Origin of the sequence: Mesorhizobium sp. M0701 (genome assembly GCF_040320365.1) — a bacterium.
In the GTDB taxonomy this organism is placed as follows: domain Bacteria; phylum Pseudomonadota; class Alphaproteobacteria; order Rhizobiales; family Rhizobiaceae; genus Mesorhizobium.
Window position 1 is genome coordinate 113,221 of sequence record NZ_JAMYPO010000004.1, and the last position, 56,466, is coordinate 169,686.

The window sequence follows — 56,466 nt, forward strand, 5'->3', positions numbered from 1 at the left end:
ATGAGTTTTGCGAACGCTGGGATCAGTCGAGCTTCGACCCGGATTACGAGACATTGCCGATCGATTTCTTCCGGCCCTTCCTGCTCGAAGTGTTCGCGCGCAAGGCCTATGACGCGTCCGTGATCCGTGCCGGCGAGCGCGTCGCCCTCACCGACCCCGCAACAGCCAGGACAAGAACCGGAGCCTCCGCATGAGCATCATCAACAAGGCGGCCGCCATCGGCGGCGGCGTCATCGGCGCCGGCTGGGTGGCGCGGCTGCTGCTCAACGGCATCGACGCGTCGATCTTCGATCCCGACCCCGAGGCGTCACGCAAGGTCGGCGAGGTGATGAAGGGAGCGCGACGCGCCTACAAGCAGATGCTGCCCGGCGGCCTGCCGAAGGAGGGCAAGCTTACCTTCGCCAAGACGATCGCCGAGGCGGTGGCAGACGCCGACTTCATCCAGGAAAGCGTGCCGGAGCGGCTCGACCTGAAGCACCGCGTGCTGGCCGAGATCGACCTTTATGCGCCGGCCAACGCCATTGTCGGATCCTCCACCTCCGGCATCAAGCCGACCGACATGCAGGTGGCGATGAAGAAGCACCCGGAGCGGCTGGTCGTCGGCCATCCGTTCAACCCCGTCTATCTGCTGCCGCTGGTCGAAATCGTCGGCGGCGAACAGACCTTTCCCGAGGCGATCGAAGTCGCCAAGGAGATGTATGCCTCGATCGGCATGAAGCCGGTGGTGATCCGCAAGGAGATCGAAGCGTTCGTCGGCGACCGGCTGCTCGAAGCGGCCTGGCGCGAGGCGCTGTGGCTGGTCAAGGACGGCATCTGCACGGTCGAGGAGCTCGACGACATCATGCGCTACGGCTTCGGCCTGCGCTGGGCGCAGATGGGCATGTTCCAGGTCTATCGCGTCGCCGGCGGCGAGGCCGGCATGCGCCACTTCATGGCGCAGTTCGGCCCGTGCCTGAAATGGCCGTGGACCAAGCTGATGGACGTGCCGGAGTTCAACGACGAGCTGGTCGAGCTGATCGCGACCCAGTCGGACGACCAGGCGCACGGTCTGTCGATCCGCGATCTCGAGAAGATCCGCGACGACAATCTGGTCGCCATCATGGAGGCACTGTCGAAGCAGAACAAAGGCAAAGGTTGGGGTGCCGGCGCCCTGCATAAGGACTACACCAGGCAGTTGGCCAAGCTTGCGGCGAAGAAGCCCACCGCCTCCAAGGCGGCCGAAAAGGCCAAGGCTGAAAAGCCGAAGAAAAGGAAGAAAGGCTGAGACCATGGATTTTGGTCTTTCGGAGGAGCAGAAGCTCATCGTCGAGACGACGCGGGCCTTCGTCGAGAACGAGCTTTACCCGCATGAGCGCGAAGTGGAGCGTACCGGCGTGCTGCGCCGCGAGCTGATCGAGGAGATCAAGGCCAAGGCGATCGAAGCCGGCCTCTATGCCGCCAACATGCCGGCCGATGTCGGCGGCGCCGGGCTCGATACGGTGACCTGGCTGCTCTATGAAAAGGAACTCGGCCGCGCCAATTACGCGCTGCATTGGACCTGCGTGGCGCGGCCTTCGAACATCCTTCTCGCCGGCACGCCGGAGCAGCGCGAAAAATATCTGTTTCCCTGCATTCGCGGCGAGAAATGGGATTGCCTGGCAATGACCGAGCCGGGCGCCGGCTCCGATCTGCGCGGCATGAAGGCAACCGCCGTGCAAGGCGGCGACGACTGGGTGCTGAACGGCACCAAGCATTTCATCAGCCACGCGGACCTCGCCGATTTCGCCATCGTCTTCATGGCCTCGGGTGAGGAAGAGTCTTCGCGTGGCAAACGCAAGAAGATCACCGCCTTTTTCGTCGACAAGGGCACCAAGGGTTTCACCGTTCGCGACGGCTACCGCAACGTCTCACATCGCGGCTACACCAATGCCATCCTCGAATTCGACGATTGCCGGTTGCCGGCCAGTCAGGTTCTGGGCGAGGTCCACAAAGGCTTCGACGTCGCCAATTCATGGCTTGGCGCGACGCGCCTGCAGGTCGGCGCCACCTGCCTCGGCCGCGCCGAGCGGGCGCTTGGCCACGCCGTCGAATACGCCGCGCAGCGCCAGCAGTTCGGCCAGCCGATCGGCAAGTTCCAGGGCGTGTCGTTCAAGCTCGCCGACATGGCGACCGAGCTGAAGGCCGCCGACCTGATGGTGTTCGAAGCTGGCTGGAAGTACGATCAGGGCACCGTTACCGACCAGGACATGGCGATGGCCAAGCTGAAGGCCACCGAGATGCTTGCCTTCGTCGCCGACGAGGCGATCCAGATCCATGGCGGCATGGGGCTGATGGACGATTTGCCGCTTGAGCGCATCTGGCGCGACGCCCGCGTCGAGCGCATCTGGGAAGGCACTTCGGAAATCCAGCGCCACATCATCTCGCGGGCGCTGCTGCGCCCGTTCGGGGGCTGAACAGCGCAATGTCTGCATTCCTTCGCGCCCCCCTTTGTCCTATCGGACATCTCCCCCTCAAGGGGGGAGATCGGCCGCCATTTCTGATTTCGCCAATTGTCGCCGTTGCATGCCTCGGGCCGGCGGCCCAACTGCCAATCTCCCCCCTTGAGGGGGAGATGCCAAGTTTTGGCAAAGAGGGCAGGGCAGAGGGGGGTCTTCGTGCACAAACTTGAACGTCTTTTGCGCCCACGAACGATCGCGGTCTTCGGTGGCGCGCAGGCTGCCGCCGTCGTCGCGCAATCGATCAAGATGGGCTTTGCCGGCGAGATCTGGCCGGTGCATCCGAGCAAGGCCGAGGTCGCCGGCCGCAAGGCCTATCGCTCGGTGGCCGAATTGCCCGGTGCGCCGGATGCCGCTTTCGTCGGCGTCAACCGGCACTTGACCATCGAAGTGGTCAAGGCACTGGCCGAGCGCGGCGCCGGCGGTGCGGTCTGCTTCGCCGCCGGCTTCCTCGAAACCGAGGCTTATGACGAGGACGGCGAGCGGCTGCAGGCCGAGCTGGTCGCGGCGGCGGGCCAAATGCCAATCATCGGGCCGAACTGCTACGGGCTCATCAACTATGCCGACGGCGCGCTTTTGTGGCCCGACCAGCATGGCGGCATCAGGCTGCCAGAAGGCGGTCGCGGCGTTGCCATCATCACCCAGTCGTCGAACATCGCCATCAATATGACGATGCAGAAGCGCGGCCTGCCGATCGCCTTTCTGATGACCGCTGGCAACCAGGCGCAGACCGGGCTTTCCGAAATGGCGCTCGGCCTGATCGAGGACGACCGTGTCACCGCGCTCGGCTTGCATATCGAGGCTTTCGATTCGGTAGCCGGCTTCGAAAGGCTGGCGGCACGGGCGCGCGAGCTGAAAAAGCCTGTCATCGCCATGAAGGTCGGCCGCTCCGAGCAGGCGCGGCAGGCGACCGTTTCCCATACCGCGTCGCTGGCCGGCTCGGACGCAGCGTCCGGCGCCTTCCTGAGGCGGCTCGGCATCGCCCGCATCGATTCGATCCCGGCCTTCATCGAGGCGCTCAAGCTGCTGCACGTCACCGGCCCCCTGCCCGGCTACCGGCTGTCGTCGATGAGCTGTTCGGGCGGCGAGGCGTCGGTGATGGCCGACAGCGCCGAAGGCCGCTGGGTGACGTTTCCGCCACTCACCCCCGAGCACCGCGCGCATGTCAAATCGACGCTCGGGCCGCTGGTCGCGGTGGCCAACCCGCTCGACTACCACACCTTCATCTGGAACAACGAGCCAGCGATGACCGCCACCTTCACCGCGATGGTGTCGGGCGGCTTCGACCTCAACATGCTGGTGCTCGATTTCCCGCGCCCCGACCGCTGCTCGGACACCGACTGGTGGGCGACGCTGCGCGCCTTCGAAGTGGCGCTGAAGACCAACAGCGCGCAAGGCGCGATCGTCTCCTCGCTGCCGGAGAACCTGCCCGAGGAATACACTGCCGGCCTTATGGCGCGGGGCATGGTGCCGCTGTTCGGCATCTCCGAAGCCATTGACGCCGCCCAGGCGGCGGCCTTCATCGGCTGGGCCTGGCGCGAGCCGCAGGCGCAGCCGATCGACACTTCGGCGTCCGGCGCGCCGGCCGGCGACCATGTCACGCCGGACGAGGCCGAGGCGAAGGCGCGGCTCATCGAGGCCGGGCTCCCCGTGCCGAAGGGCGAGCGCGCCGGCAACGCGGTCGAAGCTGTCATCTCCTCGATGGCGCTCGGCTTCCCGGTGGCGCTGAAGGCCCTTGGCGTCATCCACAAGTCCGAGCTCGACGCGGTCCGGCTCAATTTGAGGGATGCCGAATCCGTCAGCACCGCCGCCCACGATCTCGGCCCGCTCGGCACGGGCCTTTATGTCGAGCGCATGGTGCGCGACGGCGTCGCCGAGCTGCTCGTCGGCTTCACCCGCGACCCGATGTTCGGCGCCGTGATGACGCTCGGCACCGGCGGCGTGCTGGTCGAGCTGTTGCGCGACAGCGTCACGCTGATGCTGCCGGCGACCCGCGACGATATCGAGGCCGCTTTGCGCGGGCTGAAACTGTTCCCGCTGCTCGACGGCTATCGCGGTCGGCCGAAGGCCGATGTCGCGGCGGCAATCGACGCGATATCGGGCATTGCCGCTTTCGTGCTGCAAAACGCCGGCGAGATCGAGGAACTCGACATCAATCCGCTGATCGTCTGCACCGAAGGCAAGGGCGCCTGGATCGCCGATGCGCTGCTGGTGCATGGAGACAAGAAGAATGTCTGAAATCATTTCGACCCGCCGCGAAGGCGCTGTCCTCGAAGTCACGCTCGACCGGCCCAAGGCCAATGCCATCGACCTGAAGACGTCGCGGCTGATGGGCGAGACTTTCAAGGCGTTTCGCGACGATCCCGACTTGCGCGTCGCCATCGTCAAGACCGCCGGTGACAAGTTCTTCTGCGCCGGCTGGGACCTGAAGGCTGCGGCCGGCGGCGACGCCGTCGACGGCGACTACGGCGTCGGCGGCTTCGGCGGGCTGCAGGAACTGCGCGACCTCAACAAGCCGGTGATCGCCTGCGTCAACGGCATGGCGGTCGGCGGCGGCTTCGAACTGGCGCTATCCTGCGACCTCATCTATGCGTCGGATCACTCCTCCTTCGCCCTGCCCGAAATCCGTGCCGGCACGCTGGCCGATGCGGCGACGATCAAGCTGCCGAAGCGCATCCCCTACCATGTCGCCATGGACCTTCTGCTCACCGGCCGCTGGATGGATGTCGCCGAGGCGCATCGCTGGGGCCTGGTCAACGAGGTGCTGCCCAAGGAAAGACTGGAGGACCGCGTCTGGGAGATCGCGCGGCTGCTTGCCAGCGGCCCGCCGCTGGTCTTCGCCGCGATCAAGGAGACGGCCCGGGTCGCAGAATCGCTGACGTTCCAGGACGCCATGAACCGGGTGACGCGCCGGCAACTGTCGACGGTTGACGCACTCTACGGCTCGGAGGACAATCTCGAGGGCTTTCGCGCCTTTGCCGAGAAGCGCGATCCGGTGTGGAAGGGGAAGTAGTGGTATTGCAGGAATGATGGCGCTCACCCCCCTCTGTCCTGCCGGACATCTCCCCCTCAAGGGGGGAGATCGGACGTCATCATCGCTTTCGCCAATTGTCGACGCCGGAGAAAAGGCGGTTTCGCCGAAGCTGCCGATCTCCCCACTTGAGGGGGAGATGCCAAGTGGTGGCAAAGAGGGCAGGCCAGAGGGGGGTGTTCAGGCGGATTCATTGCGATCCATTCAGCGCCCATGACCGACTACAAAACCCTCATCGACGCCGAGACCTGGGCCTTCATCGAGCGGACCAATTCTTATTATCCGCCCGATACGATCGACTACACCGTCGCCGAGCAGCGCGAGATCTATAACCGGATGTGCCGCGAGTTCTTTGCCGGCTATCCCCAAGGCGTCACGGCGGAAACCACCGCCATTGCCACACCCTGGCACATCCCGATCCGCGTCTACCGCGCTCCGGCGCCGGAAGCTTCGGCGATGGTGCTTTATTTCCATGGCGGCGGTTTTATCCTCGGCGGGCTCGACAGCCATGACGACCTCTGCGCCGAGCTTTGCGGCCGCACCGGCTATGAAGTGGTTTCGGTCGACTACCGGCTGGCGCCTGAGCACCTTCATCCGGCCGCCTTCGACGACGCCATCAGCGCCTTCGAATGGGCGGCGGCGACTTACGAGCGTCCTGTCCTGCTCTGCGGCGACAGTGCCGGCGGCAATCTCGCCGCCGCTGTCAGTCACGCAACGCGCGGCCATGCGCGCAAGCCGATCGGCCAGATTCTGGTCTATCCCGGCCTCGGCGGCGACAGCTCCGCCGGTTCCTACGTCACCCACGCGGAAGCGCCGATGCTTACCGCGCGCGACCTCGTTTTCTACAGGGACATCAGGACCGGTGGCGAGGATCGCACCGGCGATCTCACTCTGTGGCCGCTCGCCGACGCCGAGTTCGCCAATCTGCCGCCCACCGTCGTGATCACCGCTGAATGCGACCCGCTGTCGTCGGACGGCGAAGCCTATCGCGACCGCATCGTTGCCGCGGGCGGGCGCGCCTGGTGGCTCGAGGAGCCGGGGCTGGTGCATGGCTATTTGCGCGCCAGGCACACGGCCGGCCGCGCCCGCTCGAGCTTTACCCGGATTGTCGATGCGGTAGCGGTTTTGGGAAGGGGCGAGTGGATCTGGTGAGGGATGTCTTCCCGACCAGAACGGGCCTTTGTCGGCCGGTACAGCTCTATTTGCGGCGGCGTCGCCGGCCGGAAACCTGCTTCAGCCAAGGTCCTAAATGAAAGCCGCTCATCAGCAGGTACATCGGGACCATGCCGCCCAGCGGTGACGCCTCTTGCCCGGTCGAGCACATCATGTCCGGCGCGCCGCCGAGAAGCGTCAGCAGCGCCATGGCTGCGAAGGTCGGCGCGGCCGCAAAGGACAGCCAATCGGCTGCACTATGGCCGGCCGGGCTCGCATCGCCGGTGGATCCGCCTGCATGAATCTCGCTCATGTCCGTAGTCCTACATAGCGAGCGGGATGCGGTCGAACCGTGCATCCCGCTCCTCCAATTGTCCTGGCCGCATTTGCGCGACGCCAAAGACGTTCTATTCGGTGCGGTTCCGGAACGCGGCCTCTCCGGCGTCCGACACCTCGACCCACTTTTTGTCGGGAACGGCTTCGGCGCCGTAATTGTCGTGCCAGTTCCACCACTTGTACGTCGGCGTCTGCGGATAGCCCTCGGGCGAATCCTCCCAAACTTCCTGGCGGCCGAGCGGCGACAGGTCGAGATAGCTCCATACGGTCCCCATCGCCTCGTCGCCGCGGTTGTTGATGAAGTAGGTACGGAACACGCGATCACCGTCGCGGATGAACACGTTGTGGCCGTGCCATTCGTCAACGCCGAAATCGGCATCGAAGCTGTCGGTGATGGTGTACCAGGGCATCTTCCAGTCCATCCGCGCCTTCAGCCGCGCAATGTCGGCCTGCGGTGCGCGCGAGGCGTAGGCAAGCGTGGTGTCGCGGGCGTTCAGATGGGCAAGATTGCCGACCTGGTCCGCCCCCAGCGAACAGCCGCGGCAAGCGTGGTCGGGCCAGCCGAATACGCCGGGCTCGAAGAAGGCGCGGTAGACGATCAGTTGACGGCGGCCCTCGAACAGGTCGAGCAGGCTCACCTTTCCGTCAGGCCCTTCGAACGTATATGTCTTCTCCACCGCCATCCACGGCATCCGCCGGCGCTCGGCGGCCAGTGCGTCGCGAGCCCGGGTCACGGTCTTCTCTTTCACGAGCAGCTGCTGGCGCGCGGCCTCCCACGCGTCAGGCGAAACGACCGGTGGTGTCTTCATCGCGAGCCGCGTCGTCTGCTCGCCTGTGCCATTCTGATGTGCCGTCATTGTGCATCTCCCTTGCTGGTTTGTCGCCGCAGGCGCGACGTGTTGGGTCGTGAGCCAAGATAGGGGCGATAGCGGATTGGCGAGAGTGACAAGTGTGACGCGATTCCGACGGGTCCGCTGATCACGGCCAATTTCGCCGCCCGCGACGCCTCTGCTCATTCGTGCCCAGACTGCTGAATTGGCCGTGCGCCGGCCAGGTAGCGATCATTGTCAAACGGCTCGGCCTGGTTGCTGTCCGGACTCCACAGCTGCCGGTGGGTTCGTGTGAGATCGCCGAGGTAGACATGCAGCGCACCGATCGCGCACCGCCCGTATTCGCAACCGCATGAACGGTATTTGACGCCATGTGCACCACGGCAGGCGCTGCGATGTCCTGCCTTTCGGGAACATCGAGTTCGCTGCCGGCAACGGGATAGATGAAGTTCGTCTCGCTGCCCTTGTAGATGCCGATCAAGGCATCCATCAGGTGGTTGTGAGGCGGGTACTGCAGGCCGGGCGACAGAGTGATGTGATAGATCGTCAGGTTCGGACTCGCATGCAGAAGCACCTCGTCGTCGTCTTCTTCGTGAGCGAGTGTTCCCGATGCGTGAAAGCGGTTGGTGTAGTCGCCCAGGACCGTCCTTACCGCTTCGAGGGGATCTGGCCCCTTCGCGGCATTGACGATATCATCGGCAACGGCGTAGAGAGGCGAGTTGGCGGGTAAAGGCATATCAGTTATCCTCCCTGAGATGCTCAGATCATCAATCTGAGATGCTCACGCTAGCGAATGCTGATGCCAGCGTCAATCGGACAGCCAGACGGACGGAATATGAAAACGACGAAGTTGACCGCCGAACCGGCAAGGCCGGCCACGGTCGAGGCGACAGCACTGTCGGCCGCCGACGTCCTTCGCAGGGAACAGGCATATGAGCAGCTGAGGAACGACATCATTGCCTGCGTGCTGCGCCCCGGTGAAGCGCTGACGGAGAAGCAGATCGGTGACCGGTACCAGATCAAAAAGGCGACCATCCGCGCGGCGCTGGCCCGACTGATGCAGGAAGGGCTGGTCAGGAGCGAACCGCGCCGCGGCTACGTCGTTGCGACGCTCAGCCTGCGGGACGTCAACGAGATCTTCGATGTCCGCAGCTTGATCGAACCGGAAGTGTTCAGGGTGGCGGCATCGAACATGACCGAGCGCGGGCTCGAGGATGTCAGGCTGGCGGCGAAAAAGGTGCTGAAGCCGGAGACGCTACGCAGCCACGTCGCCTTCCTTGCGGCCGACTGTGCCTTTCGTCTGGCCCTTGCGGAGCTCTCGGGAAATTTACGACTGGCGCATCTGCTGGACCAGATACTCGACCAGTCGGCGCGGGTTCTCCACCTCGGCTTCAAATCCCGCGACTTCACCCAGTTGATCATCGCCCAGCAAAAGGAGCTGGTCCTTGCCTGCGAGGCAGGCGAGGTTTCCGCCATCGTCAAACTTGCCCGTTCGCAGTGCCTGTCTCTCAAGAAGCAGGTGCTCGAGGCGTTGCTTGCCGGTTCCAAGCTTCAAGACGTCAATTTGCAGCCCTTCGCCTAGAGCCGGTTCCGGTTCTCCTGGAACCGGTAACCCGCTCTAACTATCTGTTTTGCCGCATTTATGCGGACGCCAAATGATTCCATTTGGCTGCAAAATGCTCTAAGGGAAGTTGGCCATTCGGTGCGACCCGCCACCTTGGCGCAACGGCCGCCGGCGGGCCTTGTTTCACCCCACCGCGCGTGCCGCCGCCCGTCCGGCACTGCGGCCGGAAAAGATGCAGCCGCCGAGAAACGTGCCTTCGAGCGCCGCATAGCCGTGCATGCCGCCGCCGCCGAAACCGGCGGCCTCGCCCGCCGCGTACAGCCCCTCGACTGGTTGGCCGCCGGCGCCCAGCACGCGGCTGTCGAGGTCAGTCTCCAGCCCACCGAGCGTCTTGCGGGTCAGGATGCTGAGCCTGACGGCAATCAGCGGGCCATTGGCGGGATCGAGCAGCTTGTGCGGTCTTGCGGTGCGGATCAGCCGGTCGCCGAGATAGGCTCGCGCGCCGCGCAACGCAGTAATCTGCATGTCCTTGGAGAACGGATTGTCGAGCTGCCGGTCGCGGGCGCGGATTTCGCGCTCAACCTGCGCCAGTTCGAGCAGCGGCTCGCCGCCGGCCACCGCGTTCATGCGGGCGACCAGCGCCGGCAAATCAGGCTCGACGATGAAATCCTCGCCCTTCTCCATGAACGCCTTGACCGGCGCGGGCACGCCGCTGGTGGCGCGGCCGAGCACCTGGCGCCAGCTCTTGCCCGTCAGATCGGGGTTCTGCTCGGAGCCCGACAGCGCGAACTCCTTCTGGATGATCTTTTTGGTCAGGATGAACCAGGAATGATCGAAGCCGGTGCTCATGATGTGGCTGAGCGTGGCCAACGTGTCGAAGCCGGGATAGAGCGGGACCGGCAGGCGCTTGCCGCGCGCATCGAGCCACAGCGATGACGGGCCGGGCAGGATGCGGATCGCATGATCGGTCCAGATCGGTGCCCAGTTCCTGACGCCCTCGACATAGTGCCACATGCGGTCGCGGTTGATCAGCCGGCCGCCGGCGGCTTCGGCGATCGCCAGCATGCGGCCGTCGACATGATCGGGAACGCCAGTGATCATGCGTTTCGGCGGCGCGCCCATCCGCTTCGGCCAATTCTCCCGGACCAGCTGGTGATTGGCACCGATGCCGCCGGAGGCGACGATGACGGCCTGCGCCTTCAGCTCGAAATCGCCGGTGATCTCGCGCGAGCTCTTGCGGCCGCGCTCGGCATCGCTCGCCGCCAATAGGTCGCCGCGCACGCCGTTGACGACGCTGCCCGTCCGCGTCAATTCGTTGACCCGGTGACGGAATTTGAAGCGGATCAGCCCGCGTTTCTCGGCCTCGCGTACGCGCTGCACGAACGGTTCGAGCACGCCAGGGCCGGTGCCCCAGGTGATGTGGAAGCGCGGCACCGAATTGCCGTGGCCGACGGCATTGCCGCCGCCGCGCTCGGCCCAGCCGACCACCGGAAAGAATTTCAGGCCGCGCTGCATGAGCCAGGAGCGCTTCTCGCCGGCGGCGAAGCCGACATAGGCCTCGGCCCAGCGGCGCGGCCAGAGATCTTCCGTTCGGTCGAAGGCTGCGGCGCCAGCCAGTCCTCGACCGCCAGCTCATACGAATCGCGGATGCGCATGCGCCGCTGTTCGGGCGAGTCGACGAGGAAGATGCCGCCGAGCGACCAGAACGCCTGGCCGCCAAGCGACTGTTCCGGCTCCTGCTCGACAATGATGGTCTTCTTGCCGGCCTCGGCCAGTTCGGCCGCCGCGACAAGACCGGCAAGGCCGGCGCCGACAATGATCACATCCGCGTCGTCGGGCATCTATTTGGCCGTGATCTCGTCCAGAAACCGGTCCCCATTTTTTGGGATCATGGCCGGCCTAGACTGCCTCCCAGCCTTCCTTCTCGCCGGCGCGGAAGATGGCATCGATGACCTTCTGGTTGAGCACCGATTCTTCCAGGGTGAAGACGCGGTCCTTGCCGCCCTGCGCCGCCCGCGCGAAGGCCTCGACCTCGAGCCGGTACTGTTGCGTGCCGGGAAAGCGGAACACCTGCGCCTCGCTGTGGTTCTGGTTGTGCAGCTCGACGCGATGATGGTCGTAGAGTCCGGCGTTGAACGGTGAGAACACCTCGATGAAGCCCTTCTCGCCGTGGAAGACCATCACCTGGCGTGCCGCCATCTGCGTCGACAGGTAAAACGACAGCTCGAAGTCGCCGAAATCGGCGCGGATCGAGGAATAGATGTCGGTGCCGAACGTCTTGTCGCGCTCGATCGTCGCCTGGACGCGCAGCGGCTCCTTGCCGGTCGAAAAGCGTGTCGACACTGTCGGGTAGACACCGATGTCGGGCAGCGCGCCGCCGCCGAGATCGAGCTTGTTGCGCATGTTGTTGGGGTCGACATTGTAATAGGAGAACGCGCCCTGGACATGGCGCAGCCGGCCGATGGCGCCGTTGGCGATCAGCTCGCGCACCTTGATCCATTGCGGATGGTAGACGACCATGAAGGCTTCGCAGACCAGCACCTTCCTGGCATCGCGCAGCTTGATCAGCGGCGGAATGTCCTTGGCATCGAGCGCCAGCGGTTTTTCGACCAGAACATGCTTGCCGGCCTCGATCGCCTTGGCCGTCCATTCGACATGCTGCGAGGTCGGCAGCGGAATGTAGACGCCGTCGATGTCGCTGGAGGCGAGCAGCTCCTCATAGGAGCCGAACGCGTGGCGCGCACCGAAGCGTTCGCCCAGCGCCCGCGCTTTCGACAGATCGCGGCTGGCAATCGCGGACAGCACGCCGTTCTCCGCCTCGACGATTGCCGGCAAAAGCTGCTCGCGGCCGATCTTGGCCGTCGACAAAACACCCCATCGGAACATCAGATTTCTCCTCTCGATTGCAGGCCTGGAGGTTTGCCCTAATTCAGGAGAAAAGCCAATGCGGGAGCATGGCGGCGAACAGGGCGATCATCTGCGGCTTGTCCGGATGCCGGCGCTGCCCTTGCGGAACCTGGGTTCCTCGCCCCACGAAGTGGGGAGAGGAACCCCAGTCCTGCAAAGACTATCCCCGCTTGCCGGTCAGCGTCATGTCGAAATCGACGACGTTGGAGTAAATCGGCGTGCCGACATCCATGCCGTAGCGCGACCGCAGCACCTTGCCGGTGACGTGGAATTTTATCGTGCCCGCCTTGAGGCCACCGAGATCGGCCGTGAACTTTTCCTGAAAGGTCTTGCCGCGCGCCGTCAGCCGGCCGGTGACAAGGGCTGACGTGTCGCCGGTGCGTTTGACGCTGGTCGAACGGAACTGGATCTCCGGATTGTTGGCCGCGTCGAAGACTGCGTCCGAGCGGAGAAAGGCATCGATGCGGCTTTGGCCGGTACCGACGCTTTCGGGGAAGATGGTGAAATTGACCTGGGACCGGCCGACATCGCTGTTGTCGATAAGGATACTGCCCTTGAAGCGGGAGAAAGCACCGTCGAGCCCGCCGCCGCCGAGCTTGCCGATGGAGAAATGGATGCTGGAACTCCCCGGGCTGATCGTGTAGCTGCCGGCCGCCTCGCCAAGGGCAACGGCGGCGAAAACAGGCATGGCAAAACAAGCGGCGGCTGCCGCAAATCCGAAGATGCGCGCGTACATGGAAATGGCCCTCTTTGCAGGCAACGCTTTCTTGCGTCCTCGCCCCATCAACGAATGAGCCGTCCGCTCTATTCCCTGTCGTGATGTGACGAAGCCGTGATCATGCGCGTCAGCACGGTATCCCTCAGCCAGAAATGATGGCGCAGCGCTGCGGCGAGATGCAAAGCGACAAGTCCGATGCCCGCATAGGCGAGATACCAGTGCGTCGCTGCCCAGAAGCTTTCTGCCGTGTCCGATTCACCGAGCGGCAGATTGGGCATGACGAACAGATTGAACGGCACGCTCGGGATCTCCAGCACCGAGACCGAGACCAGCGCCCAGCCGGACAACGGCAGAGCGAGCTGAAACGCATAAAGCGCGAGATGGACCAGCGGCGCCATCCGGCGCTCGAACGGGCCGACCGAGCGCGGCAGCGGCGGGGCCGGTCTGCCTAGGCGCCAGGCGATGCGCAGGATGACCAGTCCAAGCAGCAGGAAGCCGAAGGATTTATGCAGCTGGATCAGCTCGAAGGTGGTGCGCTGGCTGGACAGCCGCACCATGACGAAGCCGAGCACGAACTGGCCGATAAAGAGCGCCACGATCAGCCAGTGAAGGATGATCGCCGTCCAGCCGTAGCCGGCAGTCTGGTTTTTGGGCAGTGCTGACATGGTCGGTGAACGAATGCCAGGTCGGCTTTCTTCCACCTCTCCCTTGTGGGGAGGGTTGGCTTACTCGCCGACCTTGAAAAAATCGACAAAGGCTCTGAGCGCCGGCCGCATCTGGCGGCGGCTGGGGTAATAGACGAAGAAGCCGTCGAAGCGCGGGCACCAGTCCTCCAGCACGCGAACGAGCTTGCCGGCGGCGAGCGCGTCGCGGACATAATCCTCGAACACGAAGGCGAGCCCGGCGCCGTCGACTGCGGCGTTGGCAATCAGATGGTCCTCGTCGAGGATCAGCGGCCCCTGCACCGCTATCTCGATCTCCTCGCCGTTTTGCTCGAATTCCCAGCGGTAGAGAATGCCGCTGGAGAAGCGGAAGCGGATGCAGCGGTGAGCGGCGAGATCGCGCGGATGCTGCGGTTTTGGCATGGTCTCGAAGTAGGCTGGCGCGCCGACCACGGCGCCCCGAAGGTCTGGTCCGATGCGCACCGCGATCATGTCGCGCTGCAGGCTCTCGCCCAGTCGCACACCGGCATCGAAGCCGCCCTCGACGACGTCGGTGAAGCGGTCCTCGATGACGATCTCCAGCACGATGTCGGGATAGGCAGCCGCAAAGGCGCTGAGCCTCGGCGTCAGCGCCAGATGGGCCGCGGTGCGCGGCACGGTCAGCCTGAGATTGCCCGCCGGCCGGTGGCGCGCCTCGATCGCCGATTCCAGCGCCAGCTCGATTTCCGACAGCGCCGGCCTGAGGCGCTCGAGCAGTTGCGCGCCCTCCTCGGTCGGAGCGACGCTGCGCGTGCTGCGCGCCAGAAGCCGCACGCCGAGGCGCGCTTCGAGGCTGGACACCGCGTGGCTGACCGCCGATGGCGCGATTGCCAGTTCCTTGGCGGCGCCGCGAAAACTGCCGCATTGGGCGACCATTGCCAGTACCGCGAGCTGTGAAAGATGGGTTCGCTTCATTGATCTATTTCTTGGAACAGCCCGTGCAAATGAGAGCCGATTATCGAACTCGGCGCAAGACGCTATCTCTGCGGCATCACAACCATCACAACAAGGAGACACGCGTGATGCAAACCCGCAAGCTTGGCAATGAACTTGACGTCTACCCGGTCGGCCTCGGCTGCATGGGGATGAGCTTTGCCTATGGTGGCCAGCCGGAGGCGGAGGCGATTGCCACGCTGCGCCATGCCGTCGAGATCGGGGTCAATTTCTTCGACACGGCCGAGGTCTATGGCCCTTACGAGAACGAGATCCTGGTCGGCAAGGCGCTGAAGCCGGTGCGTGACAAGGTGACGATCGCAACCAAATTCGGCTTCAAGATCCTCGAAGAAGGCAGCGGCATGGAGCGCATGGCCGGTGTCGATAGCCGCCCGGAGCATGTCAAGGCCGTGGCCGAAGCGTCATTGAAGCGGTTGGATACGGAGGTGATCGATCTCTATTACCAGCACCGCGTCGACCCCAACGTGCCGATCGAGGATACGGTCGGCGCCATGGCCGAGCTGGTGCGCGAGGGCAAGGTGCGGGCGCTCGGCCTGTCGGAGGCGAGTGCGGCGACCATCCGCCGGGCGCATGCCGTGCATCCGATCGCCGCGGTGCAGAGCGAGTATTCACTGTGGAGCCGCGATCCGGAGGGGGAAGTGTTTGCCGTCTGCCGCGAGCTCGGCATCGGCTTTGTCCCCTATAGCCCGCTCGGCCGCGGCCTGCTCACCGGCACGATCGCCAAGCCCGATGTTCTCGGCGCCGACGACTGGCGCCGCGGGTTGCCGCGCTTCCAGGCCGACGCCATGGCGGCCAATGCGGCGGTCGTCGCCGTGCTGGAAAAGATGGCCGCCGGGAAGGGCGTGACGCCGGCGCAGCTGGCGCTCGCCTGGGTGCTGCATCAGGGCGACTTCATTGTGCCGATCCCTGGTGCGCGAAAAATGCGCCATCTGGAGCAGAATACGGCGGCAGCCGATATCGTGCTGAGCCAGGCCGAGGTGGCATCCATCGGCGACGCCCTGTCGCCGGAAAAGGTGGTCGGCAAGCGCTATACCGAGGAGCTGCTGGCGCTGGTTAACGGGTGAATGGCAATCGACGGCGTAATCGAAACGGGGCGTTTCGGCACCCCTTTTTGACTAATACGGTGCGATGCAAAGCGTTGTGAGACCTCGGCGCGAGGCAGCCCCTCTGTCCTGCCGGACATCTCCAAGGGGGAGATTGGCAGTTCCCGCGCCCTGCCCGCCCTTCCGGCGCCGGTGATTGGCGAAAGCCGAGGCGACATCCGATCTTCCCCCTTGAGGGGGAGATGCCCGGCAGGGCAGAGGGGGTGCCTCGCGCCGACATTTCCTACCAAGGCACGACACTGATCTCCGGCCAGTTCTCCCTGGCACGCGCGCCCTTCATCTCGTGCGTCTGCCGATTATCCAGTGCACGGTTCGGGGTAACGCGAAACGAGAAGATGTCGTCGAGCCCGAACGGCGCCACGAGCGCGAGTTGCCCATCGGTGCCGAATCTAACGCCGACCGCATGGGTTTTCGAAGCGAAATAGGACAGCGCCTCGGCGGACGACGACAGTCTGGGATAGGAACCGCCAAAGCGCGCCTCAAACCACAGATGCACCCGCGCCTGGTTGCGCACTTCGACCGGCAGCGTCAGTCCTTCGAACTGCTTCGCCGCCCGGCGGATGACCGTGTCCTCGGCTTCATAGGACAGATCGCTCTCATCGAAATAGAACAGGTCGACATCCCGGATGCCGTACCCCAAGGGCTTTCCGGTCAGATGATTCCAGACGCTGTTGTAAAGCGCGCCTGAGACGACCAGCCAGTCCGGCAGGCCTAGCACCCGTACCCGCGACAGCGTCTCACCGACCAGCGGATCGGCTGAGACGATATCGAGAAAGACTGCACGCTGTTCCTCGAAGGGCAGCCCTGAATAGCGCAAATGGTCCATCGTCCCTTGGACGGCGATTCGCCATCTGCCGGCAACCCCTCTAGATCCTCAGCGCGCCATCCGTTGTGCAATTATCGGAAAGGGCGTCGTGACGCCCATTTCTGCAGGCTAGTTTCCCTCCCGCCCAAGGCTCATTGTTCGGTCGGTCTCGGACCAGAAGACTGGCTCCTCGATTGACGGCCATTCTTCGCCATACACAAAGCCTTCGATCGCATCTAGCTTTCCTTCAATCTCATCGAAGAACAGCACCATGCCGCAAAGAAGCTGGTCAGGTCCAACGCACGCTACCCGAAGCGAACTGAACACTCGACTCTCAAAGCGCAATTCCGGGGGAACCGATGAGGCAACGATTGTGGTCATGAACCCTACAGGATCGCGGCTGCGGTCTTTGACTTTCAGCGCACGCATCATGTCAGGAGAAACGCCGGCGGAACGGCAGAACTCCTTGACGAAAAACACTTCCAGCGGGGTCAGGTGCATTTAGCTCAGCGGCAGAACGGACAGCGTTTCATTGGCGCTTGTACATCACGTCCGTTCGGATGATGTACTTGCGCCCCGACAGCACCTCGTCGCCGCGGTGTTCGATCGGATGATAGAAGGCCAGCGCCATGCCTTTCCTGGGTTTCACCACCAGGCTGGTGCCGGCATAACCCGGCATCTCGCCGCGAAACGAGGTTCCGCCCCCTTCAAATCCATCCGACAGATAGATCATGAAGGTAAACTGGCTGCGCTCCGAGGCATTGCGCTCGAAATAGCCGTCATTGTGCCAATCGAACTTCTGGCCCGGCCGGTAGCGATAGAAGCGGAAACGCTCATTCAGCCCAGTCAGCCGCCAGTCGCCGAGGCCGCGATAGAGCATCGGGCGCGCCCGCGCAAAAAGCAGGTCGGCAAGATCCTCGTCATCAAAAACGACACGGTCGTTGTTGCGGAGTTCCGTCATCACGCTCGCGCCGCCGGCGCTGTTTACCTTGGCTGCCTCAAAACCACGCCGTTCGCTGTCGGCGATCAGATCGGCGCATTCCTGGTCGTCCAGGAACCCATCGACAGTCCCGATATGCGTTGCCAGCCAGTTGATGGAGAGCTTGTGGTCCATCAGAGCATCCCCTTACGTCCGCAGCACGCCGCCGGTCTGCTTGCCGACATTATCGACGATGCGCTTGGCCAGCGCCTCGAAATCCTCATCGGTCAGCGTCTTTTCGACCGGCTGGATCGACACTTCAATGGCGATCGATTTTTTCGCCGCGCCGAGCGCTGCACCCTCGAAAACATCGAACACCGAGACGCCGGAAATCAGCTTCCGGTCGGCGGCAAGGGCGGCGCGAACGAGTGTGCCGGCTTCGACCGCCTTGTCGACGACGAAGGCGAAATCGCGCTTGACCGCCTGGAAGGCGGACAGATCAAGCCTCAGCTTTGTTCGCGTCGGCTTGGCCTTCGGCTCGGGCACGGTATCGATGAACACTTCGAAGCCGCAAAGCGGGCCGGAGACGTCAAGCCCCTCCAGCGTCTTCGGGTGGAACTCGCCAAACGTGCCAAGGATTACCTTCGGCCCAAGCTTGATCGTGCCGGAGCGGCCGGGATGATACCAGGCCGGGCCGCCAGCCTCGATCTGCAGCCGCTCGACCGGCGCGCCGCAGGCTTCGAGTGCTGCGATCGCATCGGCCTTGGCATCGAAGACGCCGACGGCGCCGGCATTGCCGGCCCAATGGCGGCCGGAGCCCTCGAGCCTGGCGGTGCCGCGCCGCACGCCGGCGGCAACGCGCCGCTGCTGGTCGGCACCATCGCCCTCATAAGTGCCCGACACTTCGAACAGCGCGACATCGCCGATGCCCTTGTCGGCATTGCGCTGTGCTGCCGCAATCAGCCCCGGCAGCAGCGACGGCCGCATGTCCGACATATCGGCGGCGATCGGGTTGGCAAGCTTCAGCGCCTGCTGGCCGCCGCCGAACAATTCGGCGTGTTTTGCCGGAATGAACGACCAGGTGACGGCCTCCATCATGCCGCGCACGGCAAGTGCCCGCTTGGCGGCGCGGGTGCGGATCTGCAGCACAGTGAGGATCCTGGCGTTGACCGCATCGTGCGAACCGAGCGGCTGCGGCGCGATGTTGTCGACGCCGTGGATGCGCATGACCTCCTCGACCAGGTCGGCCTTGCCGTCGACATCCGGCCGCCAGGACGGGACCGCCACATTGACGACATCGCCCGTGCCCTCCGGCCTGAAGCCGAGGCGGGCAAGAATGTCGAGGCTTGTCGAGCGCGGCACTTCGATGCCGGTCAGCCGCTTCACTTCCGACAATGGGAACGAGACGATCTTCGGCTGATGGCCGGCATAGCCGACGACTTCGGTTTGCGCCGGCGTACCGCCGCAGAAATCGAGCACCAGCTTCGTTGCCAGCTCCAAGCCGGGAACCATCATTTCCGGGTCGACGCCGCGCTCAAACCGATAGCGCGCGTCGGTGATGATGCCGAGTGTGCGGCCGGTGCGGGCGGTGGTGATCGGGTCCCAAAGCGCCGACTCGATCAGCACGTCGGTGGTGTTCTCGTCGCAGCCGGAATGCTCGCCGCCCATGATGCCGGCAATCGATTCGATGCCGTCCTGGTCGGCGATCACGCACATCTCCGGCGTCAGCGTGTATTCGCGGCCGTCGAGCGACAGCACCTTTTCGCCATCGCGTGCCCGGCGCACGGCGAGATTGCCGGTGACCTTCCCGGCGTCGAAGACATGCAGCGGCCGGCCGCGGTCGAAGGTGACGTAATTGGTGATATCGACGAGCGCGCTGATCGGCCTCAAGCCGATGGCGAGAAGCCTTTGCTGCAGCCATTTCGGCGACGGTTCGTTCTTGACGCCGCGCACCAGGCGCAGCGCAAAGCCGGGACAGAGCTCCGGCGCTTCGATCGTCACCTTGACCGGCGTCTCGCCCTTGCCGGGGATCGGCTCTATCGGCGCGCTCTTCAGCGTGCCGAGCCCGCTCGCCGCCAGATCGCGGGCGATGCCATGGACACTGGTCGCATCCGGCCGGTTCGGCGTCAGATTGATCTCGATCAGCGGGTCGTCGAGATGGGCATAGGCGGCGAAGCTGGTACCGACCGGCGCATCGGCAGGAAGGTCGATGATGCCGTCATGCTCCTCGGACAATTGGAGCTCGCGCTCGGAGCACATCATGCCGTGGCTTTCAACGCCGCGGATCTTGCCGACGGTCAGCGTCACGTCGATGCCGGGAATATAGGTGCCCGGTGCTGCAAAGGCGCCGATCAGGCCCGCGCGGGCGTTCGGCGCTCCACACACGACCTGCACCGGCGGCTTGCCGTCGCCGGTGTCGACGGTCAGCACGCGAAGCCGGTCGGCGTCGGGATGCTGGACCGCCGTCAGCACCTTGGCGATGACGAAGGGGGCCAGGCTCGCCCGGTCGTCGACATGCTCGACCTCGAGGCCGATCGAGGTGAGACGCTCGACGATTTCCGCCAGCGAGGCGTCGGTCTCGAGATGATCCTTGAGCCAGGAGAGGGTGAGTTTCATGACTGTGTTCCGTCTGGTCTGGGCACGCTGCACTTGAAGCTATGCGGCCGCGCGTCGGACATGTGCAGGAAGGCGAGCTGCCCGCGGATTTGCTGCGGCCCGGTCGTCACGCGCTCAAGCCCCCGAACAGCGTCGGCATGTCAAGCGGCCTAAAACCGTAATGCGACAGCCAGCGCACATCGGCGTCGAAGAAGGCGCGCAGATCCGGCATGCCGTATTTCAACATGGCGATGCGGTCGATGCCCATGCCCCAGGCGAAGCCCTGGTATTCGTCGGGATCGAGGCCACCGTAACGGAGCACATTGGGGTGGACCATGCCGCAGCCGAGGATCTCCATCCAGTCCGAGCCCTCGCCGAAGCGCACCTCGCCGGGCCGCGAACGGTCGCACTGGATGTCGACCTCGAGGCTGGGCTCGGTGAACGGGAAGAAGGACGGCCGGAAGCGCATCTTGACGCTCGGCACTTCGAAGAAGGCCTTGCAGAACTCCTCCAGCACCCATTTCATGTTGGCGACGTTGGCCGATTTGTCGATCACCAGCCCCTCGACCTGATGGAACATCGGCGAGTGGGTGGCATCGGAATCCTGCCGGTAGGTCTTGCCGGGAATGACGATGCGGATCGGCGGCTTCTGCATCTCCATGGTGCGGATCTGCACCGGCGAGGTGTGGGTGCGCAAAAGCTTGCGCTCCCCCTGCTCGTCCGGCTGGAAGAAGAACGTGTCGTGCATCTCGCGCGCCGGGTGGCCTTCCGGGAAGTTCAGCGAGGTGAAATTGTAATAGTCGGTCTCGATGTCCGGACCTTCGGCGATGGCAAAGCCGAGATCGCCGAAAATCGCCGCGATCTCGTCGATAACCTGGCTGATCGGATGGATGCGGCCGCGCTCGGCCGGCGATTGCCTGACCGGCAAGCTGACGTCGACCTTCTCGGCGGCAAGCCGTGCCGTGATCGCCACATCTTTCAGCTCGGCGCGGCGCGCCGAAAGTGCCTCGGTGACGCGGTTCTTGAGGCCGTTGATTGCCGGGCCCTTGACCTGTCGCTCCTCGGCGCTCATCGAGCCGAGCGTCTTCAGCATCTCGGAAACCGAGCCCTTCTTGCCGAGGGCCGAGACACGCACCGCCTCGATCGCCTGCTCGTCGGCGGCCGAGGCGATCTCGGCCATCAGGGAATTTTCGAGAGTTTCCATGTCACTCATGTTCCATATCCGATTGGAAGCAAAGAAAAACCCGCGCCAGCCCTGCCAGCGCGGGTTTCCCAAATCAAGTGTCGAATAGCTTGGGAAGCGCTGGTCTTAAGCGACAGCGCTTTCAAAAGCATTCGGCGTGGTATTCTTCAGGTATTCGAGCGCGACCTTGGCCTTGGCCACGAGTGCGGCGAAGGCCTGCGGCTCGTGGATGGCCATGTCCGACAGGATCTTGCGATCGATCTCGATCCCGGCCTTGTTGAGACCGTCGATGAAACGGCCATAGGTCAGGCCATGCTCATGCGTCGCCGCATTGATGCGCTGGATCCACAGCGCGCGGAACGAACGCTTGCGATTCTTGCGGTCGCGATAGGCGTACTGCAGCGACTTTTCCACCGCCTGCTTGGCGATGCGAATGGTGTTCTTGCGGCGGCCGTAAAAACCCTTGGCGGCTTTCAGGACCTTCTTGTGCTTGGCGTGCGAGGTGACGCCTCTCTTTACGCGTGCCATGTCATGATCTCCTTAAAAGCAATTCCAGGAAAAGTGCCTGGCGGTTTTCCGTTCGGAATTGCGTAAAACAAATGCGTGTCCAGACCGAATGCTCTTATTTTGGCGCATGATGTTTCCAAAAAGTCTGCAACTTTTTGGCATCATGCCCTAGAGGCCGTTCGGCAGAAAATTCTTGATGACCTTCTTGCCATCCGGTTCAGCCAGAACCATCGTGCCGCGGGCATTTCGAATGAACTTGTTGGAACGCTTGATCATGCCGTGACGCTTGCCGGCCGCAGCCGACAGAACTTTACCCGTACCTGTGATCTTGAACCGCTTCTTGGCGGCCGATTTGGTCTTCATCTTGGGCATTTTGCTACTCCGTTTATATGCGCACCAATGCGCTTTTTGTTCGCTTCAGGCCGACCAAAGCCCGAAAAGCAAATGAAACCGCCACGGCATGCCCTGCCGGGCGGTTTTTTGGGAACGGCGGTCCTATACGTCAAAGCGGGAGCGCGTGCAACACCCCGTGCTCAGCAACACTGTACTCAGCAACACTGTACTCAGGGGAAACGGAACAGCACCGGCAATATGCCGGACTGCTGGGCGCCGTCGATCAGTTCGAAAGCCGGCAAGGCAACGAGGAACACCAGCCCGTCCAGCAGCGTGGTTCGCAGCAGGCGCGGCTTGAAGCTGCCGGTGTCGCCTTCCTGATACAGCGACAGTTTCGGGAAGAAGCGCGGCACTTTCGCCAGGTAGGCCTGGTATGGCGCGCCGAGAGCCTGCTTGAGGAATTTCTCCTCGCGCAGGATAACGATGTAAAAGGCACCCGCGCAGAGCGCTCCAAAGCCGATCGTGGCGGTGATGGAGCCGATCTGTGCGCCGACACCGGCGGCAGCTAAAGTAGAGAAGACATAGAGTGGGTTGCGCGTAATCGAATACGGTCCGCCGGTCACCACTTCGGAGGATTTGCGACCGCCGATATAGAGCGTCGACCACAAGCGTCCGACAATGCCGAGAAAGATCAGCACGACGCCAACCATTTCGATTGTTTCATGCACAGGCGTATCGGGCGGAAAAACCGACTGCCCGAACAAAAGCATCGCGAACAGGACGACGACGACGACGGCAAGCACCATCCTGCGCGTGTGCTGGTAGCTGCCCAGCCCATATTTGGCTTCCGAATGCTTGACGTCATTGACCATGTCGGGAATCCGATCGTCGAGGGAACCAGAGCGTCGTTGCTCTCGCCGGCGATCGCAGCGTCTGGTCAAGAAAACAGGCGCCCCGCCGATCGCCGGGACGCCTTGCAACATGATTCAGGCGGATTTTATGCACGTCGCCCAAAAGTGCGCAGCGGTTTTGCGACAACGACATGCACAAAACAGAACTAAAGCGCAACGCGCTTTAGCGGGGCGCCAGCACCATCATCATCTGGCGGCCTTCGAGCTTCGGTTCGGCTTCGACCTTGGCGATGGGCGCCACTTCCTCGCGAACCTTGTTCAGAAGCTGCATGCCGAGTTCCATATGCGCCATCTCGCGACCGCGGAAGCGCAATGTCAGCTTGACCTTGTCGCCTTCCTCGAAAAAGCGCCGGACGGCCTTCATCTTGGTCTCATAGTCGTGGCTGTCGATGTTCGGGCGCATCTTGATCTCCTTGATCTCGATGACCTTCTGGTTCTTGCGCGCCTCGGCCGCCTTCTTCTGGTTGGCGTATTTCAGCTTGCCGAGATCGAGGATTTTTACGACGGGCGGCACTGCATTGGGCGATATCTCGACCAGATCGAGCCCCGCCTCTTCGGCGAGCAGCAATGCGTCGTTGATGGAGACATCGCCGCGGTTCTGGCCTTCGGCGTCGATTAGCTGGACCCGGGGAACCCGGATGTCACGGTTGGAGCGCGGGCCTTCCTTGGTGGGCGCCGCTGCTTTGAAAGGTCTGCGAATGGTCGTGGTCTCCTTGAGCCGTTTCGTTAAGGGGTTCTTCGGTTCAGAATTGCGAACGCGCAATGTGGTGAGCGCGCGGTCGGAGTCAATAGCACAGCATTCTCAGGAAATCACCTGCTCGATGGAATGCTCCTCTGCACCAAGCGAAGAAAGTGGCGGAGCACTTTTCGTTGAATGCCTTGCTGTGCCAAAAGACCGGCGTGAGGGAATACACCATGAGCACCACCCCGATCTTCCTGGACGTCGACGGGACGAGCATCGCCGTCAGGCATGCGGCAGGTGTCGAGCCCGGCATCGTCTGGCTTGGCGGCTACAAATCCGACATGCTGGGCACCAAGGCCGAAACACTGTCGGAATGGGCGCTCGGGGAAGGCCGCGCCTTCCTGCGCCACGATTATTCCGGCCACGGCGAATCGGGCGGCGCCTTTGCCGACGGCACCATCTCGAAATGGCTGGGCGAGAGCCTGGCGGTTTTCCGCCGTTTCACCCAGGGCAGGCAAATCCTGGTCGGTTCGTCGATGGGCGCCTGGATCGCGCTGCGCATGGTGCAGGAGTTGCGCAAGGCGGGCGAGAACAGCGTCGCCGGCCTTGTGTTGCTGGCGCCGGCGCCCGATTTCACATTCGAACTGGTGGAGCCGGTGCTGACCGGAGCGCAGAAGCGCAACCTCAGGAAAAAGGGCTTTTTCGAAGAGCCGTCGGACTATTCCGCCGAGCCGTACATCTACACGCACGCACTGATCGAGGACGGCCGCAACAACCGGGTGATGACCGGGCCGATCGACACGCACTGTCCGGTCCACATCCTGCAAGGGCTGGCCGATCCCGACGTGCCGTCGAGCCATGCGCTGAAGCTGGTCAGCCTGCTGCCGGCCGACGACGTCACGCTGTCGCTCATTCCGGACGGCGACCACCGCCTGTCGCGGCCGCAGGATCTCGACATGCTGGTGCGGGCGGTGGACGCGATGGTGCGGCAGGCGGGATAGATTCAGCCGTTGCGGAACGTATAAGCATATCCGTTGATGGCCGGAGCGCCGCCAAGGTGGGCGTAGAGCACTTTCGATCCCTTGGGAAAATAACCCTTGCTCACGAGATCGATCATGCCCTGCATGGATTTTCCCTCATAGACCGGATCCGTGATCATGCCTTCAAGACGCGCGCAGAGACGGATTGCTTCCTTCGTCTCCTGCGAGGGGACGCCGTAGACCGGATAGGCATAATCTTCGATCAGGACGACATCGTTCTCATCGAGATCCTTGCCGAGTTCGACCAGCGTCGCGGTGCTCTGCGCGATCTTGAGCACTTGCGCCTTGGTCTGCGCCGGGGTGCAGGATGCGTCGATGCCGATCACCTTGCGCTCGCGGCCGTCCTTGGCGAAGCCGACCAGCATGCCGGCGTGAGTCGAACCGGTGACGGTACAAACGACGATGTAGTCGAAGGCGAAGCCGAGCTCCTTCTCCTGCGCGCGGACCTCCTCGGCAAAGCCGACATAGCCCAGGCCGCCATATTTGTGTACCGAAGCCCCGGCCGGAATTGGATAGGGTTTGCCACCCTTGGCCTTCACATCCGCGATTGCCTGTTCCCAGCTTTCCCTAATCCCGATGTCGAAACCCTCATCGACCATCTGGACATCAGCGCCCATGATCCGGCTCAAAAGGATATTGCCGACGCGATCGTAGACGGCGTCCTCGTGGGGCACCCAGCTTTCCTGCACGAGGCGGCATTTCATGCCGATCTTCGCCGCGACGGCCGCCACCATGCGCGTATGGTTGGATTGGACGCCACCGATCGACACCAGCGTGTCGGCGTTTGAGGCGATCGCGTCCGGGACGATGTATTCGAGCTTGCGCAGTTTATTGCCACCGAAGGCAAGGCCGGAATTGCAATCCTCCCGCTTGGCATAGAGATCGACCTTCCCGCCGAGATGACCACCAAGCCGCTCCAGTTTCTCGATATGGGTCGGCCCGAATGTGAGCGGATAACGTTCGAATTTCTCGAGCATGAGAGTGCCCTCGCTTGTTCCATTCATTGCGGTGTGGTGCGATGAACACTATCAGCTCTGCCGTGAAATGTACTCTCAAAGATCGAGCCCAGAATATCCAAAATATCGCTTCATGGCATTGAAATGTCATATATATTCGAGTCTTAATCCGAATAACGGAAGAATCTTTCATGCGCGCAGCGCTCGACCGGATCGACCTGAAAATGTTGCGCCTGCTCCAGGGCAATGGGCGACTGACCAATGCGGAGCTGGCGCAGTCGGTCGCTGTTAGCCCGGCGACGTGCCACCGCCGGACGCAACGCCTGTTCGATGAAGGCTACATCAGCCATGTCAGGGCGATGGTGACCCCGCAGAAGGTCGACAGAGGCGCGTTGGTGATGGTTGGCGTCGTACTCGACCGTTCGACCCCGGAGAGTTTCGCGGAATTCGAAAAGGCCGTCGCCAAGCTGAAATTCATCCTCGACTGCCATCTGGTGGCAGGCGACTTCGACTATTTTCTGAAGATCAGGGTTGGTGACATGGCGGATTTCAACCGAATCCACGGGGACCAATTGATCGCACTGCCTGGCGTTCGCCAGACGAGAACCTTCTTCGTGATGAAAGAGGTCGTCGACAATGCGCCTCTGGATTTTTGAACGGACGGCTTCGAAGCGTCAAACCATTGCACTCAGCCAGCAGACGCGATCGGCGCTGGATTTTCACTGCAGAACCGTCGGCGACATTGCCCCCTTACGGGGTCTGGCTGCTCTTTTCCTCGAAAAGCTCAAAAAGCGATAATCATTTCAGCCGCTTGTCCGGTTTTGGCGGCTGCTGTCTTGAATCGCCGTTTTCTTCATCCCATTTCGATTCCACGCAGCCGGAATTGGCTGTCTCCAACTGAAGGATTGGGAGAAATGAACACATCTGCATTGATCCGTCCGGCCTGGACGCCGGCGACCATCGCGTTGATGGTGATCGGGTTCATGGTGTTCTGGCCGCTCGGCTTAGCCATGCTCGCCTACATCATCTGGGGCGACCGGCTCGAGGGCTTCAAGCGCGACGTCAACCGCGCCACCGACGGCATCTTCGCCGGTTGCCGCCGCGGTTCCGACAGGGCCGCGCGCTGGGGCCATGGCTCCGCACGCACCGGCAACGTCGCTTTCGACGACTGGCGCGAAAAGGAACTCGAGCGGCTTGCCGAGGAACGCCGCAAGCTCGACGAGATGCTGAGCGAGTTCGATGAATATGCCCGCGAATTGCGCCGCGCCAAGGACCAGGAAGAGTTCGATCGCTTCATGGCCAACCGCAACAAGTCGACGTCGCCCACGACGGGTGGGTCAACTGGCTCGACGACGAACAACAAACGCGGCGGCAACTCCACGCCAGGCCTGCTCGACGAGTAAGGTCCCGTGCCCAGATAGATAATCCAACGGCGTCGCGTTAGCGGCGCCGTTTCTTTTTTGTTCTAGTCGTTTCCCTCGAATCACGTATCGTCCCGGAATGTCCTTCGGCTTCTTCCGCACCCCGACGAAACCCAAGCCCACGCCCGTCGTGGAGCGCGAGCATTGCGTTGCCGGCCGCACGCTGCCGCTCAAGATCGTCGAGAACGACCGGGCGCGGCGCCTGACGCTGCGCATCGATTCCGGCGGCCGTGGTCTGCGCATCACCGTGCCGCCGGGGCTGCGCCGCGGCGAGGTGGAAAAATTCCTCGACCGCCATCAGGACTGGCTGGAGCAAAGGCTGGCCAAGGTACCCAACCGGCCGCAAGTGCGGCCCGGCATCAAGGTACCGGTGCGCGGCGTGCCGCATCGCATCGTCCATGAACCGTCGAAACGCGGAACCGTCACGCTGTCGCGCGACGATCGCGGGCCGCTGATGATCGTGCATGGCGAACGCGTGCATCTGCCGCGCCGCATCGCCGATTTCCTGAAGCGCGAAGCCAAGCGCGAGATCGAAGCGCTGGTGACCAAACACAGTGCGGCGGTCGGCAAGCGCGCCAAGGCGATCCGCTTCAAGGATACGTCGAGCCGCTGGGGATCGTGCACGTCGGATGGCAATCTGTCGTTTTCCTGGCGCATCATGATGGCGCCGCGGCCGGTGATAAACTACCTCGTCGCGCATGAGGTGGCGCATCTCAAGGAGATGAACCACGGCCCGAAATTCTGGAAACTATGCGAGCAGCTTTGCCCGGATACCGAGCGCTGCAAGGATTGGCTCAAGCGCAATGGCGGCGCGCTGCAGGCGATCGCGTTCGAGTGATTGATGCCTGCGCGGATCGAATACCGGCTGATTGGAGCGGGCTGGGCGATGTGCGATGTCACGGTTGGGGACCTTCAGGCGACCGTGTCGGCGTCTTATCTGGGCGATGCCCTCAACGAGCTGCTTGGCGCTACGCTGAACGCGCTGAAAGGCACCAGGTATTCGGTCGCACGCTTCTGTGATGAACCCGGTGAGTATCGCTTCGTACTGGTGCCGGAAGGCGCTTTTGTCAGAGTGCAGATACTGGAATTTTCAGAAATTTGGTCTGACGAGCCAGACGACTTCGGCGAGGTGAAACTTGAAGCCACATGCGGGTTGCGAGAGTTCGCAGAAGCAGTTCTCAGTGCCGCGCGTGAGGTTTTGAACACACATGGCCTCGAAGGTTATAAGGAAAACTGGCGCAAACATGACTTTCCGTTGGAGGCCATGAACAACCTAAGTCGCGCGTTGAGAGGAGGAACACTCCATTGACAGAGTGCGCTTTTGATCAGGGCTTAATTGCTCAATCGTCATTCGCCGCGTTCAACTCCTCCGGCCGCAACCCCTCATCGACATGGCGCGGCCAGGGAAGCCATCGTTGCTGAAATAAGCCAGCGCCCGGTGCGCCTCGGCGCCATTGAAGGCTGCCTTGTCCATCAAATGAGCGATGACCTCATGGGCCTGCGCCAGCTTTTGCCTGAGTTCCGCGACGGTCTTTTCCGGCATGATCTTTGTTCTCCCGCCTCTGTGCCTGAGCAAGTAGCGTTGCGCTCTTATATTAGCAAGGCAGCGCGTTGCGCTCTTACTTAGCAAGGTAGCGCGTTCCGCGCTGGCGGCAAACAGGACGCTTTTTCTCGACTCTTTGGCCGTTTCGTGCCAATCCCGCGCCATGGCGCTCGACATCAAGATATGCGGGTTGAAGACCGACAAGGCACTGGCTGCGGCATTGGCCGGCGGCGCCAGCCATGTCGGCTTCATTTTCTTTGCCAAAAGCCCGCGCTATGTCGAGCCGGCGGAAGCCGGCCGCCTGCGCGAAGCAGCGCGCGGCAAGGCCAAGGCGGTTGCCGTGACGGTCGACGCCAGCGATGCGTTCCTGGACGAGATCGTCGAAAAGATGCAGCCCGACATGCTGCAGCTTCACGGCGCCGAGCCCCCCGAGCGGGTGGCCGAGGTGAAGGCCCGCTACGGCTTGCCGGTGATGAAGGCGCTGCCGGTCAGCGAGGCCGCCGATCTCGGGCGGGTCAAACCCTTCATCGGCATTGCCGACCGCTTCCTGTTCGATGCCAAGCCGCCTAAGGGTTCGGAATTGCCGGGCGGCAACGGCCTTGCCTTCGACTGGCGCGTTCTGGCCGGCCTTGACGCCGGCGTCGATTACATGCTTTCCGGAGGGCTCAATGCCGGCAATATCGGCGACGCCCTTCGGCTGGCGAACCCGCCCGGAATAGATGTTTCCTCGGGCGTGGAGAGCGCGCCGGGCATCAAGGAACCGGCGCTGATCGAACAGTTTTTCCGGGCCGTCGGGGCAGCACGCGACAACCGCGCCGCCTGACCGCGCTTCAAACCACAGACCAGGAGATCGGCGATGGACAAGCCGGCGATACCGAATTCCTTCCGCACCGGCCCCGACGAGCAGGGCATGTTCGGCATTTTTGGCGGTCGTTTCGTTGCCGAAACGCTGATGCCGCTGATCCTTGAGCTGGAGCGGCACTGGAACGAGGTCAAGAACGACCCGGATTTCAAGGCCGAACTGACCGATCTCTCGACGCATTACGCCGGGCGGCCGTCGAAGCTCTATTTCGCCGAAGGCCTGACCAGGCATCTTCGTGAGGTGTCCTCGGCGAAGGGCCTCGGCGGCGGCGCAAAGGTCTATTTCAAGCGCGAGGACCTGAACCACACCGGCTCGCACAAGATCAACAACTGCCTCGGCCAGATCCTGCTCGCCAAGCGCATGGGCAAGACGCGGATCATCGCAGAGACCGGCGCCGGCCAGCATGGCGTCGCTTCCGCTACGGTGGCGGCGCGCTTCGGGCTTCCTTGTATCGTCTATATGGGCGCGACCGATGTCGCCCGGCAAAGCCCCAACGTCTTTCGCATGAAGCTTCTGGGCGCCGAGGTGCGGCCGGTGACGGCCGGCCACGGCACGCTGAAGGATGCCATGAACGAGGCCCTGCGCGACTGGGTGACCAATGTCGAGGATACCTATTACCTGATCGGCACCGCCGCCGGCCCGCATCCCTATCCGGAGCTGGTGCGCGACTTCCAGTCGGTGATCGGCACCGAGGCGCGCGCCCAGATCCTCGAGCAGGAAGGCCGGCTGCCGGACACCATCATCGCTTGTGTCGGCGGCGGTTCCAACGCTATCGGCCTGTTCCATCCCTTCCTCGATGACAGGCAGGTCCGCATCATCGGCGTCGAAGCCGGCGGCCGCGGGCTCGACGGCATCGAGCATTGCGCCTCGATGAGTGCCGGCGCGCCCGGCGTGCTGCATGGCAACCGTACCTACCTCCTGCAGAACGCCGACGGCCAGATCATGGACGGCCACTCGATCTCGGCCGGCCTCGACTATCCCGGCGTTGGGCCGGAGCACTCATGGCTGCGCGATTCCGGCCGCGTCGACTATGTGCCGATCCTCGACGACGAGGCGCTGGAGGCGTTCCAGCTGACGACACGCGTCGAGGGCATCATTCCGGCGCTGGAATCGGCCCATGCCATCGCACAGGCGGTGAAGATCGTGCCTGATATGGACAAGGACCAGATCGTCATCGTCAACCTGTCGGGCCGCGGCGACAAGGACGTGCATACGGTGGCCAATATGCTGGGCATGGAGATCTGATCATGGCCACCCGTATCGACCGCCGCATGGCAAAGCTGAAGGCCGAGGGGCGACCGGCACTCGTCACCTATTTCATGGGCGGCGATCCGGACTACGACACGTCCCTGTCGATCATGAAGGCGCTGCCCGGCGCCGGCAGCGACATCATCGAGTTAGGCATGCCGTTTTCCGATCCGATGGCCGACGGCCCGGCGATCCAGGCGGCCGGCCTGCGGGCGCTGAAGGGCGGCCAGACCTTGGTCAAGACGCTGAAGATGGCCTCGGAATTCCGCGCCGGCGACAGTGAAACGCCGATCGTCTTGATGGGCTATTACAATCCGATCTACATCTACGGCGTCGAGCGCTTCCTGAGCGATGCGCTGGCCAGCGGTATAGACGGGCTGATCGTCGTCGACCTGCCGCCTGAGATGGACGAGGAACTTTGTATCCCGGCACTCAAGGCCGGCATCAATTTCATCCGGCTGGCGACGCCGACCACCGACGACAAGCGCCTGCCCAAGGTGCTGCAGAACACCTCCGGCTTCGTCTATTATGTGTCGATGACCGGTATCACCGGTTCGGCGCTGGCCGACACCGGCAAGGTGGCGGCAGCGGTTAAGCGCATCAAGAGCCATACCGACCTGCCGGTCTGCGTCGGCTTCGGCGTCAAGACCGCAGAGCAGGCGCGCACCATCGGCGCGTCGGCCGACGGCGTCGTTGTCGGCACCGCGATTGTCAATGCCGTCGCCAACGTGCTCGGGCCGAAGGGCGAAAAGACCGCCGATCCGGCCGAGGCCGTCGCCACGCTGGTCAGCGGGCTTTCGCAAGGGGTTCGCGCGGCTCGCCTTGCTGCGGCCGAATAATCTTCCTACGTCTTCTTAAGGGACAGGAGCCGAAGCGATGAACTGGATCACCAATTACGTCCGTCCGAAGATCAATTCGATGCTCGGCCGCCGCACCGACATGCCGGAAAACCTGTGGATCAAGGATCCCGAGACCGGCGAAATGGTGTTCCACAAGGATCTGGAGCAGAACCAGTTCGTCATCCCGTCCTCCGGCCACCACATGAAGATCTCGGCCAAGGAACGGCTGAAATTCTTCCTCGACGACGGCAAATACGAGACACTGGAAAACCCCAAGGTGGTGCAGGATCCACTGAAGTTCCGCGACGAGAAGCGCTATGTGGACCGGCTGAAGGATGCCAAGGCCAAGACCGGCCTGGAAGATGCCATCATCAATGCGCTGGGTACGGTCGAAGGCCTGCCGGTGGTGGTGACGGTGCAGGATTTTGCCTTCATGGGCGGCTCGCTCGGCATGGCGGCCGGCGACGCCATCGTGCATGGTTTCGAGGTCGCCTTGCAGCGCAAGCGGCCGCTGATCCTGTTTGCGGCCTCCGGCGGCGCCCGAATGCAGGAAGGCATCCTGTCGCTGATGCAGCTGCCACGGACCACGATCGGCGTTGACAGGCTGAAGGAGGCCAGCCTCCCCTATATCGTCGTCCTGACCAACCCGACAACCGGCGGCGTCACCGCCTCCTACGCCATGCTGGGCGACGTGCATATTGCCGAGCCCGGCGCCCTGATCGGCTTTGCCGGACCGCGCGTCATAGAGCAGACCATCCGCGAAAAGCTGCCCGACGGCTTCCAGCGCGCCGAATATCTGATGGAACACGGCATGGTCGACATGGTGGTGTCGCGGCTGGAGATGCGCCAGACGGTTGCGCGGCTGCTGAGAATGCTGCTCAAGCTGCCGGAAGAGCAAAACCCGCGGGAGCCGGAAATCCTGCCGCCGGTGGCGATACCGGCCGAAGCCCGGCCGCAAGCCTGACGCGACATCACGCGGCGCGAGCGGCTGTTGTGTGCCGTTGTGCGCGCGCGTAGGATTCCTTCATGACCACGCTTGCCGCCGACCGCGAAATCGAAAGCCTGATGGCGCTTCACCCGAAGGGCTTCGACCTTTCGCTCGACCGCATTTCGCGGCTGCTCGAGCGGCTCGGCAATCCGCAGGACCAGCTGCCGCCGGTCATCCACATCGCCGGCACCAACGGCAAGGGCTCCTGTGCTGCTTTTTCACGGGCGCTGCTCGAAGCCGCCGGCTACCGCGTCCACGTCCACACCTCGCCACATCTGGTGAACTGGCACGAGCGCTACCGGCTGGCCGCAGATGCCGGCGGCAGGCTGGTGGACGACAAGGTCTTCGCCGAAGCCATCGCCCGCGTCGCCAAAGCCAATCAAGGCCAGAAGATCACCGTCTTCGAAATCCTCACCGCCGTCACCTTCCTGCTGTTTTCCGAACATCCGGCCGATGCCGTCATCCTCGAGGTTGGCCTTGGCGGCCGCTTCGACGCCACCAATGTCATCGCCGAGCCGGCCGTGTCGGTGATCATGCCGGTGTCGCTCGACCACGAAGCCTATCTCGGCGACCGCGTCGAGCTGATCGCCGCCGAAAAGGCCGGCATCATCAAGCGCGGATGCCCGGTCGTCATCGGCGCGCAGGAAAGCGAGACGGCGCAGCAGGTGCTCATCGAAACCGCCGAGCGGCTCGACTGCCCCGCCTTCGTCTATGGCCAGGATTTCCTTGCCTATGAGGAAAACGGCCGCATGGTCTATCAGGACGAAGACGGATTGATGGACCTGCCGCCGCCGCGCCTGCCGGGGCGCCATCAATTCGCCAATGCGGCGGCGGCGATCGCGGCGGTCAAGGCGGCGGGCTTCGAGATCAGCCACCGCGCTGCCGAGAAGGCGATGGCGAATGTTGCCTGGCCGGGCCGCATGCAAAAGCTGCCGCAAGGACGGCTGAGCGAACTGGCGCCGAAGGGCGCCGACATCTGGCTCGACGGCGGCCACAATCCCGGCGCTGGCGTGGTCGTCGCCGAGGCGCTGGCCGAGCAGGAGGAAAAGAACCCGCGTCCGCTGTTCCTGATCTCGGGCATGATCAACACCAAGGACCAGAGCGGCTATTTCCGCGCCTTCAAAGGGCTGGTCCGGCATGTCTACACCGTGCCGGTGAGCCTGAGCGACGCGGGCGTGCCGAACGACGAGCTGGCGACCCGCGCCATTGAGGCCGGCCTGTCGGCCGAACCGGTCAGTTCCGTCGCCAATGCGCTGATGCTGCTGCGCGACACATGGGACGGACCGCCGCCGCGCATCCTGATTGGCGGGTCACTTTACCTGGCCGGCGCGGTATTGGCCGAAAACGGCACGCCGCCGGTTTGAGGCGTGCTTCAGCCGGGCCACGGTGACGCCACATTTATCAGACCACCGCGAGGAGCCAATCATGATCAAGGTAAAGCAGCTCGCTCACGTTTGCATTTTCGCGAATGACCTGGAGATGACGCGAAGCTTCTATCGGGACGTCCTCGGCATGGACACCCAGTTCAATTTCCTGCGCGACGGGAAGATTTTCGGCTTCTACCTCAATTGCGGCAGCCGTAGCCATGTCGAGGTGTTCCAGAAAGACGGCGCCAGCTATGGCGACTTGAACCAGATCAACCACTTCTGCCTCGAAGTGGAAAACATCGACGCCGCGATCGCCCATCTGAGGTCAAAGGGCGTTGATGTCACTTCAAAGAAACGCGCGTGCGATGACACCTACCAGGCTTGGATCCGCGACCCCAACGGCGTGAAGATCGAACTGTTTGAATATACTGAGAAAAGCGCACAATTCGTCGGTGGCGATCGTATCGCGGATTGGTGATCGCGCCTCGCCGGGACAATTGTAGCGGCGCAGCCGATGGTAGGTGGACTACCTCAGCTCGACCTCGATGAAGGCGAATTCGCCATCGTTTGCGCTGATGACGTCATGTTCGACGCCCTCGTTGCGGAAATACGGCGTGCCCTTCTTCATCTCGGCAAAGGATTCGCCATCCTTGGTCAGGAGCTTCACCTTGCCGTCGGTCAACGGCACGATCACATAGTCGTGGCCATGGCGATGCCAGCCGGTGTTGTCTCCCGGGGCGAAGCGGTATTCGGTGACGATGACGCGCTCATTGTCGATGAAGACGGTGGCCTTGGCGGATCCGGTCATATCGCTTCTCCTTTGAATTCAGAAGAGAAGAATACCGGGCGGCAAGCCGCGAGTGCCAGAGCGGCCCACCAATGACGCCAGCAAAAGAAGGCCCGGCGCGAGGCCGGGCTTTTCTGCAAAATTTTGATCGGATCAGGCGAGGCTGCCGTTGATCCAGTGCGACAATGCCGTTTTCGGCGCAGCACCGACCTTCATGTCGGCGACTTCACCGCCCTTGAAAATCATCAGCGTCGGGATCGAGCGTACGCCGAACTGCGCGGCCAGCTCAGGATTCTCGTCTATGTTGAGCTTGGCGATCTTTATCTTGCTGCCGAGTTCGATGGCGATGTCCTCGAGCGCCGGGGCGATCATCTTGCACGGGCCGCACCATTCCGCCCAGAAATCGACCACGACCGGCTCCTTGGCGTTGAGCACGTCGGCCTGGAAATTGCTCTTGTCGACCTTGACGGTGGCCATGCTGAGATCCTTTCGATTTGTTCGTCGCACCAAATGTGGTGGTGATCGCGTCCGTCTTCAAGCAAGTGTTGTGTCACGCTCCCGTGAGTCTAGCAAGCGCATCGTCCATGGCCGCCGCCGGCAGCTCGATCAGCCGCGGCACCTCGGTGAACAGCAGCGCCGCCGAGACCTCGCGTCCCGGATAGAGCGGCTGAAGCAGCGCGCGATAAAGTGCGAGTTGCAGAACATAGGCTTGCGGCACTTCGGCGAGCGTAGCTGGCGCTGGCCGATTGGTCTTGTAGTCGACGATCGAAACCTTGTCCGGCGTTGCTGCCAACCGGTCGATCTTGCCGGAAATCGAGCGCAGTTTGCCCCATACCTCCAGGCTGCCCATGATGGCGACTTCGGCGCGCGAGTTTGGCGCAAACAGCGGCGCGAAGCGGCTGTCGGCAAGAATTCTGAAAACGCCAGCCACGGCCTTGTCGTGCTCGTCGTCGGGCCATTCCGCACCGGCTCTTGCCAGATAGCGTTCGGCGGCATCCCGGCGTTTTCCCTCGGCGATGCCGGGCAGCATCTGCAGCAATTTGTGCAGCGCCAGCCCGCGCATGACGGCAAAGCCGGGCTCGGCGTCGGCATCCAGTACCGGCGAACGCGTGTCGGCCACCGCTTGCCGCGCCTCATCGATCAGCACCGAGGCGCCGGACGGTGAGAGCGGCCGCGGCAATTCCTCGAAGGGCGGCAGAGGCCGGAACAGGGTTTCAGGCAGTGGTGCAAAGCGTTCCGCCTGTCGTGCCTCATTCACTGCCGCCAGTGGCATGGGCGGCAGTTTCGTCACCTGGAAACGATGCACGGTCTCGCCAGTGGCGGGATGCCGGCGTTCTTCGCTCTCCGCGGCACCGACCAGTGCGCGGCTGACGATCGAATGCCAGGTACCGGTATTCGGCGCCCGTTTGCCATGGTAGCCGCAGACGATCAGCCGATCCTCGGCGCGGGTCATGCCGACATAGAGCAGCCGGCGGTATTCGTCGTCGGCGAGCTCGCGGGCGCGGGCCGATGCGGCGCGTGAAAACCCATTTGCGACATCGCTGGCCGAACGCCAGAGATAGCCCTTGCCCTCCCAGCAGTCGCCCGAGCCTTCGAACGGCATCAATCTCGGCAGATGCTGGTCGCTGAACGGCGCGGAGCCGCCATCAACAAGGAATACCACCGGCGCCTCCAGGCCTTTGGCGGCATGCACGGTCATGACGCGAACCTCGTCGCGGGTCTGGTCCATTTCGCGCTTGATCTCGGGGCCGGCGTTTTCCAACGTCGACAGGAAGGATTCCAGTCCCGGCAGGCCGGTCCGCTCCTCGGCCAGGCAGAAATTCAGGAATTCGTCGAGGACGTCGCCGGCCTCCGGCCCGAGCCGCGCGATCATCTTCTTGCGCAGGCCGTCGCGGGCGAGAGCTGCAGCATAGAATTCGAACACCGGCTTGAATGCGGCCTCGTTCGACCATGTGCCGAGCCGGCTGACGACGGCGGCCAACGCCTCGCTTGCGCCGGCATGCCGGCGCAGCGAGGCGATCAGCGAGACGCCCGATGGCCTCTCCGCAGCAAGCGCGAAAAGCTGCTCTTCCGAGACATCGAAGATCGGGCTGCGCAGCACGGCGGCCAGCGACAGATCGTCCTCGGGCTGGATGAGAAAATGACCGAGTGCGATCAGGTCCTTCACCGCGATATGGCCAGGCAGGCTGAGCCGGTCGGCGCCGGCCACCGGGATGTCGCGGCGCTTCAACGCCCGTGTCAGCGCATGGACGAAGCGGTCGCGCTTGCGCACCAGCACCAGCACGTCGCCGGGCCGGAGTTTCTTGCCACGCCCTTCGATGACCTCGCCGCCGCCGATCCAGCCGGCAATGGTCGCTGCAACGTTTTCGGCAACGCGCACCGCCGGTGCGTGGGCGTGATCCACCGCTTGCGTCCAGTCGTCCGGTTCGTCGACGATGTCGGCGCCGAGTGAGGGCCAGACGTCGACATAGCCCGGCGCATCGTTGCGGATCGCCTTGTGGTCGAGCGGATCGGGATCGTGGCTGATGCCGCGCCGCACGTTCGGGTCAGCAAAGACACGATCCACCGCCGCAAGCACGTCGTCGGTCGAGCGAAACGACCAGGTTAGCTTGAGATCGGCGAAGGCGGCGGCGGCGGATCTGACTTTGCCGGCAAACAAAAGCCGGCTGTCGGCAAAGGAGTCCGGGGCGGCTCCCTGGAAGGAATAGATCGACTGCTTTTCGTCGCCGACCGCAAAGATGGTGCGGTGGACGGCGTCGCGTGCGCCGAGCCCGGCAAAGAACTCCTCCGCCAGCCGCTTGACTACCTCCCACTGGTCGGGACTGGTGTCCTGCGCCTCGTCGAGGAGGATGTGGTCGATGCCCTGGTCGAGCTTGTACTGCACCCATGGGCCGGCGTCGGGCCGCGCCAGTAGATGGACCGTGCGGGTGATCAGGTCGTTGAAGTCGAGGAAGCCGCGCGCGCGCTTCAATTGCTCGTAGCGGGCGATCAGCCAGTCGGCGATGGTCAGCGCCGCACGCGTGCCTTCCAGCATCCTGAACAAGGCCAGCCTGTCGGAGATTTCGAGAATGGCGTCGACCGCCGCCAGATATCGTTCGGCAAGATCGGGCAACCGGTGAAGCAATGCCCTTTTAAACGTCTTTGCCGGATCGTAAGGCTCGCCGTCGGCCCTCAGGAAAGCCTTGGAGAGCAAATTCAGGCGACGTACCGGATCCTCCTCGGCAAAGGCAAGGCGGGCGTATGGCAGCAGATTGTTCAGCACGATGCGCGCATCGGCGGCCTCGGCTGCCCGTGAAAAGGTGACGAGATAATCCGGCAGGAAGCCGGGCAGCGGCCAGACCGAGGCGGCTATACCTTCGGCCGTCTGGCCGGCGCGGAAATGGAACTCGTCGAACAGCGCCTGAAAACCATCGCCGCCGGCCGCGGCGATGAACGCACGCAAACCATCGCGCTTGCGCACGATCTCGGCCAACAGTGCGTCGAGCCCATGCTCGCCGCCGCGCTCCAGCACGGTGGCGAAGGCCTCGGACAATGCCGCATCGCCTGCAACGCCGCCCGAAATCATGTCGCGGCGGGCGGCGGCAAACAGCGAAGCCTCCATTTGCGGATCGAGCATTTCGAAATGCGCAGGGATATTGGCTTCCAGCGGGAACTGATGCAGCACCGATTCGCAGAAGGCGTGGATGGTCTGGATCTTCAGCCCGCCCGGTGTTTCCAGCGCCTCGGCAAACAACCGCCGCGCCCGGCGCATGGTTTCGCGGTCGGGCTGGCGGCCGTCCAGCGCCTCTATCCGTGTCGAGAGCTCGGTATCGCCCAGGGCCGTCCATTGCGACAGCGTCGAAAACACCCGGTTCGACATGTTGGCGGCGGCGGCACGCGTATAGGTCAGGCACAGGATCTTGGACGGATCGGTGCCGCGCAGCAACAGCCGGATAACGCGCTGGGCGAGTACATGGGTCTTGCCCGATCCGGCATTGGCCGACACCCAGGCGGAATTGCGCGGGTCGGATGCGCTTGCCTGGCTCGCGGCAGTGTCGCTTGGAATGGGGTAGGCCTTTTTCATGCCTCCCCTCCCTCGTCATCGGCGTCGCCGCCGGCGGACCATTCGAGCACGCGGGCGAGATGGTCGTAGTCGCCGTCGGTCTCGCCCTCGCGGAACGGCAGCGCCCGCGACAGATAGCCCGTCGCCGGGTCGGCGTAGTGGATCAGCAGTTTTTCCAGCCGCGCCCACGCTTCTTCGGCGAGATCGGCGGCGGTTCGCGGCTTGCGGTTGTATTCGAGGATGGATTCCTCGAACACTTCGCCATTCGGCCTCAGCCGCACGAAGGCCAGTTGCGACGGCTCGCATGCGCCAAGCTCCTTGAAAGCGCCGCGCCTGAGCAGCGCGCCCTCGAGTGCCAGTTGCGGCGCGAGCAGCGTGTGCGCCTGTGCTTTGGATGGCGAGGAGCCGGTCTTGTAATCGAGGATGTCGGCCATGCCGCCGGCCAGCAGATCGATGCGATCGGCATAGCCGGACAGGGTCACACCGGATCGGCCCACACCGGTCTTTTCGGCGCGTTCCTCGGCGTGCCGCCGTGCCACGGCTGCGGCCCGGCCGCGCTCCCATTCGATGATGCCGGCGGCAAGCTTTTCGAAGCGTGGCCACCACACCGCCTCGACATCGGCGGGCAGGGCCGCGCCTGCAAAGCAGGAGCGGCCTGCGGCGATGAGCCCGACCAGCGCCTCCGGCGCGCACGGGTCGGCCACCGTCGCTGAGAAGAGGTGCAGAACGGCGTGAAACAGCGTGCCACGCTCGGCAGCGCCCGGATCGCGAATGACCGGATCGAGCGGCATCAGGCCGAGTATCCTTCTGGCATAGACCGCATAGGGATCGCGACGCAGCGTTTCGATCTCGGTGACCGAGAAGTGGTGCGGCCGTGCGGCGATCGGCGGTTTCGGCTGCGGCCGCGGCGCAAAGTCCTGCTTTTCGCCGGCATCGAGCACACGCGCCCAGGCAAGCAGTTCATCGCCGCGCCGGCGAAGTGCAGCAGCGTGGTCCTCGCCAACGAATGTAAGGATGCGCTGCAGCCAGCGTGAAGGTACCGACGGTGCGTCGCCGGAGCGGCCGGAGCGAGCCAGCACCACTTTTTTGGCGCCCATGGCCATCTGGAAATCATGGGCGGCAAGGCCGATGCGCCGCTCGGGCGGTTCAAGATCGATGCCGGTCTTCATCAGCCGCGACATGAAGCGGTCGCTCTCCGGCTTGCGCGGCCACACGCCTTCGTTGAGCCCGCCGACGACCAGCGTGTCGACATCCTGAAGCCGCGCTTCCAGCACACCCCAGATTGCGATGTTCCTGTCGGTGCCCTGCGCCGGCTTGACCGTCTCGGGCGCGATCAGCGCCTCCATCACGTCAGGCCATTCGTCAGCGGCGAAGGAGAACGACACCGAGGCCGCGACCAGCCCGCGCAAGAGCTCGGCGAGCTTTTCGCCGGCATCGCCCGCATAGAGTTCGCTCAGGCTGCCGTCAGCGGCGCGGCCGAGACTTTCGAGCGCAACGACGCTGGCGCGCACAAGGGTGGCAAGATCGGCATTCTCGTCGCCGCGAAAAGCAACCAGCGGCGCCAGCGCGGCCGTTAGCCGGATCAGCAGGTCGCGCGCCTGTTCGATGCGCCTGACCGAAAGCCGCGGCCACCAGAAGGGTGGGCGGCGATTGCCGCCGCCGTCGAATTCGAGGAGCCGGGTGTCGAAGAGCTGCGGCAGCGACGCCACGTCCGGACGCCCTGTGCCGCCGCGCAGCCCCACGAGTTCGACGATTTCGGCCGCATAGCGCACGCTTGCCCGCTCCAGGCCGAGGCCAAGCAGGGGATGCTTGAGCAGCGACAGCAGGGCGACGGGGTCGCCCGGGCGGAAGGCTGCCTGAAGCGCCAGCCTGAGCAGGCTGGCGGCTGGTGTGTTGATCAGCGGCGTGCCGCCGGAATCGTCGGCGGCAACGCCGAAGCGCAGCAGCTCGACTGAGACGCGCCGCGCCAGACCGCGGTCGCCGGTGACGAGTGCGGCGCGCTGGCCGGGCCGTTCGACGGCCTGTTTGAGCGCGACGGCGATCGCCACGGCTTCGTCGCGTTCGCTGGCGGCTTCGAGAAGCGTCACATCGGCGAAGGCCTCGGCAATATCGCCGGCCCTAAAGCGGGCGCGCGTCTCGGCCCAAAGCTCGGTGGTCTCCGCCGGGCGCAGCGCGTCGCCGACAAGTGCGGCGCGCAGCGCAAGCGGTCGCGGCGCAACAGCAATCTCCTCGACATCGGCGCGCGGCACGCCGATCTTGCCGATCAACTTTGCCAGGCCGTATTGCGGGTGGCCAAGCACGGCTGGGCGCGCGCCCGGTGTGGTGATCGCGGCAAAGGACGGCTCGTCCAACGCCCGGTCGAGCCCGGGCAGCACAACAGCGCCATTGGGCAGACCGGCGATCACGGCAAGCAGCTCGGCCGTGGCGGGAATGGAGCCGGTGGAACCGGCGGCGATCACCGGTCCGGCTGGCGGATTACGCTTCAGCCGCGCCGCCTCCAGCCTTATCAGGGCATTACGATGCGCGGCCGGATTGGAACGATGGCGTTCCTCGAGCAGGTTCGGCCAGTTCTCCGTCACGATGGTCAGGAAGTCGAGTGTCACCTGCCACCAGCCTGCAAGATTGCCGGTTACAAGCTCGGCGAGCCTTGCCCAATCCGTGCCTTCGGTGTCGATCTCATCCATCAGGCGTGCAAGGTCGCGCGCCAGCCAGATGGCGTCGGCGGCGGAGGCCGGTATGACGATCTCCTCGTCGAACAAAGCCGCGACATGTGCCGGCAGGCGGCGTTTCCACGCCCGCACCAGCGGCGCAAGCAGCAGAAGACGCTCGACCGCGGCGATCGGCGGCGCAAGGTCGATGGCGGCCGAAGCTCCTGCCTCGAAGGCGGCTTCATCTTCATCGAACTCACCAAGCGGGCGGATGACCGGCAGGATCGCCGAGCGGCTTCCCGAGCGCGAGAGAGCATCGACGAAGACGCCGCGAAGCGCCCGCGCCGCACGGCGCGTCGGCACATAGATGGTGAGATCGGCCAGCGCCAGCGGATCGCCGTCATAGGCGAAGCCGGGAACCAAGCGCCCCGCAAGCAGCGCCTCGGCCAGCGTCGGCAGGAACGGCGCTCCGGGCGGGATCGAGAAAACGCGGCGGGAGCCGCTCATTTCGACTCGGTAAGAGCGCCGGGTGCCTCAGCAACAGCATTGGGCGTGCCGGCAAGCGCGGCGGCGACCGCTGCTTCCGCCCGCGGGATCGCGTCAGGTGTGCCGACAGTAATCCAGTGACCCTGCATTTTCATGCCGAACAAGCGGCCGGCGGCGATTGCCGCATCGAAATAGGCGTTGAGAGAGTGTGGACCGGCCGGCGCATCCTTGAAGATGCACGGATGGACGATTGCGGCGCCGGCATAGATCAGGCCGGCCGGATCGTTGTTCGCACGCCGCAAGGCGCCGTCCGGCGCCACCAGGAAATCGGTGCCGCCGCTATGTCCGGTTGCCGACTGGAGATCCGCAAGCATCAGCAGAATGTCCATTGTCGCGCCCTCCCATGCAAGGGCAAGACGCCTGAGATTGGAAACGCCGCTGTCGATCCAGAAGGTGTCGGCGTTGAGCACATAGAAGGGCGCCCCTAACCTGGGCAATGCCTTGACGATACCACCGGCGGAGTCAAGCAAGCCCCTACTCTCATCCGAGATGACGATTCTCGGCGCACTGCGGCGGGCTACATGGTCCACGATCTGTTGCGGGAGGTAATGGACGTTGACGACGGCCTTGGCGACGCCGGCTTCGGCTAGGCAGTCCAGCCCCCAGTCGAGCAATGTCTTGCCGGCGACCTTGACCAGCGGCTTCGGCATGGTGTCGGTGATCGGCCGCATGCGCTTGCCGAGCCCGGCGGCGAGCACCATGGCGGTCGTCGGCATCGGCTGCTCATCCGACGCCTTCGGGCCCAAATCCTTAGCCGTCAAATCGAGCGTTCCTCCAGCAAGCCGTGGGCGATGTAGAAATCCTGCAGCCCGGCCAGCGCCGGATGCGCCAGTGCCCGGCGAAGATAGTCGCGGATGCGCGGCAGATGCTTCAGATAATAAGGCTTGCCGTCGCGTTTTTCGAGCCGCACGAAGATGCCGAGGATCTTGGAATTGCGCTGTGCGGCCATGATTGCATAGGTTTCGCGGAATTCGTTCTCATCGAAGGCACCGGCCGCGCGTCGCGCGGCGATGTAGGCGGCGAGCGTGTGCTTTTCGATTTCGGGTGAGATAGTGACGCGCGCGTCCATGGCGAGCGAGGCGACGTCGTAGGCGGACGGCCCGATCAGCGCGTCCTGGACATCGACGACGCCGAGGCGATCGTGACCGGAACGGTCAGCGCGCCAGATCAGGTTGGGTGAATGGAAATCGCGCAGCATCAGCGTGTATTCGCGCCCCTCCAGCCGATCGAGCACCGCACTCCATTCGCTGCGGTAACCGGCGCGCAGCGCCTCTCTAGGCGGAGCGCCTGATATCGCCGGGACATACCAGTCGACCAACAATTCGGCCTCGATCATCATGGCGTCGCGGTCGAAAGGCGGCACCTCGTGGAAGACGCCGGGGCCGGCCTGCATGCGGGTCGGCCATGTTTTGCCGTGCATCATGGCAAGCAGTTCGGCCGCCGCCGCATAACGCGCGGCCACCGGCTGGCCGCGCTTGTCGAGAAACCCTTGGGAACCGAGATGCTCCAGCAGGAGAAAACCCTGCTCGAGATCCTGGGCATGGATTTCCGGGACGCTGACGCCGCCGGCCCGCAATGCCCGGTCGATGGCGACGAACGCCGAAACGGATTGCGCGGTGTGAGCGATCTCGGCATAGGGTTTGCCGTCGCGGATTGGCGGTCCGAGCACCAGCCTTGGCGAGTTCATCAGCACGCGCGGCGGAAATCCGGCGAGCGTGACGATCTCGTAGGAGCGAGCCGAGGCATCACCGATGAAATATCGTCGCTGCGCTTCGCCCCAACCGGCCTGCCCGAGAAAATCGCGCATCGCCAGCGATCGCGCCGCGCGCTCGAAGGCGGCGCCCTCTCCCGATAGTCTCGCCAGTCGGCCGTCGCCCTGCTGGAGAAGTTCGACCAGCACCGAGGTTTTCGGCAGATATGCCTCTGCCCGCTCCGGCCATTCGACCAGCGCGGCGCCTTGCGTCAGCGCCTCGTCGAAGCCCAGCTCGTCCAGCTCGGATGCCGTGCCCAAGCGGTAGAGATCGAAATGATGAACCGGCACACGCGTGTCGTAGCTCTGGACCAGCGTGAAGGTCGGGCTTGGCACGTCGAGTCCGGCATCGTCGGCCAGTGCCCTGATCAGCGCCCGTGCCAAGGTCGATTTGCCGGCGCCGAGATCGCCCTTGAGGGCGAGCACGTCGCCAATGCGCAGCGACATGGCGAGATCCTCGCCGAACCTTGCCGTCGCAGCCTCGTCGGCGAGAAAACGCTCCAGCACCAATACCGCCATCGAACGCGCTACTCGGCCGCCGCGCGGATGCCGGACGGCGTGTCGGGAAAGGCGCAAACAACCGTGGTGCCCTTATCCCTGCCGGTCTCGATGCGGACGCTGCCGCCATGCAGTTCGACAAAGCTCTTGACGATCGACAGGCCGAGCCCGGCGCCACGGCGGCGGCCGCCATTGGTGCGCGGCTCGAAGCGCCGGAACACTGAGTCAAGCAGGTCCGGCGGCATGCCGGGGCCGTCATCGTGAACGGAAAATTCCACGCCGTCGGCAAGTTGGCGGCAGGCGAGCGTTATGGTGCTCGCCTCCGGCGCGTAATTGGCGGCATTGCTGAGCAGATTGTAGAGGATCTGGCGGACGCGGATCTCGTCGCCGTGGAAGGTTTTCGGCGCTGCCGCCGCGTCGATCCTAAGCTTGATCGCATGTTCCTCCAGCCGGTCGGCGACCAGTTCGGCGGCAGCCGTAATGGTTCGATCGATGTGAACTTCGGAAATGTCGAGTTCCATGATGCCGGCATCCACCGTCGCCAGGTCGAGGATGTCGTTGACGATGGTGAGCAGGACCGAGGAGGACGAGCCGACATGCCCGATATATTCGCGTTGCTTCTGGTTCAGCGGACCAGTCGACGCCAGTGAAAGAAGCTCGGTAAAGCCGATGATGTTGGTGAGTGGCGAGCGCAGCTCATAGGAGACGTGCTGCACGAATTCGTTCTTGATCTGGTCGGACTTTTGCAGCGCCTCATTCTTGTCCTTCAGCGCCCGCTCGACATTGACGCTGTCGGTAACGTCGACGAAGGTCATCATCACCTGGCCGTTGGGCAAAGGGATGACGGCGTAGCGCAAAACGGTGCCGTTGTTCAATTCGGTTTGGCCGTGGCGGTCGCGGCGCTCGTCGTCGAAGCCGGTGATGGCGGCAACGAACCCGCCCCACGGACTGTCGACGGCACGGCGGTCGCAAAGGTCGCGGATCGTCGAGACATGGACGTTGGGTTTTGAGGCATCGGCATCCAGCCCCCACAATGCCGCGAACGCGGGGTTCGACAATCTCAGCCTGCCGTCGGGGCCGAACACAGCGACGCCTTCGGCGAGGTTGTCGAGCGTCTCGCCCTGGACCCGGACGGCGGTCTGGTAGCGGCTTTCAAGGTCCATCTTCTCGGTCAGGTTCTCGAACACCCAGGTGACGCCGCCCTTGGGCTGCGGATTGGCGACGACGCGAATGGTCTTGCCGTCCGGCAGATGCCACCAATGCTCCTGCGATTCAACCGCGCGGTAAGCGCCGAGCAGGCTCTCTTTCCAGCGCCGCCATTCGGGCTGCTCGGCGATCTTGCCTTCGCTGCGCAGGCGGTCGAGCAGTAAGGCGTTGTCCGGCGCGCTGTGCAGGAAGCCGCTGTCGAGGCCCCATAGTTTCTGGAACGCCTGATTGAAAAACCGCAATTTCTCGTCGGTGTCGAAAATCGCCACGGCGGTGTTGAGCTGATCGAGCGTGTCGGCGTGGCTCTGCATGGTCCGCTCATATTCGGCGCGAATGGCCTCGATAGCGCTGATGTCGCAGGCAAGACCAGCCGAACCATCCGCTCCGGCAAAATCGGTCACGGCAAACATACGGCGGTCGCCTTCGATGACCGTGGAGAGCGTCTGTTCAAAGACCGCGCGCGACTTGTGCTGCGCAGCGATCGTGTCGCGCGCCTGGCCGCCGAGGAATTCCTTGCCATCGCGGACCGCCGCTTCGGCATTCTCGGCCTCGACCGCTTCGGCATAGGCGCGGTTGACCCATTTCAGCCGCCCGTCGACAGTACGCAGCCATGACGGCATCTTGAGCGCATCCAGAAGACCGATCAGCGTCTCATGGTCGGCGGCTAAGCGCTGGTTCTCGATCTTCAGCCTGGCCTGGCTTCGCTGTGTCTCCGAAAGCGAGACGAAGCGAACCAGCACATGCGCCGCACTCTTGCGGCCGTGAACCTCGAGCGGCTGGCCGGCCTGCGATTCGATGACCAGATCGAACGGCTTTGCCTTGTCCCGCAGTGCCGCGACGGCATGTTCGAGTGCGGCCGCCGAACGCGGCATCAGCCAGCGGCCGAAAGCCAGGAAGGCCGCCCGGTCCTCCGGCGCGCCGCTCTCGATCGGCAATGTCCCGACAAGCTCGGGCTTCTTGTTCTCGGCCGCCCATACCACCACGCGCTGATCGCGGGAATGGAGCAGCGCCTCCGAGCGCTGCAGCGCGGCATTGACGTCGGCGATACGGGTCCTGAGCTCGGCATTTTCCGCCGCGGTGCGCGCCCGTTCGCGGATCAGAAATATGGCCGACAGCAATGCCGCCCCCATGACGCCGACGAACATGGCGAGTTGCATGACCTCGACCGTGCTGACCGACAGCCCGGCCTTTTGCGCCACGCGGGTTTGGGCATGTGCAGTAAAGCCAAGCAGCGGACCAACCAACGCGGAAGAAGCAAGCAGCACCCCGACACGGCTGCCGGCGCGCCAAAGAAGGCTGCCGCCTCTGGCAGCGGAGCCCGTGATCGAATCGTTATGGCCGCCGGAAACGGCCTGTCCCGCGCAAGGCGGGTTATCCCCCGGCATGTCTTGGTCCTCTTCGCCGCCTGAATACAAGACCGCCCTGATGCGTGCGCCCGGGCCTCGTCCCCGGACCGCGAATCAGCACCATAGCGCTTGCGCGAATCGGCGTGAAGAATCAATCAGCGCAAAAATAAAGCCGGGCGAAAAGTCAATCGCCCGGCTTCAATATCTAGTGGCAAGTTTCGCCGTGGTTAATAGCGGTAGTGTTCCGGCTTGAACGGTCCCTGCGGAGTGACGCCGATATAGGCGGCCTGTTCGCCGGACAGTTCGGTCAGGCGGGCACCGAGCTTGTCGAGATGCAGGCGCGCGACCTTTTCGTCGAGATGCTTCGGCAGGACATAGACCTGGTTCTCGTACTGGCCGGGCTTGGTGTACAGCTCGATCTGGGCCAACACCTGGTTGGTGAAGGACGCCGACATGACGAAGCTCGGGTGGCCGGTAGCGTTGCCGAGGTTGAGCAGGCGGCCTTCCGACAAAAGGATCATCCGCTTGCCGTCCGGGAAGGTGATCATATCCACCTGAGGCTTGATGTTGGTCCATTTCAGGTTGCGCAGCGACGCCACCTGGATCTCGTTGTCGAAGTGACCGATGTTGCCGACGATCACCATGTCCTTCATCAGGCGCATGTGGTCGAGGGTAACGACGTCCTTGTTGCCGGTGGTGGTGATGACGATGTCGGCCGTCGGCGCTGCGTCTTCGAGCGTGACCACCTCGAAACCGTCCATCGCCGCCTGCAGCGCGCAGATCGGATCGACCTCGGTGACCTTGACGCGGGCGCCGGCGCCCTTGAGCGAAGCCGACGAGCCTTTGCCGACGTCGCCATAGCCGCAGACAACCGCGACCTTGCCGGCCATCATCGTGTCGGTGCCGCGGCGAATGCCGTCGACAAGCGATTCCTTGCAGCCATATTTGTTGTCGAATTTCGACTTGGTGACGGAATCATTGACGTTGATCGCCGGGAACGGCAGCAGGCCTTTTTTCTGCAACTGATAGAGCCGGTTGACGCCGGTCGTCGTCTCTTCGGTAACGCCGCGGATCGCTTCCTTCTGCTTGGTGAAGAAGCCGGGCGATGCCTGCATGCGCTTCTTGATCTGGGCAAACAGGATCTCTTCCTCTTCGCTGCCCGGATTGGACAGCACATCCTCGCCGGCCTCGGCGCGGGCGCCGATCAGGATGTACATGGTGGCATCGCCACCGTCGTCGAGGATCATGTTGGAGGTGCCGCCATCGGCCCACTGGAAGATCTTGTCGGTGTAGACCCAATAATCCTCCAGCGTCTCGCCCTTGACGGCAAACACCGGAATTCCGGCCTCGGCAATGGCCGCGGCAGCGTGGTCCTGGGTCGAGAAGATATTGCAGGAAGCCCAGCGGATATCGGCGCCGAGCGCCTTAAGCGTTTCGATCAGCACCGCCGTCTGGATGGTCATGTGCAGCGAGCCGGTGATGCGCGCGCCCTTGAGCGGCTTCTTGTCGCCGAATTCTTCGCGGCAGGCCATCAGGCCCGGCATTTCGGTTTCGGCGATCTCGATCTCCTTGCGGCCCCAGCCGGCAAGCGCGATGTCTGCGACCACATAGTCCTTGCTACCCGTCATGGCAGTGCTCCGATGCGAATTGATTGCGGGACGCGCCCGCCCCGAAAGCGTGTCGGAGGGCGCGAGGTGCCGGCCTGACTAGCAGATCGGGAGTCGGACGACAATGGGATATAAAGAAATCTTTATCCGTGCATGTCTTCAGAAGCGATCAGCACGTCAGCATTCCTCGCCAAAACGGGAAGCAACCAGTTGCTCCAGCGCATCGATGACCTCTTCGGCCTCCGGGCCGGTGGCGGTGACGCGGATCGAATAACCGGGGCTCGCCGCCAGCATCATCAGGCCCATGATCGAGGTGCCGCCGACCTTGACGCCGTCCTTCTCGACCTGGACCGTGGCGTTGAAGCCGCTGGCGATTTGAACGAACTTGGCCGAGGCGCGTGCGTGCAGGCCGCGCTGGTTGACGATCGGAAAGTCGCGAACGATCTTGTCCTTTTCCGGCAACAGCGCGCTCATTTGCTGCTCAGGAGTTGACTGGCGACATTGATGTATTTACGGCCGGCAGCCTGCGCCTCATCCAGCGCGGCCGTCATGTTGTCGCCCTTGCGAACGCTGGACAGCTTGATCAGCATCGGCAGGTTCATGCCGGCAATGACCTCGATACGCCCGGATTCCATCACGGAAATGGCGAGGTTAGAGGGCGTGCCGCCGAACATGTCGGTCAAAACGATGACGCCTGATCCCGTATCGACGAGGCCGACTGCCTCGATAATGTCGCGGCGGCGCTGTTCCATATCGTCGTCGGCACCGATCGCCACGGTCTCGAAATTGTCTTGTGGCCCAACGACATGTTCCACGGCATTGCGGAACTCGGCGGCCAGTTGACCGTGCGTTACAAGCACGAGTCCGATCATTCTTTGGTGGCTCCCGTCATCGCCGCTTCACAGGCGCATTTTATGCTCGCCGACCGTTCCAGGTGGCGGGAGCGCTATCTTGTCGACGCAAGGCCCGTTGACAAGCCCAAAATTGCGCCGGCCCAAGCCAATTTGACGCATTGCAGCAAAAAATCGAAATCGGATCACAGGAAAGGCGCAATCGACAGGCGCGACATCACTGCCGGCAAGGCCGCCGCTACATTGCGCCCGGCAAGATCGATGCGCGGCACTGGTACGCCGACAACGAGTTCGCTGCAGTCTTCCTGGAAGCGGGCCATTTTGCCGGCTGGCACCAGCCGGATAATGAGGTCGATCACGCAGCTTGGCTCGAACCGTATCGGTTTGGGGCCGAATCCCGGCACCTCGACGAGGCCGGCTATGCTGGCCGGTGCGCGGCAGACCAGCCGCCCGTCGCAATCTGCAGCATAGAGCTGGTCATCGCCGATCAGCCGGGAAAACAGCCCACGCTGGCTGCAATGATCGATCAAGGCGAGCGCCAGCGTCGTCTTGCCCAAGCCGGACGGTCCGGTGATGAGAATGCCGCGATCCCCTATCAGGATCGCGGTGCCGTGAATGTTTTCAGGCTGCACAATAGGACCAGGCGTGATTGTAATTCATCCGTCAGCCTTCCGCCGGCAGCGTCACCACGAAGCGCGCGCCCTTGATCTCGCCAGGCTTGGTGCCCGGGATGTTCTCGGCGCTCAGCGTGCCGCCATGGGCTTCAACGATCTGCCTGGATATCGACAGGCCAAGGCCCGAGTTCTGACCGAACGCCTCGCCGGCCGGCCGATCGGTATAGAACCGCTCGAAAATGCGGTCGATGTTATCGGCACGGATACCGGGTCCATTGTCGTCGATGGTGACGATGTTGAACTTGCCGGCGCGCGCCAGCGATATGGTGATGTGGCCACGTTCCTCGGGAACGAACGAGCGGGCATTCTCGATCAGGTTGGTGATCACCTGGCCGATCCTCAGGTCATGACCGACGACGAAGTAGCCTTTCACGCCCTGTGGCAGTTTGGCGACCTTGAATTCGATCTCGACCGCCTTCTTGTTGCGCGTGGCCTCGCGCGAGACGGCGACCAGATCGGTGATGAACTTCTTGAGGTCGACGGTTCCCGCATCTTCCCGCGCCAGCTCGGCATCGAGACGGGAGGCATCGGAAATATCGGTGATGAGACGGTCAAGCCGCCTCACATCGTGCTGGATGATATCCATCAGCCGGCTGCGCGAATTGTCGTTCCTGGCCAGCGGCAATGTCTCCACCGCGCTGCGCAGCGAGGTAAGCGGGTTCTTCAACTCGTGCGAGACATCCGCGGCAAAACTTTCGATCGCCTCGATGCGGGCGTAGAGCGCATTGGTCATGTCGCGCACGGCGATCGACAGATTGCCGATCTCGTCCTGGCGGTCGGAGAAGTCGGGGATTTCCTCGCGGTTCTTGACGCCGCGGCGAACCCTGACCGCCGCCGCGGAAAGCCGGCGCAGCGGGTTGGCGATAGTGGAGGCCAGCAGCATCGACAGGATGGCGGTAACCAGGGCGGCAATGCCGAACACGCGCAGGATCGCCTTGCGCTCGGCCGCGACGATCTTGTCGATGTCGCCGCCTTCGGTCGACAGCATCAGCACGCCGAGAACGGCACGGAAGCGCTGGATCGGCACCGCCACGGAAACGATCTGCTCGCCCTGCTCCGATATCCGCACGATCGTCGACGGACTGCCGGTAAGCGCCTTGACCACTTCCGGAAACGCGGCACCGTTGCCGCCCGGCTGCTCGCGATAGACGGGCAGCTGCTTGTTGCGGAAGAAATCGAAGACGAATTTCTGGATGCGCTCCAGAAGGTCCGGCTGCTCCTCTTCGACCGGCGGCAGGTCGTAGCGAAGGATCTGGCCGCGCGAATAGAGATGGCGGGAATCGAGCAGCAGGTTGGCGTCACGGTCGTAAATGCGGGCGCGTGTGCGCGTCGGCGAGATCAAGCGCCTGAGCACCGGCGCCACGCGCTCCGGATTGATCGGGAAATCGAGATTGTCGAGCTGATCGGAGCCCGGGCCGAGGCTTTCGCCGGCCTGCAACTCGAGCAGCTTCTCCGGATCGATGCTGATCGAATCGGTCTCGACCGTCGCCGAGGCGGCGATCGCGCCGGCGATGATCTCGCCTTGAGTCATCAGGCTCTCGACACGGGCGTCGATCAGCCCGTCGCGAAAGGTATTGAGATAGAGAATGCCGGTGACCAGGACGGCAAGGCCGGCAAGGTTGAGAAAGAGGATACGCCGCGTCAGGCTGGAAAAGATGTGATGGCCGAGAAACCGGCGCATCGGCACCGTAATTTTCGACACGAAGGCGGGCAGAATCCGCGGCGGGCGCCTGGCGGCGCCCGACCGTCTCACTCGCTCTACTTGCACTGCCATCGAATAGCAGCTCCCGCTCGACTCAAGCTTCGCGGAACCGATATCCGACTCCGTAAAGGGTTTCGATCATTTCGAAGTCATCATCAACGGCCTTGAACTTTTTGCGCAGCCGCTTGATGTGACTGTCGATGGTGCGGTCATCGACATAGACCTGCTCATCATAAGCCGAATCCATCAGCGCATCACGGCTTTTTACGACCCCCGGACGCTGTGCCAGCGAATGCAGGATGAGGAACTCGGTGACGGTAAGCGTCACCGGCTCGCCCTTCCAGGTGCAGGTGTGGCGCTCCTGGTCCATGACAAGCTGGCCGCGCTCAAGCGACCGGGCCTGCTGGTTGGGCGCCTTGGCCGCCGCCTCGCGGGTGCTGGCGCGGCGCAGCACGGCGCGGACGCGCTCCACCAGAAGACGCTGCGAGAAGGGTTTGCGGATGAAGTCGTCGGCGCCCATCTTGAGGCCGAACAGTTCATCGATCTCATCGTCCTTGGAGGTCAGGAAGATTACCGGCAGGTCGGATTTCTGACGCATCCGGCGCAGCAACTCCATGCCGTCCATGCGCGGCATCTTGATGTCGAGGATGGCGAGGTTCGGCGGGCGCGCCGCCAGTCCCTCCAGCGCCGATGCCCCATCCGTGTAGGTTTCGACCCGATAACCCTCGGATTCGAGGGCGATCGAAACCGAAGTCAGAATGTTGCGATCGTCGTCGACAAGCGCGATTGTTGCCATTTCAAGCGGCTCCCTCATGAGCTGTCCCTTCTTTCGTCGAGAAGGGGCTTTTGCAGGACAAATTAGGTACAAAATGTGGCACAGGCTGTATCCGCTGTCACGCGCGGCATGTCGACGGCCACAATTGTACCTCGATATGGATTGGACGAATGAACATCGCCAATCCTTGGGCAACCATCAGTGTTTTTGCACATATAAACGATTTAAACAACTTTCAAAATATTTAAATCGATTAATGATTTGATATCATTCGCCTTTTCTGGTTTTGACGTTTTTAGCTCCTGCAATGGGGGTTCCGGAATTCGCCGGTAAAGACGCGGTAAATCGAAGAAGGGACACCCATGTCGGAAGCCGGCAAACGCAATCCTGCATGTGCAATCGATCGCATCGGCCTGAGAACCACGGGGGTGGTGCGCTATAATTTCGGCGCGGCCGCGCTCTACGAGGAGGCAATCCGCCGTGGCGAGGCCCGACTCACCGCGCATGGCGCGCTTGCCGCCGAGACCGGGCAGCACACCGGCCGCTCGCCCAGGGACAAATTCGTGGTGCGCGACGAAAGCACCGCGCCGCATATATGGTGGGACAACAACAAAGCGATTTCGCCGATCCAGTTCGATACGCTGCTTGCCGATTTTCGCGCCCACGCGGCCGGAAAGGATCTTTATGTGCAGGACCTGGTCGGCGGCGCCGACGAGGAACTGAAGCTGCCGACCAGGGTGATCACGGAGCTTGCCTGGCACTCCTTGTTCATCCGCAATCTGCTCATCCGACCGGCCGCCGCCGAACTCGAGCATTTCATGCCCGATTTGACGATCATCGACCTGCCGTCGTTCCGCGCCGATCCCGCCCGCCACGGCACGCGCGGCGAAACGGTGATTGCCGTCGATCTTTCGCACATGATCGTGTTGATCGGCGGTACCTCGTATGCCGGTGAGATGAAGAAGTCGGTGTTCACCGTACTCAACTATCTGCTCCCGGCAAAGGGTGTGATGCCGATGCACTGCTCGGCCAATGAAGGGCCCGTCGGCGACGCGGCCGTTTTCTTCGGCCTTTCCGGGACCGGCAAGACGACGTTGTCGGCCGACCCGTCGCGCACGCTGGTCGGCGACGACGAGCATGGCTGGGGACCGCACGGCATCTTCAATTTCGAGGGCGGCTGCTATGCCAAGACGATCAAGCTTTCGGCCGAAGCCGAGCCGGAGATCTTCGCCACCACCCAGCGCTTCGGCACGGTGCTGGAGAATGTGGCGCTCGACGCAGGCCGCGTGCCGGATTTCGACGACGGCGGGCTGACCGAAAACACACGCTGCGCCTATCCGCTCCACTTCATCCCCAACGCCAGCAAGACGGGGCGCGCCAGCCACCCGAAGAACATCATCATGCTGACCGCCGACGCATTCGGTGTGATGCCGCCGATCGCGCGGCTGACCCCGGCGCAGGCCATGTACCATTTCCTCTCCGGCTATACCGCCAAGGTGGCGGGGACCGAGAAGGGCGTTACGGAACCCGAAGCGACATTTTCGACATGCTTCGGCGCACCGTTCATGCCGCGGCATCCGTCGGAATATGGCAATCTGCTGCGCGAGCTCATCGCCCGCCACGGCGTCGATTGCTGGCTGGTCAACACCGGCTGGACCGGCGGCGCCTACGGCACCGGCAAACGAATGCCGATCAAAGCAACACGGGCGCTGCTTGCGGCGGCGCTCGACGGCTCGCTAAAAGCGGCCGACTTCCGCACCGACGCCAATTTCGGTTTCGACGTACCGGTGACGGTTGCCGGCGTCGACCGCGCCATTCTCGACCCTAGATCGACCTGGATCGACAAGCCCGCCTACGACCGGCAGGCGGCAAGGCTGGTCGGCATGTTCGTCGACAATTTCGAGAAATTCGAAGCCCATGTCGACGCCACGGTGCTCGGCGCCGCACCACGCATGCAGGTAGCGGCTGAATAGCCGTCGCCCCTGGTGATGCTTCAAGGCCCGGCTTCGATCGGGCCTTTTCTTTTTTCGCCTGCCGCGCCATGAGTGCGGCATGAACGCCGACGACAAGATCATCATTACCGACGATGCGGTGATTAATCCGGGCGACCTGCACGAGGACTTCATCCGTTCGTCCGGCCCGGGCGGCCAGAACGTCAACAAGGTGGCGACGGCAGTGCAATTGCGCTTCGATGCCGCCAATGCGGCTGGCCTGTCGGAGCGGGTGCGCGAACGGACCATCAAGCTTGCCGGCCAGCGCGCCACCAAGGACGGCGTCATCGTCATTGAAGCCGGACGCTTCCGCACCCAGGAGCAGAACCGGGCGGACGCCCGGGCGCGGCTGACGGCACTGGTCGCCAAGGCCGCCGAACCACCACCACCGCCGCGCAAGAAGACCAGGCCGTCCAAAGGCGCGGTCGAAAGACGGCTCAAGAGCAAGGCCGGGCGCGGCTCGATCAAGAAACTGCGCGGCCGGGTCGGGGATGAGTGACAGCCGAAGCGGCTTCGGATCTCAGATCGTCGGTTAAAGCGCGCAGCCACCGTCGGAGGCGGCTTTCGGGTCGCCGTTTTCATTTGACGGTGGCATTCTGATTTCTCCAGACCAACGGATTAAGCGACGCGATGCTCGTACTGCCCAAAGGCGTCCGCCATATGCCCGGCTACCTGTCGCGCGCCATGCAGGAAGTGCTGGTTGAAGATATCAGGCAGATCGTGCAGAACGCCCCGCTGTTCGTGCCGGCGATGCCGCGTACCGGCAAGGAGATGAGCGTGCGCATGACCAATTGCGGTCCGCTGGGCTGGGTCACCGACAAGGAGCACGGCTATCGCTACCAGCCGACCCATCCGGTGACCGGAAGGCCTTGGCCGCCGATCCCGGAGATGCTGCTCGAACTGTGGCGGGATGTATCTGCCTATGCGCACCTGCCGGAAGCCTGCCTGGTCAATTTCTATTCGCAGGATGCCAAGATGGGTCTTCACCAGGACCGCGACGAGAGCGATTTCTCCGCGCCTGTCGTCTCGGTGTCGCTCGGCGACGATTGCCTGTTCCGGGTCGGCCAGACGACGCGCGACGGCGCCACCAAATCGTTCAGGCTGAGGAGCGGCGACGTCGTCGTGCTTGGCGGCGAAGGGCGGCTCTGCTTTCACGGCGTCGACCGTATCTACCCGTCGACCTCGGCATTGCTTAGGAGTGGCGGCCGCATCAATCTGACGCTGCGACGGGTGACGATGCCGAAATAGGCTGTTCGGGTGGCCGGTGGCCCGGGCGGACATAATCGTCGCGCAGATAGATGCGCTCGGTCTCGTCCTCGATAAGAATGCGGTAGTGCGCCAGGATGGCGTCAAAGCCAAAACGCTCCATCAGTTGGCTTGTCCACATCGTGTTGTTTTTCTTGAAGACGACGATATCCGGGCGCAGACGCACGAACTCTTCGCGTTTGCTTTCGACGTAGCGCGCCATGATGGCTCGGTAACGCATGGCTTCGGCGGTGTCACCCGAGAGAGCTGCCTGCCGGGACAGGGAAAGTGCGAACGCTCCAAGCCAATCGCTGACGTGGGTCGAAACGAACTGCCCATCGATCATACGGTTCAACGGATGTCCCGAGGAAATATCCGAACTGACCAACGCTACGGTCGGCCGATCGGTGGCGGCGCGAATTGCGGCAATCAGCGCCGGCCCTGGTTTCTGGGTGCTCCAGTACGGCAAGAAAGCGATTGCCACCGCCGCCAATGCCCAAGCTCGCGAAGGAGCCGTCACGAACGTCAACAGCTTCGACGGCTGCTGCACGATCCTGGGCAGTGCCAGCAGGCAGAAAATGGCTGCCACAGCGCAAAAGATCGCGGGATAGGCATGATAAGACCAGCCTTTGGCTTGGTAGAACAGGGGAAACATGCCAGCGATCGATGCCGCCAACGCAACCGCCGCCAGCTCTGGAAACCGCCTGGCAGGCCACAGCCACCAGATCAGGAAGACAAGGAAACACCACGAGAAACCGTAGCCGATCACAATCGGCCAAAAGATGCCGATCTTTGCATACACGTCCGCCAAGAGGGGATAGATGTCGCG

The 56,466-nt window shown here is 63.4% G+C and carries 54 protein-coding genes and 1 pseudogene (2 of these 55 cut by a window edge); 22 read left to right on the plus strand and 33 right to left on the minus strand.

Translation table 11 applies throughout. The features are described 5' to 3' along the window. From NKI24_RS05910 to NKI24_RS05935, 6 genes are all read left to right on the plus strand, one after another. Nucleotides 1–194, plus strand: partial view of an HD domain-containing protein gene (locus NKI24_RS05910; RefSeq protein ID WP_352743880.1) — the 3' end only. The gene continues 436 nt to the left of window position 1, outside the view; only the last 194 of its 630 coding nucleotides appear in the window; its start codon lies off the left edge, out of view; it ends in the stop codon at nt 192–194. Beyond that, on the plus strand, nt 191–1,264 hold the full coding sequence (locus NKI24_RS05915) for a 3-hydroxyacyl-CoA dehydrogenase NAD-binding domain-containing protein (protein ID WP_352451617.1): 1,074 nt from the start codon (nt 191–193) through the stop codon (nt 1,262–1,264). The genes NKI24_RS05910 and NKI24_RS05915 overlap by 4 nt, the downstream gene beginning before the upstream one ends. A 4-nt stretch (nt 1,265–1,268) precedes the next feature. Further along, nucleotides 1,269–2,432, plus strand: a complete 1,164-nt coding sequence (locus NKI24_RS05920) for an acyl-CoA dehydrogenase family protein (protein WP_352743882.1) — start codon at nt 1,269–1,271, stop codon at nt 2,430–2,432. A 201-nt stretch (nt 2,433–2,633) separates the two neighbouring features. After that, nucleotides 2,634–4,712, plus strand: coding sequence for an acetate--CoA ligase family protein (locus NKI24_RS05925; RefSeq protein WP_352451619.1), 2,079 nt, complete (start codon nt 2,634–2,636; stop codon nt 4,710–4,712). Beyond that, nucleotides 4,705–5,487 carry a carnitinyl-CoA dehydratase gene (locus NKI24_RS05930; RefSeq protein WP_352451620.1) on the plus strand — a complete coding sequence of 261 codons (783 nt, stop codon included), beginning with the start codon at nt 4,705–4,707 and terminating at the stop codon, nt 5,485–5,487. The genes NKI24_RS05925 and NKI24_RS05930 overlap by 8 nt, the downstream gene beginning before the upstream one ends. A 231-nt stretch (nt 5,488–5,718) precedes the next feature. Beyond that, the gene (locus NKI24_RS05935) at nt 5,719–6,657 is read left to right on the plus strand and encodes an alpha/beta hydrolase (protein WP_352743885.1); all 939 of its coding nucleotides are present in this window, start codon (nt 5,719–5,721) and stop codon (nt 6,655–6,657) included. Between the two features lie 46 nt (nt 6,658–6,703). Here NKI24_RS05935 and NKI24_RS05940 read toward each other — a convergent pair whose 3' ends face one another. From NKI24_RS05940 to NKI24_RS05950, 3 genes are all read right to left on the minus strand, one after another. Continuing rightward, nucleotides 6,704–6,970, minus strand: a complete 267-nt coding sequence (locus tag NKI24_RS05940; protein WP_352743887.1) for a hypothetical protein — start codon at nt 6,968–6,970, stop codon at nt 6,704–6,706. A 94-nt stretch (nt 6,971–7,064) separates the two neighbouring features. Further along, a complete protein-coding gene (locus NKI24_RS05945; protein WP_023677589.1) occupies nt 7,065–7,850 on the minus strand; it encodes a DUF899 domain-containing protein in 786 nt (261 codons plus the stop codon). A 121-nt stretch (nt 7,851–7,971) separates the two neighbouring features. After that, the gene (locus NKI24_RS05950; RefSeq protein ID WP_352743889.1) at nt 7,972–8,559 is read right to left on the minus strand and encodes an autotransporter; all 588 of its coding nucleotides are present in this window, start codon (nt 8,557–8,559) and stop codon (nt 7,972–7,974) included. A gap of 99 nt (nt 8,560–8,658) precedes the next feature. Between NKI24_RS05950 and NKI24_RS05955 the strand changes: the two genes are divergently transcribed. After that, the gene (locus NKI24_RS05955; protein WP_352743890.1) at nt 8,659–9,405 is read left to right on the plus strand and encodes a GntR family transcriptional regulator; all 747 of its coding nucleotides are present in this window, start codon (nt 8,659–8,661) and stop codon (nt 9,403–9,405) included. 165 nt (nt 9,406–9,570) lie between these two features. On the opposite strand, the pseudogene NKI24_RS05960 reads toward NKI24_RS05955, so the two are convergent. From NKI24_RS05960 to NKI24_RS05980, 5 genes and pseudogenes are all read right to left on the minus strand, one after another. Further along, nucleotides 9,571–11,228 (minus strand): annotated as a pseudogene (locus tag NKI24_RS05960) (FAD-binding dehydrogenase). Between the two features lie 58 nt (nt 11,229–11,286). Then, complete coding sequence (locus NKI24_RS05965) at nt 11,287–12,273, minus strand: Gfo/Idh/MocA family protein (protein WP_352490432.1); 987 nt, start codon at nt 12,271–12,273, stop codon at nt 11,287–11,289. A gap of 181 nt (nt 12,274–12,454) precedes the next feature. Continuing rightward, complete coding sequence (locus NKI24_RS05970; RefSeq protein WP_352743892.1) at nt 12,455–13,030, minus strand: YceI family protein; 576 nt, start codon at nt 13,028–13,030, stop codon at nt 12,455–12,457. 68 nt (nt 13,031–13,098) lie between these two features. After that, entirely contained in the window at nt 13,099–13,677 is a 579-nt protein-coding gene (locus tag NKI24_RS05975; protein WP_352743894.1) for a cytochrome b, read from the minus strand. A gap of 60 nt (nt 13,678–13,737) precedes the next feature. Next, nucleotides 13,738–14,628: a LysR family transcriptional regulator gene (locus tag NKI24_RS05980; RefSeq protein ID WP_352743896.1), complete on the minus strand. Its 891-nt coding sequence runs from the start codon at nt 14,626–14,628 to the stop codon at nt 13,738–13,740. A gap of 107 nt (nt 14,629–14,735) precedes the next feature. Here NKI24_RS05980 and NKI24_RS05985 point away from each other — a divergent pair, with 107 nt between their 5' ends. Further along, nucleotides 14,736–15,731, plus strand: coding sequence for an aldo/keto reductase (locus NKI24_RS05985; RefSeq protein ID WP_352744005.1), 996 nt, complete (start codon nt 14,736–14,738; stop codon nt 15,729–15,731). A 262-nt stretch (nt 15,732–15,993) separates the two neighbouring features. Here the strand turns inward: NKI24_RS05985 and NKI24_RS05990 are convergent, their stop codons facing one another. The 9 genes from NKI24_RS05990 to infC form a co-directional block, all read right to left on the minus strand. Next, complete coding sequence (locus NKI24_RS05990) at nt 15,994–16,596, minus strand: nucleotidyltransferase family protein (protein ID WP_352451631.1); 603 nt, start codon at nt 16,594–16,596, stop codon at nt 15,994–15,996. A gap of 108 nt (nt 16,597–16,704) precedes the next feature. Further along, the gene (locus NKI24_RS05995; RefSeq protein ID WP_352590815.1) at nt 16,705–17,076 is read right to left on the minus strand and encodes a hypothetical protein; all 372 of its coding nucleotides are present in this window, start codon (nt 17,074–17,076) and stop codon (nt 16,705–16,707) included. Between the two features lie 28 nt (nt 17,077–17,104). Further along, the gene (locus NKI24_RS06000) at nt 17,105–17,689 is read right to left on the minus strand and encodes a prolyl hydroxylase family protein (protein WP_352743898.1); all 585 of its coding nucleotides are present in this window, start codon (nt 17,687–17,689) and stop codon (nt 17,105–17,107) included. A gap of 12 nt (nt 17,690–17,701) precedes the next feature. Next, the gene (pheT, locus tag NKI24_RS06005; protein ID WP_352743900.1) at nt 17,702–20,110 is read right to left on the minus strand and encodes a phenylalanine--tRNA ligase subunit beta; all 2,409 of its coding nucleotides are present in this window, start codon (nt 20,108–20,110) and stop codon (nt 17,702–17,704) included. A gap of 106 nt (nt 20,111–20,216) precedes the next feature. Next, nucleotides 20,217–21,302 (minus strand): phenylalanine--tRNA ligase subunit alpha, encoded by a 1,086-nt coding sequence (gene pheS, locus NKI24_RS06010; protein ID WP_352451635.1) that lies wholly within the window; start codon nt 21,300–21,302, stop codon nt 20,217–20,219. A gap of 96 nt (nt 21,303–21,398) precedes the next feature. Then, nucleotides 21,399–21,800, minus strand: coding sequence for a 50S ribosomal protein L20 (rplT, locus tag NKI24_RS06015; protein WP_006201247.1), 402 nt, complete (start codon nt 21,798–21,800; stop codon nt 21,399–21,401). Between the two features lie 147 nt (nt 21,801–21,947). Beyond that, the gene (rpmI, locus tag NKI24_RS06020) at nt 21,948–22,151 is read right to left on the minus strand and encodes a 50S ribosomal protein L35 (protein ID WP_006201248.1); all 204 of its coding nucleotides are present in this window, start codon (nt 22,149–22,151) and stop codon (nt 21,948–21,950) included. 191 nt (nt 22,152–22,342) lie between these two features. Next, a complete protein-coding gene (locus tag NKI24_RS06025; protein ID WP_023677574.1) occupies nt 22,343–22,984 on the minus strand; it encodes a methyltransferase family protein in 642 nt (213 codons plus the stop codon). Nucleotides 22,985–23,186: 202 nt separating this feature from the next. After that, nucleotides 23,187–23,723 (minus strand): translation initiation factor IF-3, encoded by a 537-nt coding sequence (infC, locus tag NKI24_RS06030; RefSeq protein WP_023677573.1) that lies wholly within the window; start codon nt 23,721–23,723, stop codon nt 23,187–23,189. 215 nt (nt 23,724–23,938) lie between these two features. Here infC and NKI24_RS06035 point away from each other — a divergent pair, with 215 nt between their 5' ends. Beyond that, entirely contained in the window at nt 23,939–24,706 is a 768-nt protein-coding gene (locus NKI24_RS06035) for an alpha/beta hydrolase (protein WP_352743903.1), read from the plus strand. A 2-nt stretch (nt 24,707–24,708) separates the two neighbouring features. Here NKI24_RS06035 and NKI24_RS06040 read toward each other — a convergent pair whose 3' ends face one another. After that, a complete protein-coding gene (locus NKI24_RS06040) occupies nt 24,709–25,722 on the minus strand; it encodes a 1-aminocyclopropane-1-carboxylate deaminase (protein ID WP_352454793.1) in 1,014 nt (337 codons plus the stop codon). A 170-nt stretch (nt 25,723–25,892) separates the two neighbouring features. Here NKI24_RS06040 and NKI24_RS06045 point away from each other — a divergent pair, with 170 nt between their 5' ends. From NKI24_RS06045 to NKI24_RS06060, 4 genes are all read left to right on the plus strand, one after another. Then, nucleotides 25,893–26,357 carry an Lrp/AsnC ligand binding domain-containing protein gene (locus tag NKI24_RS06045; protein WP_352454794.1) on the plus strand — a complete coding sequence of 155 codons (465 nt, stop codon included), beginning with the start codon at nt 25,893–25,895 and terminating at the stop codon, nt 26,355–26,357. A 258-nt stretch (nt 26,358–26,615) separates the two neighbouring features. Beyond that, nucleotides 26,616–27,104 (plus strand): DUF2852 domain-containing protein, encoded by a 489-nt coding sequence (locus NKI24_RS06050; protein ID WP_352451639.1) that lies wholly within the window; start codon nt 26,616–26,618, stop codon nt 27,102–27,104. Between the two features lie 97 nt (nt 27,105–27,201). Then, the gene (locus NKI24_RS06055) at nt 27,202–27,960 is read left to right on the plus strand and encodes a M48 family metallopeptidase (protein ID WP_352454795.1); all 759 of its coding nucleotides are present in this window, start codon (nt 27,202–27,204) and stop codon (nt 27,958–27,960) included. 3 nt (nt 27,961–27,963) lie between these two features. Then, nucleotides 27,964–28,431 (plus strand): hypothetical protein, encoded by a 468-nt coding sequence (locus tag NKI24_RS06060; RefSeq protein ID WP_352743906.1) that lies wholly within the window; start codon nt 27,964–27,966, stop codon nt 28,429–28,431. A 51-nt stretch (nt 28,432–28,482) separates the two neighbouring features. Here NKI24_RS06060 and NKI24_RS06065 read toward each other — a convergent pair whose 3' ends face one another. Further along, nucleotides 28,483–28,665: a hypothetical protein gene (locus NKI24_RS06065; RefSeq protein WP_352743908.1), complete on the minus strand. Its 183-nt coding sequence runs from the start codon at nt 28,663–28,665 to the stop codon at nt 28,483–28,485. Nucleotides 28,666–28,828: 163 nt separating this feature from the next. Between NKI24_RS06065 and NKI24_RS06070 the strand changes: the two genes are divergently transcribed. The 6 genes from NKI24_RS06070 to NKI24_RS06095 all read left to right on the plus strand — a co-directional run bounded on the left by NKI24_RS06070 (nt 28,829) and on the right by NKI24_RS06095 (nt 34,447). After that, nucleotides 28,829–29,488, plus strand: a complete 660-nt coding sequence (locus NKI24_RS06070) for a phosphoribosylanthranilate isomerase (protein WP_352743910.1) — start codon at nt 28,829–28,831, stop codon at nt 29,486–29,488. Between the two features lie 33 nt (nt 29,489–29,521). Further along, nucleotides 29,522–30,772 carry a tryptophan synthase subunit beta gene (gene trpB, locus NKI24_RS06075; protein WP_352743912.1) on the plus strand — a complete coding sequence of 417 codons (1,251 nt, stop codon included), beginning with the start codon at nt 29,522–29,524 and terminating at the stop codon, nt 30,770–30,772. A 2-nt stretch (nt 30,773–30,774) separates the two neighbouring features. After that, the gene (gene trpA / locus NKI24_RS06080) at nt 30,775–31,614 is read left to right on the plus strand and encodes a tryptophan synthase subunit alpha (RefSeq protein WP_023677563.1); all 840 of its coding nucleotides are present in this window, start codon (nt 30,775–30,777) and stop codon (nt 31,612–31,614) included. Between the two features lie 37 nt (nt 31,615–31,651). Continuing rightward, a complete protein-coding gene (gene accD, locus NKI24_RS06085) occupies nt 31,652–32,578 on the plus strand; it encodes an acetyl-CoA carboxylase, carboxyltransferase subunit beta (protein WP_352454799.1) in 927 nt (308 codons plus the stop codon). Between the two features lie 62 nt (nt 32,579–32,640). Then, nucleotides 32,641–33,966: a bifunctional folylpolyglutamate synthase/dihydrofolate synthase gene (locus tag NKI24_RS06090; protein ID WP_352743914.1), complete on the plus strand. Its 1,326-nt coding sequence runs from the start codon at nt 32,641–32,643 to the stop codon at nt 33,964–33,966. Nucleotides 33,967–34,027: 61 nt separating this feature from the next. Continuing rightward, entirely contained in the window at nt 34,028–34,447 is a 420-nt protein-coding gene (locus NKI24_RS06095) for a VOC family protein (RefSeq protein WP_352454801.1), read from the plus strand. A gap of 48 nt (nt 34,448–34,495) precedes the next feature. On the opposite strand, the gene NKI24_RS06100 is transcribed toward NKI24_RS06095, so the two are convergent. The 13 genes from NKI24_RS06100 to NKI24_RS06160 form a co-directional block, all read right to left on the minus strand. Further along, nucleotides 34,496–34,777, minus strand: coding sequence for a cupin domain-containing protein (locus NKI24_RS06100; RefSeq protein ID WP_352454802.1), 282 nt, complete (start codon nt 34,775–34,777; stop codon nt 34,496–34,498). 132 nt (nt 34,778–34,909) lie between these two features. Beyond that, nucleotides 34,910–35,233, minus strand: coding sequence for a thioredoxin (gene trxA, locus NKI24_RS06105; protein WP_023677558.1), 324 nt, complete (start codon nt 35,231–35,233; stop codon nt 34,910–34,912). A 73-nt stretch (nt 35,234–35,306) separates the two neighbouring features. Continuing rightward, nucleotides 35,307–38,819: a double-strand break repair helicase AddA gene (gene addA / locus NKI24_RS06110; protein ID WP_352743917.1), complete on the minus strand. Its 3,513-nt coding sequence runs from the start codon at nt 38,817–38,819 to the stop codon at nt 35,307–35,309. Then, nucleotides 38,816–41,953, minus strand: coding sequence for a double-strand break repair protein AddB (addB, locus tag NKI24_RS06115; RefSeq protein ID WP_352743919.1), 3,138 nt, complete (start codon nt 41,951–41,953; stop codon nt 38,816–38,818). The genes addA and addB overlap by 4 nt, the downstream gene beginning before the upstream one ends. Next, entirely contained in the window at nt 41,950–42,708 is a 759-nt protein-coding gene (locus NKI24_RS06120) for a nucleotidyltransferase family protein (protein WP_352451649.1), read from the minus strand. The genes addB and NKI24_RS06120 overlap by 4 nt, the downstream gene beginning before the upstream one ends. Before the next feature lie 41 nt (nt 42,709–42,749). Next, on the minus strand, nt 42,750–44,261 hold the full coding sequence (gene tsaE / locus NKI24_RS06125; protein WP_352743921.1) for a tRNA (adenosine(37)-N6)-threonylcarbamoyltransferase complex ATPase subunit type 1 TsaE: 1,512 nt from the start codon (nt 44,259–44,261) through the stop codon (nt 42,750–42,752). A gap of 8 nt (nt 44,262–44,269) precedes the next feature. After that, nucleotides 44,270–46,831 carry a sensor histidine kinase gene (locus NKI24_RS06130; RefSeq protein WP_352454805.1) on the minus strand — a complete coding sequence of 854 codons (2,562 nt, stop codon included), beginning with the start codon at nt 46,829–46,831 and terminating at the stop codon, nt 44,270–44,272. 188 nt (nt 46,832–47,019) lie between these two features. Next, the gene (gene ahcY, locus NKI24_RS06135) at nt 47,020–48,420 is read right to left on the minus strand and encodes an adenosylhomocysteinase (RefSeq protein WP_023677552.1); all 1,401 of its coding nucleotides are present in this window, start codon (nt 48,418–48,420) and stop codon (nt 47,020–47,022) included. A gap of 156 nt (nt 48,421–48,576) precedes the next feature. Then, entirely contained in the window at nt 48,577–48,873 is a 297-nt protein-coding gene (locus NKI24_RS06140) for an HPr family phosphocarrier protein (RefSeq protein ID WP_023677551.1), read from the minus strand. Next, complete coding sequence (locus NKI24_RS06145) at nt 48,870–49,271, minus strand: PTS sugar transporter subunit IIA (RefSeq protein WP_352454807.1); 402 nt, start codon at nt 49,269–49,271, stop codon at nt 48,870–48,872. The genes NKI24_RS06140 and NKI24_RS06145 overlap by 4 nt, the downstream gene beginning before the upstream one ends. A 164-nt stretch (nt 49,272–49,435) precedes the next feature. Further along, nucleotides 49,436–49,882, minus strand: a complete 447-nt coding sequence (locus tag NKI24_RS06150) for an HPr kinase/phosphorylase (RefSeq protein ID WP_352568484.1) — start codon at nt 49,880–49,882, stop codon at nt 49,436–49,438. A 31-nt stretch (nt 49,883–49,913) separates the two neighbouring features. Continuing rightward, entirely contained in the window at nt 49,914–51,698 is a 1,785-nt protein-coding gene (locus NKI24_RS06155) for a sensor histidine kinase (RefSeq protein ID WP_023677548.1), read from the minus strand. A 22-nt stretch (nt 51,699–51,720) separates the two neighbouring features. Next, nucleotides 51,721–52,422 (minus strand): response regulator transcription factor, encoded by a 702-nt coding sequence (locus NKI24_RS06160; protein WP_023677547.1) that lies wholly within the window; start codon nt 52,420–52,422, stop codon nt 51,721–51,723. Nucleotides 52,423–52,763: 341 nt separating this feature from the next. Between NKI24_RS06160 and NKI24_RS06165 the strand changes: the two genes are divergently transcribed. From NKI24_RS06165 to NKI24_RS06175, 3 genes are all read left to right on the plus strand, one after another. Beyond that, on the plus strand, nt 52,764–54,374 hold the full coding sequence (locus tag NKI24_RS06165; protein ID WP_352451655.1) for a phosphoenolpyruvate carboxykinase: 1,611 nt from the start codon (nt 52,764–52,766) through the stop codon (nt 54,372–54,374). A gap of 79 nt (nt 54,375–54,453) precedes the next feature. Then, nucleotides 54,454–54,891: an alternative ribosome rescue aminoacyl-tRNA hydrolase ArfB gene (arfB, locus tag NKI24_RS06170; RefSeq protein WP_023677545.1), complete on the plus strand. Its 438-nt coding sequence runs from the start codon at nt 54,454–54,456 to the stop codon at nt 54,889–54,891. 131 nt (nt 54,892–55,022) lie between these two features. Then, entirely contained in the window at nt 55,023–55,640 is a 618-nt protein-coding gene (locus tag NKI24_RS06175) for an alpha-ketoglutarate-dependent dioxygenase AlkB family protein (protein ID WP_352743924.1), read from the plus strand. Here NKI24_RS06175 and NKI24_RS06180 read toward each other — a convergent pair. Continuing rightward, nucleotides 55,603–56,466, minus strand: the 3' portion of a protein-coding gene (locus NKI24_RS06180) for a hypothetical protein (RefSeq protein WP_352743926.1). 570 nt of this gene lie beyond the right edge of the window; only the last 864 of its 1,434 coding nucleotides appear in the window; its start codon lies off the right edge, out of view — the gene reads right to left on this strand; its stop codon occupies nt 55,603–55,605. The genes NKI24_RS06175 and NKI24_RS06180 overlap by 38 nt on opposite strands.

Coding starts and splice junctions, on each gene's coding strand:
- NKI24_RS05915 (WP_352451617.1), top strand. CDS start 191: ATGAGCATCATCAACAAGGCGGCCGCCATCGGCGGCGGCGTCATCGGC.
- NKI24_RS05920 (WP_352743882.1), top strand. CDS start 1,269: ATGGATTTTGGTCTTTCGGAGGAGCAGAAGCTCATCGTCGAGACGACG.
- NKI24_RS05930 (WP_352451620.1), top strand. CDS start 4,705: ATGTCTGAAATCATTTCGACCCGCCGCGAAGGCGCTGTCCTCGAAGTC.
- NKI24_RS05935 (WP_352743885.1), top strand. CDS start 5,719: ATGACCGACTACAAAACCCTCATCGACGCCGAGACCTGGGCCTTCATC.
- NKI24_RS05940 (WP_352743887.1), bottom strand. CDS start 6,970: ATGAGCGAGATTCATGCAGGCGGATCCACCGGCGATGCGAGCCCGGCC.
- NKI24_RS05945 (WP_023677589.1), bottom strand. CDS start 7,850: ATGACGGCACATCAGAATGGCACAGGCGAGCAGACGACGCGGCTCGCG.
- NKI24_RS05950 (WP_352743889.1), bottom strand. CDS start 8,559: ATGCCTTTACCCGCCAACTCGCCTCTCTACGCCGTTGCCGATGATATC.
- NKI24_RS05955 (WP_352743890.1), top strand. CDS start 8,659: ATGAAAACGACGAAGTTGACCGCCGAACCGGCAAGGCCGGCCACGGTC.
- NKI24_RS05965 (WP_352490432.1), bottom strand. CDS start 12,273: ATGTTCCGATGGGGTGTTTTGTCGACGGCCAAGATCGGCCGCGAGCAG.
- NKI24_RS05970 (WP_352743892.1), bottom strand. CDS start 13,030: ATGTACGCGCGCATCTTCGGATTTGCGGCAGCCGCCGCTTGTTTTGCC.
- NKI24_RS05975 (WP_352743894.1), bottom strand. CDS start 13,677: ATGTCAGCACTGCCCAAAAACCAGACTGCCGGCTACGGCTGGACGGCG.
- NKI24_RS05980 (WP_352743896.1), bottom strand. CDS start 14,628: ATGAAGCGAACCCATCTTTCACAGCTCGCGGTACTGGCAATGGTCGCC.
- NKI24_RS05985 (WP_352744005.1), top strand. CDS start 14,736: ATGCAAACCCGCAAGCTTGGCAATGAACTTGACGTCTACCCGGTCGGC.
- NKI24_RS05990 (WP_352451631.1), bottom strand. CDS start 16,596: ATGGACCATTTGCGCTATTCAGGGCTGCCCTTCGAGGAACAGCGTGCA.
- NKI24_RS05995 (WP_352590815.1), bottom strand. CDS start 17,076: ATGCACCTGACCCCGCTGGAAGTGTTTTTCGTCAAGGAGTTCTGCCGT.
- NKI24_RS06000 (WP_352743898.1), bottom strand. CDS start 17,689: ATGGACCACAAGCTCTCCATCAACTGGCTGGCAACGCATATCGGGACT.
- pheT (WP_352743900.1), bottom strand. CDS start 20,110: ATGAAACTCACCCTCTCCTGGCTCAAGGATCATCTCGAGACCGACGCC.
- pheS (WP_352451635.1), bottom strand. CDS start 21,302: ATGAGTGACATGGAAACTCTCGAAAATTCCCTGATGGCCGAGATCGCC.
- rplT (WP_006201247.1), bottom strand. CDS start 21,800: ATGGCACGCGTAAAGAGAGGCGTCACCTCGCACGCCAAGCACAAGAAG.
- rpmI (WP_006201248.1), bottom strand. CDS start 22,151: ATGCCCAAGATGAAGACCAAATCGGCCGCCAAGAAGCGGTTCAAGATC.
- NKI24_RS06025 (WP_023677574.1), bottom strand. CDS start 22,984: ATGGTCAATGACGTCAAGCATTCGGAAGCCAAATATGGGCTGGGCAGC.
- NKI24_RS06035 (WP_352743903.1), top strand. CDS start 23,939: ATGAGCACCACCCCGATCTTCCTGGACGTCGACGGGACGAGCATCGCC.
- NKI24_RS06040 (WP_352454793.1), bottom strand. CDS start 25,722: ATGCTCGAGAAATTCGAACGTTATCCGCTCACATTCGGGCCGACCCAT.
- NKI24_RS06045 (WP_352454794.1), top strand. CDS start 25,893: ATGCGCGCAGCGCTCGACCGGATCGACCTGAAAATGTTGCGCCTGCTC.
- NKI24_RS06050 (WP_352451639.1), top strand. CDS start 26,616: ATGAACACATCTGCATTGATCCGTCCGGCCTGGACGCCGGCGACCATC.
- NKI24_RS06055 (WP_352454795.1), top strand. CDS start 27,202: ATGTCCTTCGGCTTCTTCCGCACCCCGACGAAACCCAAGCCCACGCCC.
- NKI24_RS06060 (WP_352743906.1), top strand. CDS start 27,964: ATGCCTGCGCGGATCGAATACCGGCTGATTGGAGCGGGCTGGGCGATG.
- NKI24_RS06065 (WP_352743908.1), bottom strand. CDS start 28,665: ATGCCGGAAAAGACCGTCGCGGAACTCAGGCAAAAGCTGGCGCAGGCC.
- NKI24_RS06070 (WP_352743910.1), top strand. CDS start 28,829: ATGGCGCTCGACATCAAGATATGCGGGTTGAAGACCGACAAGGCACTG.
- trpB (WP_352743912.1), top strand. CDS start 29,522: ATGGACAAGCCGGCGATACCGAATTCCTTCCGCACCGGCCCCGACGAG.
- trpA (WP_023677563.1), top strand. CDS start 30,775: ATGGCCACCCGTATCGACCGCCGCATGGCAAAGCTGAAGGCCGAGGGG.
- accD (WP_352454799.1), top strand. CDS start 31,652: ATGAACTGGATCACCAATTACGTCCGTCCGAAGATCAATTCGATGCTC.
- NKI24_RS06090 (WP_352743914.1), top strand. CDS start 32,641: ATGACCACGCTTGCCGCCGACCGCGAAATCGAAAGCCTGATGGCGCTT.
- NKI24_RS06095 (WP_352454801.1), top strand. CDS start 34,028: ATGATCAAGGTAAAGCAGCTCGCTCACGTTTGCATTTTCGCGAATGAC.
- NKI24_RS06100 (WP_352454802.1), bottom strand. CDS start 34,777: ATGACCGGATCCGCCAAGGCCACCGTCTTCATCGACAATGAGCGCGTC.
- trxA (WP_023677558.1), bottom strand. CDS start 35,233: ATGGCCACCGTCAAGGTCGACAAGAGCAATTTCCAGGCCGACGTGCTC.
- addA (WP_352743917.1), bottom strand. CDS start 38,819: ATGAAAAAGGCCTACCCCATTCCAAGCGACACTGCCGCGAGCCAGGCA.
- addB (WP_352743919.1), bottom strand. CDS start 41,953: ATGAGCGGCTCCCGCCGCGTTTTCTCGATCCCGCCCGGAGCGCCGTTC.
- NKI24_RS06120 (WP_352451649.1), bottom strand. CDS start 42,708: ATGCCGACGACCGCCATGGTGCTCGCCGCCGGGCTCGGCAAGCGCATG.
- tsaE (WP_352743921.1), bottom strand. CDS start 44,261: ATGGCGGTATTGGTGCTGGAGCGTTTTCTCGCCGACGAGGCTGCGACG.
- NKI24_RS06130 (WP_352454805.1), bottom strand. CDS start 46,831: ATGCCGGGGGATAACCCGCCTTGCGCGGGACAGGCCGTTTCCGGCGGC.
- ahcY (WP_023677552.1), bottom strand. CDS start 48,420: ATGACGGGTAGCAAGGACTATGTGGTCGCAGACATCGCGCTTGCCGGC.
- NKI24_RS06140 (WP_023677551.1), bottom strand. CDS start 48,873: ATGAGCGCGCTGTTGCCGGAAAAGGACAAGATCGTTCGCGACTTTCCG.
- NKI24_RS06145 (WP_352454807.1), bottom strand. CDS start 49,271: ATGATCGGACTCGTGCTTGTAACGCACGGTCAACTGGCCGCCGAGTTC.
- NKI24_RS06155 (WP_023677548.1), bottom strand. CDS start 51,698: ATGGCAGTGCAAGTAGAGCGAGTGAGACGGTCGGGCGCCGCCAGGCGC.
- NKI24_RS06160 (WP_023677547.1), bottom strand. CDS start 52,422: ATGGCAACAATCGCGCTTGTCGACGACGATCGCAACATTCTGACTTCG.
- NKI24_RS06165 (WP_352451655.1), top strand. CDS start 52,764: ATGTCGGAAGCCGGCAAACGCAATCCTGCATGTGCAATCGATCGCATC.
- arfB (WP_023677545.1), top strand. CDS start 54,454: ATGAACGCCGACGACAAGATCATCATTACCGACGATGCGGTGATTAAT.
- NKI24_RS06175 (WP_352743924.1), top strand. CDS start 55,023: ATGCTCGTACTGCCCAAAGGCGTCCGCCATATGCCCGGCTACCTGTCG.